We start from the raw sequence: 57,671 nt of genomic DNA, 5'->3' as shown, positions 1-57,671 counted from the left end.
AAAATTTGACAACTAACGGTAATTATTTTTGAAAAGCTTAATACTAACTTTCTAAACCATCTCTCATGTTTTGGATGTAAGCAGCTTTTTGAATTTGAGCTCTTTTGATAACAGAAGGCTTAATAAAAGCAGTACGTGCTCTTAGTTGACGAACAGTTCCTGTTTTATCAAATTTTCTTTTATAGCGCTTTAATGCTCTATCGATATTTTCTCCGTCTTTAATTGGTATAATTAACATAATATAGACACCTCCTCTCGTTAAGGTTGCAAAAGTAATTATTAATTATGAATTATGAGTTATAAATTGTAAATTATTTTAAAAGAAAATAGAACATAGAAAAAAGAGAATCGACTTCTCTGAAAACCGGTCACTAAAAAGAGCAAATTAAGAATATTCTTAATTCTTTATTCTTTTAGCAAATTCCTTGAAATTACAAGTTTCTGAATTTCAGTAGTTCCTTCGCCTATAGTGCACAATTTAGAATCTCTGTAAAATTTCTCTACCGGAAAATCTTTTGTATATCCATATCCGCCGTGAATCTGAACTGCTTCATTTGCAATTTTCACACAGGCTTCAGAAGCATACATTTTTGCCATTGCTCCAAGCGTTGTAACCGGCTTATGTTTTTGTTTTAAAAAAGCAGCTTTATGCAATAACAATTCTGAAGCTTCGATTTCAGTTGCCATATCGGCTAATTTAAACGAGATCCCCTGAAAACTGCTAATTGGCTGCCCAAACTGATGTCTTTCTTTTGAGTATTTCAATGCTGCTTCATAAGCTCCTTTTGAAATCCCCAATGATAAGGCTCCAATTGAAATTCGACCCCCATCTAATATTTTCATAGCCTGAACAAACCCTTGCCCAACTTCACCCAATCTATTTGCATCAGGAACACGACAGTTGTCAAAAACTAATTCAGCAGTTTCACTGGCTCGCATTCCTAATTTATTTTCTTTTTTACCTGAAGTAAATCCGGGCATTCCTTTTTCAAAAACAAAAGCGGTCATTCCTTTCGAATCTCCTTTTTCTCCTGTACGAACAATTACAACGGCAATATCTCCCGAAATTGCATGTGTTATAAAGTTTTTTGCACCATTTACAATCCACGAATCACCATCTTTAACCGCAGTTGTATTCATTCCTCCGGCATCCGACCCTGTATTATGTTCTGTTAAGCCCCAAGCACCAATATATTCTGCAGTTGCCAATTTAGGCAGCCATTTTTTCTTTTGTTCTTCATTTCCGAAAGTCAAAATATGATTGGTACATAATGAATTATGGGCCGCAACAGAAAGTCCAATTGAAGGATCTACTTTAGAAATTTCCTCTACTACAGTAATATATTCATGATAACCTAATCCGGACCCTCCATATTCTTCAGGCACCAAAACACCCATAAAACCCATTTCACCTAATTTTTTAAATAAATCGACAGGAAAAATTTGCGCTTCATCCCATTCCATTATATTAGGTCTAATGTTTTTTTCTGCAAACTCTTTTATAGACTGAGCAATCATTGATTGCGTTTCATTATATTCAAAATTCATTTCGATGTTATTTTTAGAACTCCAAATATAAACTAATTATTTTTCCTTTTTCAACAGGAAAATCTTTAATTTTTGCTAAATCCTCAATATTTTTAAAATTTCCGTTCATACTGCGATATGTGATTATCTGTTTTGCCAATGCATATCTGAAATACGGAAACTGCGCCAACTCTTTCAAAGAAGCATCATTTACTGCAATTTTCTTAAAATTTGGGACCGTTACAATTTTAAAATGTGTATTTAATTCGAAAAGAACTTCTGGTGAAAGCCCCCAAACATCTTTGATCTGTTCCATGGAAATAAAACCTCCTAAAATTTCTTTTTGCTTTAATATTCGAAGTGACAAAGCTTCTCCAATGCCAAATATTTTCATTAAATCTTCCTGACTTGCTTCATTAATATCCGATAAAATTATCTTTTCCTTTTTAGGATATTCTTTGTGAACATATTCTACTCTATCTGTTTTAAATGATTTTTTATTCTGAATCCAATCCGGAAATTTAAAGAGTGGTGAAATAACATTTAACAATGAATCTGAAATTTTAGTTATTTCCTGAAATTCTTTGGCTGAATTCACATATTTATTTTCTTTCCGAAAGGCCAACAATCTATCTATTTCCTGAACCGACATTCCGAGTTTATACCCTTTATAATCTGAAATGAAATTTGGATTAAAAGTATAAACTTTAGCCACTACATTATATTTTTCCACTTTTAGTGAATCTATTTCCGATTGTAAAGAAAGCCATTGTTCTTCTTCGGGAGAGAAGGTTTTCTCCTGAATAGAAAAATTGACAAAAAAATAAATCATTTGTAGTATTACAATGATGCCTAAAAGCAAAAAAATCCCTAAACGTTGTTGATTTGTAAACTTAAAATGATGCTGCAGAGCTTTAAAATTAATCATTTGATAACTTTTCAATTTTTTAAAAGTCAAAATTAAGTCAAAAAGAGCTTATTTATAAGAAAAATACTAAATTTTTATAATTTATAAAAAAATGCATAATGTATTTTTTATCAAAGTAAGTTGACAAAATAGAGTTATTGGAACTGAATTTCGGATGATCCTGTATTAATTTTAAACATTTTATAACTTAAACTTATATAATTGTTTTTATTTTTTATAAAAAACGATACATTTGGAGCTTAATAACAATAAACCACTATTATAATATGTCAATTTGGAGAGTTAAACCGATATCGGCTTTTGAAGCGGATATGAAAAAAAGTGATTTAAAAAGAGTTCTGGGAAAATGGAGCCTTACAGCCATTGGAGTTGGAGCTATTATTGGTGGAGGAATTTTTGTTCTAACTGGTACCGGTGCATATTATCATGCTGGTCCTGCTTTAGCACTTTCTTTCATTATTGCAGGTGTTGCCTGCGTTTTTGCAGCTCTTTGTTATTCTGAGTTTGCGTCAATTTTACCAGTTGAGGGTTCAGCTTATGCGTATGCTTATGGTACAATTGGAGAAATTTTTGCCTGGATTATTGGTTGGGGGCTAATCCTTGAGTATGCAATGGGATCAATGACCGTAGCTGTTTCATGGTCTGGATATTTCAACAAATTACTTAAAATGTTTCACATTAAACTTCCTGACTGGCTCACAACAGACCCGGCAAGTTATACTGGTGAAGGCTTTTCAATGAATCTACCTGCTTTTTTAATCGTGATTTTAGTTATTTCGTTACTTATTAAAGGTACAAAAAGCGCAGCAAAAGCAAACAATATGATCGTTATTCTTAAAGTTTCTGCTGTTATATTTGTAATCATTGCCGGTCTTTTCTTTATTAATACTGCTAACTGGCATCCATTTATTCCTGAGGCTACTAAAATCATCGAAAAAGAGACTACTCACAATGCATATGGAATAGCGGGAATTGTTTCTGGAGCTGCTGCAATTTTCTTTGCTTATGTAGGTTTTGATGCCGTTTCAACACAAGCCGGTGAAGCTATTAATCCTAAGAAAGATGTACCGTTTGCAATTATTGCTTCGTTATTAATTTGTACTACATTATATATTCTTGTTTCTTTAGTTTTAACAGGAATGATGAATTATCAAGACTTTAATCCACTAGGAAAATATCCGGAAGCTATAAAAGCACCAGTAGCTTACGCATTTGATATTGCGGGGCAACCATGGGCTGGTTTTATTATTACAGTTGCTGCAACTATTGGATTGATTTCTGTATTAATGGTAATGATTATGGGACAATCAAGAATTTTCCTTGGTATGTCTAAAGATGGTTTAATTCCTGCTGTATTCTCTAAAGTAAATCCAATTTCAGGAACACCAAAAACTAATTTAATTATCTTAGGTGGTATTATTGCTGTAGTTGCAGCTTTTACACCAATTAACAGATTAGCAGATATGACAAGTTTTGGTACCTTATTTGCTTTTACAATGGTTTGTATTGCTGTTTGGATTCTAAGAGTAAAACAACCTCAATTAACAAGAACATTTAAAGTTCCAGCTCTTCCAATAATCGCAATTTGTGGTATTTCAATCAATACGTACTTAATGATTAATTTGAGTTTAGATGCTCAATTACTTTCACTAGGATGGTTAGCTATAGGTATTATTGTTTATTTTGCTTACAGTAAAAAACGAGCAAAACTAAACAGACCAGAAGAAATAGAATAAAAAAACACAAAATTGAAAAGCCCCTTATTTATTAAAATAAGGGGCTTTTTTATATCCAATTTTTAAAATTACAAGTCAAAAACAGAAGTTCGTTTGGCGCGAATTAAATCTTTTAAACGAATCCAAAAGGCTAAAGTTAGATAAATACCAAAACCTAATCCTGCTGTTACAAACGAAATATAGATAAAAAACAATCGTACGCTCGTAACACGCATTCCGAGTTTATCTGCTAATCGCGATGAAACATGGAATCCATATTTTTCAAAGAAAAATTTAAGTCTTAAAATTGCTGACATGTTTAAATTTTAGATTTTAGATTTTAGATTTTAGATTTTAGATTTTAGATTTTAGATTTATTCCTCGGCTACGCTCGGAATGAATAGTGTGACTTCGCTTAGAAGTATATGCAAAAATACAAAATTATCTCATTGCCACATTTTCTAATTCTCTAATTATTTCTTAATAACTCCATCCCTACCGCGCATCTCAAACAAGCTTTTTGATTACAGTATTCATTTTTAAGCTGAATCAATGTTTGTGTGTCAAACGCATTTTTAGAAGAAATACCAAAAGATTCAAACTTTTCGACGATAGAGTTCTTTTCCGGAGAAACTTCATTTAATAATGCAATTAAATCTTCTGAAAACGATTCTCCCATAATGTTCGAATATGCAAACTGAATAGGAATAATGGTATTAATAATTAGTAAATCAATAAATGACTTTGACAATGGTTTTGATTTCTTCGGACTTTCTTTATCAAACTGATAATGATTTTGCCAATACAAACTCGCTGAAACGTTTAACAACTCATATATGCTTTTGACTGATTTTAAAGCAATAATCTTAGAAAATAAATTTTGATGTTTGTTATACAAACTTGCTAACTGTGAAAGCCTGATCGTGGGAAAATTATCAGGACGATGTTTAAAAAACTCCACGGGATCTGTATAAGCCTTATCTAATTGATATTTATACAGAAGATAAAAATATCTAATTTTCAAATCCTTAAAATACACATCTTCTTTCTCAGCATCTAATAAACCTGAAGTTCCTAAAAGTAAAGCCTCTAGATTTTCGACTTCGAAGCTTTCTTTTCGAATAATTGAAAATGGAAGTTTTTTGGCTATTTGCAAAAATGCATTTCCATTTGTATTGAGTCCAAAATTCTTCGCCAAGAGGCAAAACAAAACTGCTTCCCAATCCTGATTTGTTTCTTCGAGTAAATCATAAATAAATTTTGATTTGCGTTCTAATCGCTCAAAAAACAATCGCTCCTGCCAATTCTTAAAAACAAAATCATCTATTTGAGCAATTTGTTTTTCGCAGGATATCCACGATTTTGGGCTCATTAATGATTGATAATTATTTACAGTTTCTGAAGAGACATAGTCTTTTAAAACCAAAACAGGAATTTCTCTATTATTTTTTCCAAAAATTTCGGTATCATGTTCCCAAACTACATGCAAAATAACATTTTCATAAGCAGCATCTTTTTCGTGGCCATGAACATACCAATCAGATGATTTTAAATGGATCTCAACATTTCCTGCCCATTTTTGTTTTCCAATTATAATTTGGGCATTAAAAAAATCGGGGCCTGAAAGCTCTAAATAATCCCCGGTTTTAATTATAGTAATTTGTTCTTTCTGAGTTGTTATTAAATTCAAGGTTTCAAACTTCTTGAATTTCCAGAGATAATGAAGAAAATCTTCTTTCATTTATTGGCTTTTATATTAAATTTATAAAAGCTCAAAATTAAATAAAATAATATTAATCTTACAAAATATATTGTTTATCGCAACATATATAATTTGGCACAGGCCCGAGCATCAGAAAGTGCTTCATGATGGTTTAACTGAATATTCATTTCGCGACAGCAATCACTTAATTTAGTAGGTTTAAGGCCTTTTGCTTTATATATCTTAACTGTACATTCCCATTTCTCAGCAATATTTAAATCTTCATATTGCAAACCACAAAGTGCCATTGTTTTCATCAAAACATTGCGGTCAAAACTTTCGTTATGCGCTACCACTACTCTATTTTTCAATCGCTTTTCAATTTCAGGAAAAACCTGGCGAAATGATTTAGCATTTATTGTATCACGCGGATATATGCCATGAACGCGAATCGTAAACGGATTATACTCATTATTTGGCGGCTTAATCAAAGTCACAAACTCATCTACAATTATTCCGTTTTCAACAGTAACAATTCCAACAGAACAAGGATGATAACCTGTGGCAGTTTCAAAATCTATAGCAGTAAAATTCATTATAAAATGAGATGAAAAATCCATAAATCTAATTTATTAAACTAGATTTATGGACAGATAAAGTTATTAAAACGGTCTTATTTTATAGACCCGATAATATCATATTTTGTAATAATGTGATGTTTTCCATTTCCTAAATCAACCAAAACAGCATCATTTTCTTTCGTAAATAACTTAGATACTTCTTCGATTGTTGTTCCTAATTTTACAATTGGAAAAGGTTTTCCCATTACTTCTTTAATCGGTTTTTCGGCAACATTTTTGTCGGCAACATAACTTCTAAATAAATCTGTTTCGTCGACAGAACCAACAAATCCGTTAATATCTACAACCGGAATCTGCGAAATTTTATATTTACGCATACGTTCGATAGCGTGTGAAACCAATTCTTCTGTACGTACAACAATTAATTCTTTATCAATATGGTCCTTGATAACATCTTCGGCTTTTGTCACGTTTTCTTCTAAGAAACCACGCTCACGCATCCAGTCATCATTGAACATTTTACCAACATAACGGCTTCCAGAATCGTGAAAAAGCACTACAACAACATCTTCAGGCTTAAAATGTTCTTTAAGCTGTAATAATCCTTTTATACAAGCTCCGGCAGAATTTCCAACAAAAATAGCTTCTTCAAGAGCAATTTTTCTGGTATAAACAGCAGCATCTTTATCAGTTACTTTTGTAAATCCGTCAATTAAAGAAAAGTCAACATTTTTTGGTAAAATATCTTCTCCTATTCCTTCAGTAATATAAGAATAGATTTCGTTTTCATCAAAAATTCCTGTCTCATGGTATTTTTTAAAAACCGAACCATATGTATCAATTCCCCAAATTTTAATATTTGGATTTTTCTCTTTCAAATACTTTCCAACACCAGAGATTGTTCCTCCAGTTCCAACTCCCACAACAAAATGAGTAATTTTTCCATCGGTTTGCTTCCAAATTTCCGGTCCGGTTTGTTCATAATGTGCCAATGAATTCGACATATTATCGTATTGATTTACATACCATGAATTTGGTGTTTCTTCAGCCAATCTTTTTGAAACTGAATAATAAGAACGAGGATCTGTAGGTTCAACATCTGTTGGACAAACTACTACTTTGGCACCAACAGCACGCAAAATATCCATTTTCTCTTTAGACTGTTTGTCTGATATTACACAAATCAATTTGTATCCTTTTATAATGGCTACAAGTGCCAATCCCATTCCGGTATTTCCAGAAGTTCCTTCAATAATAGTTCCTCCGGGTTTTAAACGACCATCAGCTTCAGCATCTTCAATCATTTTCACGGCCATTCTGTCTTTTACAGAATTTCCGGGATTAAAAGTTTCGACTTTTGCCAATACTAACGCATCAATTTCAGCAACAATTTTGTTGAGTTTTACTAATGGTGTATTACCAATTGTTTCTAAAATATTATTTGAAAAGTCCATTTTTTCGTGAATTTAAATTATTTGGTTTAAGTAAAGTAAAGAGTATAATTTATTGGAAGAAATTCCAAACTAAACCAAATCGGATAGTGAAATCACGATATGGATTATTAGGCGCTGAATAATAATTGTATCCAGAAAAAGCAGCGTTAAAATGTTCTGCTTTAAAGTAAAATCTTGTTTGCCTGATTCTAAAATTTATGTAGTAATCAAAGTTGGCATAGCCTCCAATTTTTTTATCTGTCTGAACAAAAAATTCTCCAACAACAGGATTATAATCATTACCATAATAACTGGTAAAATAATTAAATGTTAATCCTGTTTGCATAAACAATGCTTTTTTGAAAAAGTAACTTGAATAATAAAGTGTATTTCTGGTTACGAAATCAGGCACGTTTAAAATCAAATCAGACTGATCAACTTTTTGATATAAAAATGTATTATCAAAACCAAAAGCTCCAAATTTGAATTCTTTGTTGGCTTTAACAGAAAGATAATTAATTGCATTTCCGTATTGAGCCGGGTTTACAATTTGGGTTTGCGCAGCTATCTGAGCATCTGTAGATACATCTTCAAAATATAAATGATCTTTTAATACAGTATATTGAGCTTCGGCATTTAACCAAGGCGTATAAATACTGGCACTTAGTGAATTAATTTTTTCATTTTTAAAATCATTCGACCAGTTATATTGTATAAAACTGCTTTGGTATAAATTATAGTTATTATTTGGCAGTTTATTGATGTTTCGATATCTAAAATCAAACTGAATTTTATCGTTTAAATTGTATCTTAATTTGGCATCTAAATCAGAAAGTGATTCATTTGTAATTGATCTTGAATATAAAAATCGACCATTCCACTTATTTTTTTGGTATTCATATTGTCCACCAACATTATTAAACTGAAGAAATAAATTATCAGGAATTCTGGAACCATCAGCATTTATTATAATTCTATTATACTCATAATTAGATCTGTAATCATCTATGAAAAAATTAAATTTCCCAAGAAGTGAATTTTCATAAGCAAGTCCTGCTTTGTTATACAGTTTTTCAAAACGAGTCTGATCATTAATTGCGCTTGCAACATAAGCGTCTCCAAATCTTGCTACCTCTGCACCATCAACAGTAGAAAAAACTGTTGGCTGATTGTATTCGAAAAATTTATTTTCGTAATTGAATTGATGCGTTACATATAAATTATTATTTCCTGCTGTTGGATTTACTCTAAAAGCATGATCAAAAAACAATCGCTTTCCTTTTAAAAACGATTTTGCATCGGTTAAATAAACCTGTAATCTTTGACGGTTCTTAAAATCAGCATCTCCGCTTTCAAAATCTTCCGGTGTTGTTATACCGCCATTTTCTTCATTTGAAATATCCTGAAAAGTAACATGGGCATTTAGGATATATCTTTTATCTGTAGTGAAATAACTTGTTGTAAAACGAAAATTTCCGGTACTTACCAATTGATTAATATAATTTCCCTCAGAACGCAAACCTCTGTAGGCAATAGAAAAATTTAGATTTTCGGAAGTATTCAGCGTAATAAACGAATCTACGTTCTGACCTTTATTAATAGTCGTATTAAAAAACAACTCTGTAAAAGGTGTCGCGACCGAATAATATCTAATATCACTAACTTCAAGATAACTAAAGTGTTTTGCTTTAAAACCGATTTCAGGATATGGCGAAAAATCAGTTAAACTGTATTGTAAAGTATTATAAGGTTGTCCAATATTAGGAAATTCCAAAAGCCCAAAATTGTCCTTGCGAAGATAATTTTGTTTATAAGCACTTTTTAGTGTTAAGGAAGTATCAGCATAAGTAGTATCGTGTTCTAAAGTATAAATTTGATACTGTTCGATTTTAGCAATTTTTGCTTGTTTTTTTTTCAGCGTATCGGTAATACTGGTGTATTTGGTATTCATATCTAAATTGCTTTTAGACGCATTTTTTTTTTCTTGAGAAAACAATAAGGCGGGTACGACTAATAGATATAGAAAAAAGAATATTCTCATTTGATAGCTTTATATATAATTATTTTGGCAAAATTTATCAGGCAAAGGTAAAAGATAAAAACGTATAAATAAAAAAACACTTCAATTTATACCACTGCTTTTTCAATAAGTTAAAGAACGAAAATTTTCGGCAAAAATTTTATAATATTGTGTTTTGAAAATTTAAATAAATGCTTGCAAAAAATTTCTCCGGATTTATTTTAGAAACTGGTACAGATGAAGCTGGCCGTGGTTGTCTGGCTGGTCCGGTAACTGCCGCTGCCATAATTTTACCGGCAGATTTTGAGCATGAATTTTTAAATGACAGTAAACAATTGTCTGAAAAAATAAGGTTTCACTTAAAACCTATTATCGAGAAACATGCCGTTTGCTATTCTGTAACACATCTTCATGCAGAAGAAATTGATGAAATCAATATTCTAAATGCATCAATGAAAGGAATGCAGGAATGTATTTTAAAATTAAACCAGCGTCCGGAATATATTATTGTGGATGGAAACAGATCGCTTAATGCAAAATTGGGTTTAAAGAATACTTTTGGAAAACAATTTTCGAAAGATGAAATAGATTTATTAAAATCTATTCCAAACCAAAGTATTATAAAAGGAGACGCAAAATTTGTAAGTATTGCAGCCGCTTCTGTTTTAGCCAAAACCTATCGTGATGAATATATGGATCTAATTCATGAAGAATTCCCGATGTACAACTGGAAACAAAATAAAGGATATCCTACCAGAGAACACCGGGACGCTATTAGAAAATACGGAACTACAAAATACCACCGAATGAGTTTCAGACTTTTGCCGGATCAATTGGAATTGGAATTCTAATTGGCTTATTTATTTTCGTTTAAAAAAGATATAATCTGATTTTCCCATTCTGAAATATTTTCTGAAGAAGCGCGATCTGCTTTATCAAAATAAAAATGCTGCTGAATTTCGAATCCGCAATAATTAAAAATTCCAGTATCAGATGTTAAAGCCAAAGCTTTATCCAAGCCATTTTCGGCATATTCTGCGTTTGATTTTCCGTGCGAATTGATGATGATTGCTTTCTTCCCAGCCAATAATCCTTTTTGAATTCCCTGATCGTATCGATACGCAAATCCGAAACTAAAAACGCGGTCAATATAACCTTTCATAATCGCCGGCATTCCTGTCCACCAAATTGGATAAACAAAAATAACGCGGTCTGCCCAGATAATAAAATCCTGTTCGATTTTTACATCATTAACAACTTGTCCCATTCTTTGTCCGTTCATATCATCTAAAGAAAGCACCGGATTAAAATTCAATTCATTTAAATCGCGAACAATAACTTCTTGTCCCGATTCTTCAAGGTTTTCGACAATAGTTTGTTTTAAGAAATGATTTAAACTAGCCGGATTTGGATGCGCATAAACAATTAAATTTTTCATGTTTTCTATTTTTTAAAGATTACATGACAAATGTAAAACGCAATGTTTGGGTACAATTGTAAGAAAACGAAAAGTGGCTTAAGTGCCTTTTGCGCTGCAGATATCGCTTTGAAACTTTAAGAATTTTGTTGGCGAGATGTTCATATAATATTTAAAATCATGAATCAACTGACTTTGATCGTAATAACCACATTGTTCTACAATCGAAAGCCAATCTGTTTTTTCGTCATTAACTGAAGTTTTCTGAATAAGATCAACCGCTTTCAAAAAACGTTCGTAGCGACTGATTTCTTTAATCGTATACCCAAAAAATTTCTTTTGATGAAGCTGAATATTTCTTTCCGTTTGATTTATCTGTGAAGCAATTGCTTTTATCGGATTTAAAGACTCTTCTTTAAAATCAGCCAAAAGTGTTGTTATCGCATTTTGCTCTCCTAAATAAGGTTTACAGAATTCTAAAATATAATCGACGCGGTCTTTTGTGTCCGGAATTATTTTTAATTCTTCCCATAAAACATCAAAACAATTTTGAGCAATTAAAACATCGGGATGAATGGGTAAAGAATGCGTTAAAAGTGCATTTCCGAAGAATCTGTAAAAAGCATCTTCTTTAAAATTTGCCACTAAAATTTCAGAATCAGGTTCTAAAGTATAATCAAATGCCTGTTTTATTGGTCCTAAAACAATGCATTTCTCCACTTGTAAAACGGTATTTTGTTTTGATTTTAAAAAAGATTTTGTACCGAAGTTAAAAACCAAAATAGTCTGAAAACTTGGCAATAATGTTTTTGTTATTGGAAAAGCTGTTTTATTTTCTGCGAAGTAAAAATGAGAAAAAACAGTTGAAAATGCTGAAGGAACATCAATTCTATAATTGTTATTTTCTTCAGCATTTTCCATATTTTATTTTTTTTGAAACTATTTAACAAATTCAGCTTCAAACAATTCAGTCAAGTGTTTTACAATTTTCGATTTTACTTCGTCTTCGTCAACTTTTTCTACACCAAGTTCAACTTGTAAGGAAGTAACGCCTTTTCCGCGAATTCCACATGGAATTATATTATCAAAATAACCTAAATCAACATTTACGTTTAAAGCAAATCCGTGCATTGTAACCCAGCGTGAAGCGCGTACACCAAGCGCACATATTTTACGTGCAAACGGAGTTTCAACGTCTAACCAAACGCCCGTTTCACCTTCGCTTCTGCCACATTTTAAACCATATTCTTCTAAAGTCAGAATGATAGCTTCTTCCAGAAAACGTAAATATTTATGAATATCTGTAAAGAAATTTTCTAAGTCTAAAATAGGATAACCTACAATTTGTCCCGGTCCGTGATAGGTAATATCGCCGCCACGATTGATTTTATAAAAAGTTGCTCCTTTTGCTTCAAGTTGTTTTTCGTTTAACAACAAGTTTTCAAGATCTCCACTTTTACCTAAAGTATAAACATGCGGATGTTCGACAAACAATAAATAATTTGGAGTTTCTAATTCTAGTTCCTCTCTTCTATTTTTAATTTTTAAGTCGACTATGTCTTTAAAAAGTTCTTCCTGATATTCCCAGGTCGATTTATAATCTTTACTTCCTAAATCTTGAAGTTGAATTTTTTTATTCATTTTAATTATTTTTCAAACTCAACATCAAAGTTAAGTTTGTCAGGATTCTCCATATAATCCGTAAAAGAGTATTGTAATGTAATTGATTTTCTATCGTCGCTAAACAAAGCGCTTGGGTTTGATACCTTTTTAATTCGCTTAGGAAAATGATATTTTAAAATATAATTAGAAGATGCAAAAATCATATTTGACATATCTGCAGCACTATCTTTAGCCTTTTCGGCTGATTTTTGTTTGTCGATTATTGCTTTACGCGTAAATTTCTTTCCGTCGTAAGTATAACTTAATATACTATTATTTTTTCCCAAACCACCTGCAAAAGGATTTGAAGCGTTTGAGCCTCCTTCTAATTTTTGAAGTGTACTCATGGCTTGTAAAACATCCTGCAATTCGTTTACGTTTTTAAAATCTTTTGAAAATGCCATCAGAAATTCTTTTTTCTCACCATTCATTTTCAGGTTAACCGTAAGATCTTCCAGTTTTTTAATTTCGTTTTGAACCTCTGGAGATAATTTTGCGATGCTGTCTTTTTTATCTGCCAATAATTGTTTGAAGGTAAAAGTTGAATCAATATTTTTTTTGGCATCTGCTCCCATTTGGCTTCCAAGCTGATCTCCTGCCATTTCCATTAACGCAGAACCATCCATGTCGAGAGCAAATTTTCCGGTTCCGTTATCGCTTACATAAATATTTTCGGTGAAAGTGCAACTTGTTAAGGTTGCTAATAAAAAAGAAAAACTAAGTAATTTATATAATTTCATCGTGGTTAATTTTTTTATCAAATATACGAAGACTATTTTAAAGAATATGGTTTTGCAATTTTGGTTTTTAATCTTCAAATAGTACTTTAAAACCTATTTCCATATCGGTATTCTCTTGCATATTTTCTAAAGGAACATCATAAATAAAACTTTTCCTGTCTGTTGCAATTACTGCATTTTTTAAAGAAACTGTTTTTATTTTTTTCGGAAAATGATATTCCATAGAATATTTGCATTCTTTAAGCATATCATCCATTTTTTTCAAAAAAGGATCGTCTTCTTTCTTTTTGTTTTTCTTTTTAGGCTTAGCTGTCTTTTTATTATCCTCTGAAGAAACAATCGTTTTTACAAAAGATTTTCCATCATAAATAAACGATGCTGCATTATTACTCTCCGATTTTGGCGCTGCACTCAATGCTCCAAGTCGTTTTTTATCAGAAAGTGCAAGCTTTTCCATAGCTTGTGTTGCAGATGCCATTTTTTGAATGCTGTCTAAATTTTTAAAATCAAATGTCATATTATATTCCATTTGCTTTTGTTCTTCGTTTACTTTTAAATTAATTTTAAAATTTTCAAGTACTTTAAGCATTTCTTTATCAGCAGCAGGCAGTTTTGCAATACTATCTTTTGCCTTGTCAAAAAGTTCTTTAAAATTAAAAGAAGTGTCTATAACCTTTTTATTATTTAAGGTATCAGTGCTTTTCATTCCCATTTTATACATTTCTGCCATGTCAAAACCGTATGAAAAAGATCCTGAACCATCTTCATTTATTATCATTTTTTCTTTAATCGTACAACTTGAGATACATAATGCAACAAGGAAATAAAGTAAATATTTTTTCATATTTCAGATTTAGATTAGTGAGCAGCGAAGATACTTTCTTTTGATAATTATTTGAATTTATTCTAAAACCAATTCCAAACTTGTCATTTCCGGATTTTGCAAACAATCTAAAAGTGGAAATTCGACAGTAAAAGTTTTTTTATCCTGACTAATAATGGCTTTTTCATTTGAAACGGATTTTATTTTTTTCGGAAAATGATAGCGAAGCGTATAAGTTTGTGTCTGCTTTAAAGAAGTATATTTAGAGCCCGTTTTCTTAAACTCATCTTTTGTTTTTTGAAGTTCGACAGGATCTGTAATAGAAACCAGGCGCTTAAAAACTTTTCCATCAAAAGCATACTCAACCTTATAATAATGACTTTCGGCAGTTAAGGCATAATTATACTTTATATCACCTGCATAATTTTCTGTTTTATACAAATCCGGAATTTCCGAAACTTTACCAAAATCAAACGAAAAAACATTTTTAAATTCTTTTTCGAAAGAGCTTTCTTTAATATGCACTTTTACATTAGAATATTTCTGAAATAGCTTTTGCTCTTCGGGCGTATACTTTAAAAAATTCTCTTTGTATTTTTCAATATATTCTTTAAAAACATAGGTTGTATCTTTAAAAGCTTCTTCATGAGAATAACTTTCGCCCGCTAATTGCATATAACTATTTTCATCACGAAGCTGTACTACTTCAATATTTCCACTCCCGTCCGGATTAATTGTGATGGTTTCTGTGACCTGGCAACTTGTTGCCAGAAATAGAGTTACAAAGGCTTTTATGAATTTCATTTTTTGGAAGGTTCTGAGGTTGTGAGATGCTAAGATACTAAGGTTTCTTTTCGGTTTTTCTTTTTATCAAATAATATTCAATTGACTGTTTTGTCATTCCGAGGAACGAGGAATCTTCGCAAGAAACTCTGCAAAGATTGGCGATTTTGTTTGTGGAGCTACTTGCGAAGATTCCTCGTTCCTCGGAATGACAAGATTGCGTAGACACTCCAGCAAAAACCTCTACTAAAAACCAAAACCTCTAATCTAGCCCCGATAGAAGCGGTATCCTTTTTTGCTTTTTCTGCAAAAAAGATACAAGTGAATAGCGGGACTGAAGATGATTGAAATACGATAAATTTCTGCTGCAAAAAATCTAAAAACTGCATTCTGAAATCTACTTTCTTTTCTTTATCTTTGCACACTTAAAAAAAGAGCACAAAATGGCATTATCAGAACAAGAAATCATTAGAAGAGAAAAACTTCAAAACTTGCGCAACTTAGGAATCAATCCTTATCCGGCTAATCTTTTTCCTGTAAATCATACTTCGAAGCAGATAAAGGAATCGTTTGAAGAAGGTAAGAAGGTTATCGTTGCGGGTCGTTTGATGAGCGTGAGAGATCAGGGAAAAGCTTGTTTTGCTGAATTGCAGGATAGCGAAGGACGTATACAATTGTACGTAAATCGCGATGTTTTGTGTGAAGGTGATGATAAAACTTTATATAACACGGTATTTAAAAAACTAACCGATTTAGGTGACTTTATTGGTATTGAAGGTGAATTATTCACTACACAAGTTGGTGCGCAATGTATTCGTGTTAGCGGATTTACTTTCTTGAGTAAAACGTTACGTCCGCTTCCTTTACCGAGAGTTGATGTAGAAGGAAACGTTCACGATGCTTTTACAGATCCTGAATTGCGTTACAGAATGCGTTATGTAGATTTAACAGTGAATCCACAAGTTAAAGAAAACTTTATCAAACGTACTAAGTTATTTAGCGCAATGCGTGGTTATTTTAACGATGCCGGATATCTTGAGGTTGAAACTCCGGTTTTACAGCCAATTGCTGGTGGAGCTGCTGCGCGTCCGTTTATTACGCATCATAATTCGCTTGATATTCCGCTTTACATGCGTATTGCAAATGAATTGTATTTAAAAAGATTAATTGTTGGTGGTTTTGAAGGTGTTTATGAGTTCTCTAAAAACTTTAGAAATGAAGGAATGGACAGAACGCATAATCCTGAATTTACCGCTATGGAAATATATGTAGCTTACAAAGACTACAACTGGATGATGGAATTTGCTGAAGGTTTGCTTGAGCATTGTGCGATTGCCGTAAACGGTACAAGCGAGGTTACTTTTGGTGAACACCAAATTAACTTTAAAGCGCCTTACGCTCGTGTTACAATGACAGATTCTATTAAACATTTTACCGGTTTTGATATCTCAGGAAAAAATGAAGACGAATTGTTTGAAGCTGCAAGAGGAATGGGAATCGACGTGGATAAAACAATGGGGAAAGGAAAATTGATTGATGAAATTTTTGGAGCTAAATGCGAAGGAAATTATATTCAGCCAACTTTCATTACCGATTATCCTAAAGAAATGTCACCTTTATGTAAAGAACACCGCGATAATCCTGAGCTTACGGAGCGTTTCGAATTGATGGTTTGCGGTAAAGAAATTGCAAATGCATATTCTGAATTAAATGACCCAATTGATCAGCGTGAGCGTTTTGAAGATCAAATGCGTCTTTCTGAAAAAGGTGATGATGAAGCAAACGGAATTATCGATGAGGATTTCTTAAGAGCATTAGAATACGGAATGCCGCCAACTTCTGGAATGGGAATTGGTATGGATCGTTTGATTATGTATTTAACTAACAATGCATCGATTCAAGAAGTTTTATTGTTTCCGCAAATGCGTCCGGAGAAAAAACAAGCTCAGGTTGAATTATCTGATGAAGAGAAATTTATCGTAGATTTATTGAAAGGAAATGAAAATAAAATGGATCTTCAGCAATTAAAAATTACTGCAAATTTAAGCGGTAAAAAATGGGATGCGTCTATGAAAAACTTATCTAAACACGGTTTGACTAAAGTGGCTGTTGAAGGTGAGTTTAAATTTGTTGAGTTGGTGGAATAAATTCCTTTGAAATAATATTAAATTTAAAAAGGAGCTTTTATTTAAGCTCCTTTTTCATATATAAAAATTTTCCTTAATTTTGAAAACATGGAAAGAGCAAAACTTATTGTTAAAAATTTCGGACCTCTAAAAGATATTGAAATCGAAGTTAGAGAAATGGTTACGTTTATTGGTGCTCAGGCTTCTGGGAAAAGCACTTTGGCTAAGTTGATTGCAATTCTTGAAGATAAAGATTTCAGAAGCAAAGATGAAATTCTCTTCGAGGATGAATTAAAAAAATATAATATTTTTTCTAATTTAAAAGAGGATACAATTATAACTTATACAAATGTAGGATCAAAAAAAAATCCTTTTGAATTTACATACTTAAATAATGAATCGTTTAAAAACAATATTCAAAATCACATTATAAGCTATAAAAAACTAAAAGCTGAACGTATTGAAAGTGAAAAATTATTTAATACTGTTAAAAACAAAATTTCTGAAAAAGATATAATTTTCCAGAAGTATAATGAACTTCAAGATATTGTTATAAAAACAGAAAATGATTTTAAAAAACTTATAACAGTCCATTTAAATTTACATTTACTTCTACATGATAAAGAGTTAATGAATTTTTTCAAAGACAAGGAACAATTGATAAAATTTAAAACATTTTTACGAAATAAAAATAAAAATGAAGAATTATCTATTCAACAAATAGAGGTAATTTTTGAAATTCTGAAAAAAAATAATTCGACTGAAAGTTACATTGAATTATTCGAAGATATAATATCACTTTTTCCCAATTTTTATTTATTCGATTCTGTCTATATTCCAACTGAGCGAAATTTTCTCCATATAATTCACACAAACATTTTAGGACTTTTAAATAACAACATCCAAATTCCTAAATATTTATTGAATAGTGGACAAGAATATGAAAAAGCCATCAACACAATTAAAGAGTTACCATTAAACATCATAGATAAGAAATTAAAATATAAAAGAGAAGGACAAACATCTTATATATATCATAATAAAACTGAAAAAATTGATTTATTAGAATCTGCTTCAGGGCTGCAATCTATTATTCCAATTTTACTATTAGTTGAATATTCAAAATCATTGAAGGAAGAATACAATTTTAATTTTGTTGTTGAAGAACCTGAACTAAACTTATATCCTAAAGCTCAACATGAACTCATTAAATATTTAGTTAAGAATTGTTTAGTTGACAGAAAGAATTTAATTGTAACTACACATAGTCCTTTTGTTCTAGCTTCTATTAATAATTTATTGTTGGCCTATGATAAAGGACAAAAAAAACCGAAAGAAGTAAATAAAATTGTAAAAAAAGAGTCTTGGTTAAACCCCAAAAATTTTATTGCTTATGAGTTAAAAAATGGGAAAGCAAAATTGATAATGGATGATAAATTAGGGCAAATCGCAGATAATATGATAGATTCTGTTTCTGATACTTTTGCTGATGAATTTGATAAATTATTAGATTTATGAGTGCTGAAGAATTATTAGCCAATTTTCCTGATTTAAAAAAAGATGTTTGTTATAAAACATTAGAAGATTCCGTTTACTATCTTGAAGAAATTAAAGACTCTATTGTTCAATTTAAAAGTGAAGAAGAATATTGGAATCTCTGTCTGGAAAATGAAAACTCGAAAGAGATTTTATTTCTAGAAAACGAATATTCAATTATGAAAAATGAAGATTCAAAAAAATGTGATTGGGCAATATTCGAAAATAATAACATTTATTTTATTGAATCAAAAGATGTTAAGCCAAGAAATAGAAGTAAGGAAAGAAAAGATGCAACAAAACAATTAATAGCAACAATCAAATTTTATAATTCTAAAATAGAACTAGATTCAGTTAACATTTTCTCTCAAATATGTTTTCAATCTAAATCAAAAATAGTTAAAGCCGGAGATCAAGCACGAAAAGTTTTATTTAAGCAATATAACTCAGAATTTTCTGAAGGCAATTTAATTAAATTCGAGTAAATCAACTAAAAGTCGTTTAATCATGAGTACTTCAAAAATTTACCAATTAGAACAATATGAATTAGATATTCTTAAAAAAAGTGAAGAAGATATAAAACAGGGAAAAGTTATTTCTCAGGAAGATTTATACAAAGAAGATTTAGAATGGCTTTCGAAGTATGATTTCAAACCCGACAGGTTTTAAAACATGTCGGGCTTACTTTTTAAAACGAATACTTCTCCAGCTTTTTAGAATTAATATCCAAAACCTTCGTCGTTTCTTTTGAAATATCTCCTTTCCAAACTTCCTGAACAGAAGGATTTGAAGGATATTTTCCGTTTTTCATTTTCATGGTATAAAAAGTACCTTTACTTTTAAAAATTAAATCCTGAAATTTTTCAGAAGAATTTTTCACTATATAAATCGGAAAATCAGTTACGGTGAACGAATTAATTAAACTTCCGTCGTTATTCAGAATATATCCAGAACAGCCTCCACTTCCGCAAAAATAAGGATTTGAGAAACCTACAAAATATTCATTTTTCTTATCATTGTTTAAATCAAATGCCTCGTAATAAAAAAAGCGATCTTCTTTTGTCATTGCAGGTAAATCTTTTTTTAGTAAAACTAAAAGCTGTTTTCTAATTAATTTGACCGCTTTATCATCTCTGGGCGGAGCTTCGCTTAAATCGGCAGTTCCGGCAACTGTTTTGGATAAAGTATCCTGAACAATTGTTTTAATGATATTTGAGTCCTTTTTATCCTTATTCTGGCAGGAATATAGGGTTAGAATTGTGATTATTATTAGAATTTGTTTTTTCATCATTTTAGATTTTAAAAAGTTTTCAACTTTACGTTGTCTGATTCAATTTAGTTTTTTCAAACCAGCAATGCAGCCTTATTTTCAATATCATTTTCAGCCAATAACGATTTTATATTATTAAAAGTAACCAAAGCAATCTGCGTTAAAGCTTCGTTGGTAAAAAAGGCCTGGTGCGCCGTTACCAAAACATTCGGAAAACTCATCAAACGCTGAATCGCATCGTCCTGAATAATATCTGCAGAAAGATCTCTAAAGAATAGTTTTTCTTCCTGTTCGTAAACATCGATTCCCAGATAACCAATTTTACCTTCTTTTAAACCTTCAATAACACAGGCCGTTTCAATTAATCCGCCGCGGCTGGTATTGATAATCATAACGCTGTCTTTCATTTCATCAATAGATTTTTTATTGATTATATGTTTAGTCTGCTCATTTAATGGACAATGCAAAGAAATAATATCACTCGTTTTGAAAATCTCTTCAAGTGAAACAAATTTTACTCCGTCTTTTTCCATTTCGGCGTTCGTTACAATATCATAAGCCAAAACTTTGCATCCAAAACCTGAAGCAATTTTAGCAAAAGCTTTTCCTATATTTCCCGTTCCGATAATTCCAATTGTTTTTCCGAATAGATCAAAACCTAATAAGCCGTTTAGGGAAAAGTTTTGTTCACGAACTCTGTTATAGGCTTTGTGCGTTTTTCGGTTTAAGGTTAAAATCATAGCCATAGCATGTTCTGCAACTGCCTGAGGTGAATATGCAGGAACGCGACACACTTTTAAATTGTATTTTTTGGCCGCTTCTAAATCGACATTGTTAAAACCGGCACAACGCAAGGCGATAATTTTCACATTTTTTTCTGCCAGCTGCTTAATGACTGCCTCATTTACAATGTCATTTACAAACACGCAGACAATTTCAGCTTTTTCAATTAAAACAACAGTTTGAGGATTAAGCTGGGTTTCGTAAAAATCCAATTCAAACCCAAAATCAGTATTATACTTATTAAAGAACTCTTTATCGTAAGGCTGTGTCGAAAAAAAGGCGATTTTGTTATTCATAAGATTTGTTTTTGGGTTTTAACTTCTGGTTTTACTAAGGTAAGCAATTATTTTTGAAGTAATTTTCTCATCTTAAATCCATTTATTAATTTGTATAAATAGACATTACCTTCGACTGTAATTTTTCTTAATACCATGAGTTTTTATTCTCTAAATTTCAAATGATCTGTACTAAAAAGCAAACCAATTCCGCTGTAAGGATCTTTTTTTAAATCATAAAAATTATTTACTCCTGCCAAATCTTTATATAAATCTGAAATTATCGAAGATTGCTGAAATCCATCTATCGTATGATTTATGATAGTATTTTCCAAAGAGGTTAATTCTTTTGTAGCATTTGTAACACCAATATTATTTCCCGTTTCCCAATCCCAAATAATCCAATCCCAATTATGTTTTTTATGCACACAATCCATCCATAAATAAGACAGGTTTTTAATTTTTATCTTTCCCAATTCTTTCGTTTTCCAATATTCAACACTTTCAATTATAGCGTTAATAGCATCATCAGCGTGATCATAAATAAAATCAGGATTTGAGATCTGAATTATCTTTATAGCATCGACTATCTTGCTATTAATTGTTTTTAATTCCTTTTCACTGGGCTTTCTTAAAAGAGCAAACTCAATATCTTGTCTTTCAAAAACAGTTCCTGGTGATTTTACCTTCATTTCTTCAGGAATGCATTTAGCATTAGAATTTTCATCAAAAAACTCTTCCTTAGGATCAAAAGAAAAATTTTTATCTTCATAAAATCCCGAAGTATATCTTTCTTCAATTTCTTTTACTATTTGATAAGTCTCATAATTGGTATCTTCTTTTATTTCCTCTTCGTTTTTGAATTTACAGAAATAATCCGGCTGCAGCATCCAATACAAACAAAGCGCTGTTCCTTTATCAAGATGTTTTTGTTTGATAATCCATTCAAAAGGTTCAATTCCGTCATCATAATTCCAATGCTGTACAAATTGATGTAATTCGGCAGCCGTTAATTTTTGATAAGACATTTCGCCATTCACGGCTTTAAGAACACGGTTTTTATTTTTCTTATTAAATAATTCTTCCATATTTTATTCTGGTAATTCTATTTTGAAATTGTCAATGCACTAACAAATTTAAAAACCTATTCTTGTAAAACATCATGATTCAACGGAATTAAAAAACCATTGAAAATAAAAATACAATATTGCTAATCCATTTTTCGTTTTGTTAAAAACTACAATTCTGATTATCAGATTAAACCTATTCAATTGAATAAAGTCTAATTACTATAACCTCAAAAAAACAAATCATGAAAAAATTATTTATTGCAGCTTTGTTATTCGTTGGAGCAGCAAGTTTTGCACAAGATGCTGATCAAAAAAGAGAAAGATTAACTCCTGAACAACGCAATGAAAAACAATTGCAAAAATTAACATCTGAATTAAGTTTAGATGCAAATCAACAATCTCAGGTAAAACAATTACTGGCTGAAAGAAGTGCTAAAGCCGAAAAATTTAAAGAAGCCCGTCAGGCAAAAAAAGATAGTGATGTAAAACCAACTGCTGAAGAAAAAGAAGCTTTTAAAAAAGAAATGCTAGCTGAAAAAGAAGCAAACGACGCTAAAATGAAATCTATTTTAACTGCAGATCAGTATACAAAATGGCATGCTTTGCAAGAAAAAAACAAAGAAAAAGCCAGAGAAAAAATGAGAGAATATAAAAAAGAAAACAACTAATTATAGTTTATAAAAAGAGGCAATTAAGCCTCTTTTTTATTTCTTTATCAACTTTATATTTTCATTAATAGTTTTTGTTAAATAAAAGATAAATCTGACAATCGCATTAAACTTAGCAAACTCTTTGAAGTCTAAATGCTATAATCTAAAAAAAACGAATTATGAAAAAATTATTTATTGCGGCTTTATTATTCGTTGGAGTAGTAAGTTTTGCACAAGACATCAATCAGAAATCAACACGTGATCAAAGAGAAAATTTAACTCCGGAACAACGTAACGAGAAACATTTACAAAAACTGACTTCTGAATTGAGTCTGGATAAAAAACAACAAGATCAGGTAAAACAATTATTGGCTGAAAGAAGTGCCAAAGCAGAAAAGTTTAAAGCTGCCAGAAAAGACAGTAAAACAAAACCTACTGATGCAGAAAGAGAAGCTTTTAAAAAACAAATGGAAACTGAAAAAGCAGCTAACGATGCTAAAATGAAATCTATTTTAAATGCTGATCAATACACAAAGTGGACGGCTTTAAAAAAAGAGCATAAAGACCATAAAGGAAAAGGAGATCATAAAGGTCATAGAGATATGAAATCTCCACAAGAACGCGATCAGGCACATTTGCAAAAATTGACAACAGATTTAAACCTAAATGCAGATCAGCAAAAACAAGTTGGTCAACTTTTATCTGAAAGAAGCACTAAAATGGAAATGCTGAAAAAGAGCCGAAAAGATTCTGATGCAAAACCAACTGATGCTGAAAGAAAAGCCATGAAAAAACAAATGGAAGAAGATCACAAAGCAACAGATGCAAAAATGAAATCTATTTTAACAGCCGACCAATACAAAAAATGGGAAGCAATTCAAAAAGAGCACAAAGACAAAATGAAAGATCATCGAAAAGATAAAATGTAAGTGAGATCAAAAAAAAAGAGGCTTTAAAAGCCTCTTTTTTGATTTATTAAAATGTCTTTGAAACTTTGTCAATCGCATTTATTGTAAAATCTAAATCTTCATACGTTAATGCATCTGTTATAAACCAGGTTTCGTAAGCTGATGGCGCAATATAAACACCTTCGTTTAACAAACCATGAAAGAATTTCTTAAACGTTTCATTGTCTCCTTTTGCAGCCGTTTGAAAATCGACAACCGGATTTTCATCAAAATGTACCGAAATCATAGAACCTACTCTATTAATCGTAAAAATAACATTATTTCCTTTTAAAACTTTATCGATTCCTGCTTCCAGATAAGCTGTTTTTTCTTCTAAGCGGGTAAAAATCTCACGGTCATTATCTAACGATTGCAACATTGCCAATCCTGCAGCCATCGCTAAAGGATTTCCAGACAATGTTCCTGCCTGATAAACTGGTCCAAGCGGTGCAAGATGATTCATGATTTCTTCTCTTGCAGCAAAAGCGCCAACAGGTAAACCTCCACCAATTACTTTTCCGAAAGTAACGATATCAGCATTGATATTATACAATTCCTGAACTCCGCCACGAGCCAAACGGAAACCAGTCATTACCTCATCGAAAATTAATAAAATTCCGTTTGCGGTACACAAATCTCTTAAACCCTGCAAGAAACCTTTTTGAGGTGGAATACATCCCATATTTCCGGCAACCGGCTCAATTATAATAGCTGCGATTTCGTTTTTATTGGCTTCTATTAAAGTTTTTACATTCTCTAAATCATTGTATTTTGCCAACAAAGTATCTTTTGCAGTTCCTTCTGTAACGCCCGGACTATTTGGTGATCCAAAAGTTACAGCTCCACTTCCGGCCTGAATCAAAAATGAATCAGAATGTCCGTGATAACAGCCTGCAAATTTGATGATTTTATCTCTTTTTGTAAATCCGCGAGCCAAACGAATCGCGCTCATACAAGCTTCTGTACCTGAATTTACAAATCTTATTTTATCAATATTCGGAACCATAGAAACAGCCAAAGCAGCGATTTGAGTTTCTAATTCTGTCGGCATTCCAAATGAAGTTCCCAGTTTTGCTTTTTCGATTACAGCATCAACAACCGGCTGATACGCATGACCCAAAACCATTGGTCCCCAAGAGTTGATATAATCTATTAATTTATTTCCGTCTTCATCATACAAATAAGCACCTTTGGCACTTTTTACAAAAATAGGAGTTCCTCCAACTGCTTTAAAAGCACGAACTGGCGAATTTACTCCTCCCGGAATTACTTTTTCTGCTTCAGCAAAAAGCTGACTACTTCTTTTATAGATCATTTTTATTTTAGATTTTTAGATTTTAGATCGTTAGACTTCTTAGATTTTTGAAGCAGACTAATCCAATATCTATTTGTATTTTTTGATTTTATATAATTTATTTCACTTTCAACTTTTGTCCAATTGAAAGTGCATTGTCTGAAAGATTATTTTTCCGTTTCAAATCATCAACTAATACATTGAATTTTTTTGAAATAGAATATAATGTATCTCCTTGCTGCACTACATATAAATTGGGATCGTCTGAATTTGAATTAGAACTTTTGGTTGAACCTGAACTCGTTTTAGTTGAAGTTGAACTCGTAACTGATTTATCAAAAGGTTTGTAATTTTTTCCCGTTACCTGACAATCGTATTGGTGCAGATTATAACGCTCGATATAACTTATTAATTTATCCGGATAATTAGGATCTGTGGCATAACCTGCAGCTCTTAAGCCTTTTGCCCAGGCTTTATAATCGTCTTTTTCGTAAGTAAATAAAGTCGCATACCTGTTTTTGCCAACCAAAAATAAAGCGTGGTCTTTATACGATTCTGAAGCTTCTGTATATTTCCTGAAACATTCCTGAGAGGAATCATCATCATGTCGAACACTTTCTCCCAGCCAGTCTTTATGGCATTTTATTCCGAAATGATTATTGGCTTCCATTGCTAAATCGCCTTTCCCGGCTCCCGATTCTAAAATTCCCTGAGCCAGAATAATACTTGCCGGAATGCCATATTTTTGCATATTTCCCATTGCAATATCTTTGTATTGCAAAACATAATCGGTAATTACATTGCTGGTTACAACCGTTTTTGAAGTAGACTGAATAACTTCGGTTGTATTATTTGTAGTTGGATATTTTTTTACAGTTGGTCTTGAATCGGTCGTTTTTTTAGTAGTCGCCACCCTCGGTTTCTGCACTGACGCTGCTTTTTTAGTTGTTGCAATCGCCGGTTTACTCGAAGAACAACTTGCCAAAGCTGCTATTATAAAGAGTATTATAATTTTTTTAAACATTCGTTTTGAGTATTGGTAATTTCTTCTGCTTCAATTTTAAATTCATTCCTTCAATTCCCTGCAATCCGCCTGTGTGAATGAGTAAAATTTTTGAATGCGGAGGAAAATATTTTTTAGAGATTAAATCTATAACGCCAAAAAACATCTTTCCTGTATAAATTGGGTCTAAGGGCACTTTATTTTCGTCAAAAAAAGCATTAATAAATTCAATTAATTCTAAATTTATCTTGCCATAACCTCCAAAATGATAGTCAGTAATTATTTCCCAGTTATCTTTTTGTGCAAAAATACGAATTCCATCGATTAAAAAGTCACCTTTTAACGCCGGAAACCCTAAAATTTTCTGATTTGGCAATGCACTATTTATTAGTCCCGAAATAGTTCCGCCCGTTCCAACCGCACAGCAAACGTAATTAAAAACCGCATCTTCATCTGTCAAAATCTCTTCACAGCCTTTTACGGCAAGTTCATTTGTGCCGCCTTCAGGAACTAAATAAAAATCACCAAACTTCTCTTTAAATTTTTCTATAAAAGAAATTTCACTTTTATTTCGATAATCTTCTCTTGAAACAAACTCAAATTGCATTCCGTTTTCCTGAGCAAATTTCAAGGTTGGATTTTCTTCAATTTTATCAAAAAGTTCATCGCCCCGAATAATTCCGATAGTTTTAAAACCCTGCTCTTTTCCTGCATACGCAACCGCAGCGATATGATTTGAAAAAGCACCGCCAAAAGTTAGTAAAGTGGTTTTGTTTTCGGCTTTCGCCTGAAGTAAATTGTATTTTAATTTTCTTAATTTATTCCCTGAAATAAACGGATGATTTAAGTCTTCACGCTTTATTGTCAAAGAAATATCATTAGGAAAATTGATATCGATATTCTGGTTCAAAATGATTTTATTTTAATTTGATGTAATTCAGAAACTGAAAAAAAGATCGGTTTTTCAAATAGTCAAGATCGGTTTCTTTTGTGTAAGCTTCTCTTTCAAAACTAATATTTCGATAAGCCAAATCCTTGTTTTTATACTGAATTAAACGGAATAAATATTCGAGAAAATACCAGATAAAAAAAGGCAGAATCAGCATTTCTTTTTGTTGTTTCAAATGAATCTTTTCATGGTTCACAAAAATCATATTCGCTTTATCCAAATCATATTTCATCAATACAAACGGAAACACAGCCATTCCGCGATATCCTTTCGGAATTAAATATTTAGCAACAATCAGAAACATTAGCTGTAAAGTTTATAAATTTGTAGATATAAAATTATAAGATTTCATTAAAATCACAATCAATTATTTATTTTTGATTTTTAATGAAATAAAAACACGACCGAAGCAGATTTATGAAAGAGCAAAGTAATGAAAATAAATTAATCGAAGGCGAAGATTTTTACTATACGCTCGAAGGTTATAAATGCTTTACCGAAAAACACCATTTAAAACGCGGTTATTGCTGTAAAAGCGGCTGCCGTCATTGTCCGTACGGGTTTGATAAAAATACAGGACAAATCAGGAAAACGAATTAGATAATGTGCCAATTTGATAATTAGATAATTATTGAAAGAGAATTTTAAATTAAACTAACCTCATTAAAGATAGATATGATTTTCAACTTCAAAAAATCTAAGAAGTCTAACTATCTAACATCTAAAAATCTAAACAAAAATGAACGTTTTTATAAATAAAAATATACCAGAGGCCGGCATTGTATTACTTCGGGAAAGAGGCATCAATCTTACCATAAATCCAACAGAGAATGTATTATCAAGAGATGAATTCATCAAAATCTGTCAGGAAAATGATGCGCTTCTTAATGTTGGAACCAATAATTTTGATGAAGATTTTTTTCAGCAATGCCCTAATTTAAAAGGTATCGCTTTGTTTTCTGTTGGATTTGATGCTGTAAATATTTCATCCGCAAATAGTCGAAAAATACCTGTGGGAAACACGCCTGATGTTTTAAGCAGAGCAACTTCGGATATTGCTTTTTTATTGATGCAAAGCGTTGCCCGAAAGTCATTTTACAATCATAAAAAAATTATAAACGGAGAATGGGGAAGTTTTAATCCTTTGGCAAATTTAGGACAAGAACTCTACGGCAAAACACTCGGGATATTCGGTTTGGGCAGAATTGGTTTTGAAATGGCCCAAAAATGCAAAGCCGCCTTCGGAATGAATATCATTTACCACAATCGTTCTCATAATGAAAATGCCGAAAATGAACTTAATACGGAGTTGGTAGATTTTGAAACTTTACTTGCAAAAAGTGATGTTTTGAGTGTTCATTCTAATTATACAGAAGAAAATAATGAACTTTTTAATAAAAGTGCTTTTGCAAAAATGAAACCTAGTTCTATTTTCATCAACACAGCAAGGGGAAAATTCCATAATGAAGACGATTTGTTTCATGCCCTGACCAATAATATAATCTGGGGCGCGGGACTTGACGTTACTAATCCGGAACCCATGAAAAAAGACAATCCTTTATTATCATTGCCAAATTGTTGTATTTTGCCACATATTGGTTCCGCAACATACGAAGCCAGAAATGCAATGGCAGTTTGCGCCGCACAAAATATAATAGCGCTTTTTGAAAATAAAAAAATGCCGTTTTGTGTTAATGAAGATGTTTATTTTTAATTAGATAATCTAAAAATGTGTCAATTAGATAATTCGAAAATCTAAAATCATCAATCTAAAATCTAAAATTACATATGGATATTCGCTCAAGAAAATTTAGAATTAGGATCTACAAATCCTATCATAGGTCGGATATTCGTTATCCCTAGTTTTTAATTAGAAAATGTGTCAATTTGATGATTAGATAATTATTTTCAGGTTGAATATTGATAGATATTTCGCTCCAATGGAGCTTTATTAATTGACGCATATTGTTTTCTATAAATATTACACCTTTCCAAGGCTAACTCCAGAGGAGTGAAATATTTATAGAAATACAATTAGCATTCAGAATTTTAGCCCCAGCGGGGCGTCATAATTAGACATATAATAATTTCAGATGTTGAATCTTACGTTTTGCTAAAATCTAAAATCAACAATCTAAAACTTTAGTCCAGCGGAGCGACATAATAAAAAAAACAAATTAATCTGTTGTTAATCTAACTAAAATATCTTAGTAACTTAGAATCTTAGCAACTTAGCACCTTAAAAAAAATGACTTTCAAAGAAGAAATACAACAGGGAATTCCAACGATATTACCTCCAAAAAAACAATACGATTTAGCGATTAATCACGCTCCAAAACGAAAAGAAATTCTTTCGGCAGAAGAAAAAAAACTGGCTCTAAAAAATGCATTACGTTATTTTGAAGCCAAACATCACGCTGAATTAATTCAGGAATTCTCAGAAGAATTAGAAAAATACGGACGTATCTATATGTATCGTTTGCGTCCGGATTACAGAATGTACGCGCGGCCAATCGACGAATATCCTGGAAAATCATTGCAGGCAAAAGCGATTATGCACATGATTCAAAATAATCTGGATTATGCCGTGGCGCAGCATCCGCATGAATTGATTACGTATGGCGGAAACGGAGCTGTTTTTCAGAACTGGGCGCAATATTTATTAACCATGCAGTATTTGTCTGAAATGACAGATGAGCAGACTTTAACGATGTATTCAGGGCATCCGATGGGATTATTTCCTTCACATGCTGAAGCGCCAAGAGTTGTGGTTACCAACGGAATGGTTATCCCGAATTACTCAAAACCGGACGATTGGGAAAAAATGAATGCGCTTGGCGTTTCTCAATACGGACAAATGACCGCAGGAAGTTATATGTATATTGGCCCACAGGGAATTGTACATGGAACGACGATTACGGTTTTGAATGGTTTCAGAAAAATAAAATTAAATCCTGAAGGAAATCTTTTTGTGACTTCTGGACTTGGCGGAATGTCTGGTGCGCAGCCAAAAGCCGGAAATATTGCAGGTTGTATTACGGTCTGCGCCGAAGTAAATCCGAAGATTACCAAAATTCGTCACGAACAAGGCTGGATTAACGAAATTGTAACTTCGACAGAAGAATTGGTAAAAAGAGTCAATTCGGCGAAAGCCAATAAAGAAGTAGTTTCAATTGCTTATTTAGGAAATGTGGTTGATGTTTGGGAATGTTTCGACAAAGAAAACATCAAAATTGATTTGGGATCTGATCAGACTTCATTGCATAATCCTTGGGCTGGCGGTTATTATCCTGTTGGAATTTCTTTCGAAGAAGCCAACGAAATGATGGCCAATAATCCTGGTTTATTCAAAGAAAAAGTTCAGGAATCGTTACGCAGACAAGCAAAAGCAATAAACAAACATACCGCAAAAGGAACTTACTTTTTCGATTATGGAAATGCTTTTTTATTAGAAGCTTCGCGCGCCGGTGCTGATGTAATGGCTGAAAATAATATCGATTTTAAATATCCAAGTTATGTGCAGGATATTATGGGACCAATGTGTTTTGATTATGGCTTTGGACCTTTTAGATGGGTCTGTACATCTGGAAAACCGGAAGATTTACAAAAAACCGATACTATTGCAAGTCAGGTTTTAGAAGAATTAGCGAAAACTTCTCCAAATGAAATTCAGCAGCAAATGCAGGATAATATTAAATGGATCAAAGGCGCACAGGAAAATAAATTGGTTGTGGGTTCCCAAGCCAGAATTCTGTATGCTGATGCTGAAGGCCGAATTAAAATTGCCGAAGCTTTTAATCAGGCGATTGCAAAAGGCGAAATTGGAACTGTTGTTTTAGGTCGTGATCATCACGACGTTTCCGGAACGGATTCTCCTTACAGAGAGACTTCTAACATTTATGACGGCTCTCGTTTTACGGCCGATATGGCAATTCAAAATGTGATTGGCGACAGCTTTAGAGGTGCAACCTGGGTATCAATTCATAACGGTGGCGGAGTTGGCTGGGGAGAGGTTATAAACGGCGGATTTGGTATGGTTCTTGATGGTTCTAAAGAGGCTTCAAAACGTTTAGCATCAATGCTTTTCTGGGATGTTAACAACGGAATTTCAAGACGAAGCTGGGCAAGAAATGACGAAGCTATTTTTGCCATAAAAAGAGCGATGGAAGTTCAGCCTTTATTAAAAGTAACTTTGCCTAATATAGTCGACGAAAGTTTATTTTAATTATAATGTCAGGCTGAGCGTCCCGAAATTTCGGGACGCTCAGCCTGACAAAGAAAATGAGAACATTAAAATTTAATTATATGAAAACATTCAAATTAGTACCCGTTTTTTTGCTTTTAATATTAGCCTCTTGCAGCACTGTTAGTGTTTATTCTGATTACGACAAAAACGTAGATTTTGCTCCTTATAAAACGTATGCTTTTTTTAAGCCGGGAATTGACAAGGTTGAAATTTCTGATTTGGATAAAAGACGAATTCTTCACGCAATAGATACTGAAATGCAGGCAAAAGGTTTTACTAAAAGCGAAAATCCTGATTTATTAGTAAATATTTTTACTAAATCAAGAGAGCAAGTAAATGTAAACCAGTTTAGCGCTGGCTGGGGTTACGGCTGGGGCTGGGGTTGGAATCCTTACATGATGTATGGAGGAAACCAAACAACGGTTTCTACCTCTACAGAAGGAACTTTATACATCGATTTAATCGATGCCAAAAAGAAAGAAATGATCTGGCAAGGTGAAGGAATTGGAACCTTAACTAAAAACATTGATAAAAAAGATGCCAGAATACAAGAAATTGTAAGCAAGGTTTTGGCTCAATATCCGCCTGTTAAGAAGTAAGTTTTTCAGTCACAGTTAATCAGTTTTTGTAAAAACTAAAAACAGAGATTGAGTATTTCAAAAAATAATTAATACATTTGTTATTCAGACAACAACAAAATGACAAACTTTAGTAACATTATTATCGCTATTATCAGCATTATTGCAATTCAGCAATGATGGCGAGGTGTTATATAAAAAAGTAAACAAATACAATTTATGAAACCTCCCAATCGGGAGGTTTTTTTATTTAATGAATTTAAAATAGCCACGAATTTCATGAATTAGCACGAATTAATATTTAGCTTCCGGCTGATAAAAATTAGAGAAAATTCGTGTAATTCGTGGCAAAAAAACAAACAATATGACTTTATTTAACGAAGTAATCAACGCAAAAAAACAGCTCGAAAATGTAGTTGCCGCTACTCCACTCACGCAAAATTTAAATCTTTCAGATGAATTTAAATCAACTATTTTATTAAAAAGAGAAGATTTGCAAATTGTTCGTTCTTATAAAATTCGGGGTGCTTATAACAAAATTTCTTCGTTGAAAGATTCCGAAAAAGCAACCGGAATTGTTTGTGCCAGCGCCGGAAATCATGCACAAGGCGTTGCTTATTCCTGTAATTTACTGGAGATAAAAGGCAAAATTTACATGCCAAAAACCACTCCGAAACAAAAAGTAAAACAAGTACAATTATTCGGAAAATCGTTTGTTGAAATTGTACTTACAGGAGATACTTTTGATGATGCTTACGCTTCGGCAACGGCAGATGCAATCAAAAATCATAAAACTTTCATTCATCCTTTTGATGATTTAAAAGTTATTGCAGGGCAAGGAACTGTTGGGTTAGAAATCTTGGATAGCTATAAAGAACATATTGATTATGTTTTTGTGCCAATTGGCGGTGGCGGACTTGCGTCGGGATTATCTGAAGTTTTTAAACATTTGAGTCCGAATACAAAAATTATTGGGGTTGAACCCAAAGGTGCGCCTTCGATGAAAACTTCTATCGATCAAAATAAAAACACCGCTTTAACCACAATAGATAAATTTGTTGATGGTGCTGCCGTAAAACAAGTTGGCGACATGACTTTTGATATCTGCAGAAATAATTTAGACGATATTATTTTGGTTCCCGAAGGAAAAGTCTGCACGACAATTTTGCGTTTGTATAATGAAGAAGCAATGGTTGTTGAACCGGCAGGAGCATTGACAATTGCTGCTTTAGATTTTTATAAAGACAAAATAAAAGGCAAAAAAGTAGTTTGCGTCGTTAGCGGAAGTAATAATGATATTGAGAGAACTGCTGAAATAAAAGAACGTTCTTTACTTTACGAAGGTTTGATGCACTATTTTATGATTCAGTTTCCGCAACGTCCGGGTGCATTGAAAGAATTTGTAAACAACATTTTAGGTCCAGATGATGACATTACTTATTTTCAATTTCATAAAAAAAACAATCGAGAAGTAGGTTCTGTAGTTGTTGGATTAGAACTGAAAAAGAAAAAAGACATTATGAATATTAAATTAAATATGACCAAAAACGGATTTGAGTTTCAATATTTAAATGACAATCAGGATTTGTTTACACAGTTAATTGGCTAAAAACAAAAGGCTGCCTGAAATAAATATCAGTCAGCCTTTAAACTCAATATAAAATTACTAATTGAATCCAGAAATTTAAAAATTATTGTTTTACAACTTTTTTAGAATAAGAACCTTTACTGTCTGTAACTTTCACAATGTAAAGTCCTTTTGGTAATTTTGAAATTTCAATTTCAGCTTCACTTCCATTTACAAAATCAACAGTTCTTTTTAAAAGATTTTGACCGGTAACCGAGTAAATCTCAACACCGCCAGAACCCGAATTTGGTGTGTTTATTTTTAAATAATCATTGGTTGAATTGATATAAATTGAAAGATCTGATTGAGAATTAAGTTCTTCTGCAACAGCTTTTTTAGCTGTAGATTCAACCTGCACAAACTGCCATTGTTGATTTAATCCGCCGGTATAACTCCAAACCTGAATATTGGCCCCGTTTGCAGTAGAAACATTTTCGACATCAAGAGATTTTCCACTATTTAAATTAATGATTTTATAATAACCTCCTCCAAGACTTGTAACTGTCCATTTGAATTCGTTAGAAGCAGAAAATGTTTTTTGCTGTACTTTTAATCCATCTGCCGTTCCATTATTTTCAACCGCAAGATACATTCCTGTCGATTTTACAATGATGTAATAGTTTCCACTTCCGTCAGAAACAAATTTCCAACGTTGATTATTTCCTCCGCCATTTGTAATATCATATTGCTGAATACGGCTTCCGCTTATTGTGGCATTATCTGCAACATCCAAACCTTTATTACTGTTTCTTGAAATAATATTGTAATATCCCGGAAAACTTTCAACCGGAGGATTTCCTACTGCCCAATTGAATGTTACAGCAGATGTTGCGGGTACAGAATAATTAAATGCCGATGACCCTGAAACAACTTTGATTGTATTTGCTGATCCGCTTGAATTATATACAACAAGCGAAATCGAACCATAAGGATTTTTAAATCCAACAGAAAAAATACTTCCGTTTGTACTTGAAGAATTAATTCGTAAAGCGCCCGGTTTTACAAATTTTGAAATTTGACCAATAATATAATACGCTACATTTTTAGTATAACTTGTACTATTGTTTACCGTAATTGCACCTAAACACGTGTTACATCCGCCCGGAGTTCGCGGTCCCAAACCAGAGTTATTTGCTGCATTCCATTCCAGAACCGTTTTTGCCCAGTTATTTGTACTACCAATCACTACATTTTGCATGTGCCAGCCAAAATCTCCGCTAAAACTTCCTCCCGATCCTGTGTATTGTTCTGTAAAATATACGTTTTTATTGGTTGCATTTCTTACTGTTGACATTGCTGAAATATTTCCTAAATACAAGTGAAATGCGGCGCCATCAACATAACCACTGTTATTTAAAACATCAATAGGATAAGCTGTATTATCGCAATTATGATCAAAAGCAATGATTTTTATGTTTCCGTAACCAGCTGCTGCCATTTGCGGACCAAGTTGTTGATTAATAAAATTCTTTTGTTCTGTAGAATTCATCAGCATACTTGGTTCGTTATGCGGATTTTCAGGTTCATTTTGAGGTGTGATTCCCCAAATTGAAATTCCCTGCGCCTGCATTGCATCAAAGTATTTTACAAAATATCTGGCATACGCTGCATAATATTGTGTTTGCAAACTTCCGCCAATCCAGGAATTATTTGTTTTCATCCAACGAGGAGCCGACCACGGAGTTGCTAATATTTTAATGTTCGGATTAATTAATTTTATCTTTTTTATAATGGGAATTAAATAGGTTAAATCCGGTCCGTTAAGACTAAAATTATTCATATTAACATCGCCAGAAGTTTCGTTATAACTATAAGAAGAACTGCTTAAATCTGAAGCTCCTATACTAATACGAACTACACTTGCGTTTAATCCGGTAGTGGGATTATACAAATCATTTAATAATTGATTTTGCTGAGTGGCCGCCATTCCGCTAATCACTTCGCAGCTTCCTTCCGTAAGTGTGTAACCAAACCCGTCCATAGTTTGATAGGTTGTTGATGGATTTACAGTAACTGTTGAAGGATTTGAGCCTGAATTGGTTCCAAAGTTTACGGTACTTTGTTGCTGTAATAATTTCGTTTGATCGCCTGAGGTTATCCACGGCGTAACGGTCTGTGCAGTCGTCTTACTAATTAGTGAAGTCATAATAATGCAAAACATTAGCATAAACTTCATTCGGTTTTGTGGTTTTTGGGTAATTTTGTTCATAGTTTTGAGGTTTTAGATAATTAAATTTTTCTTATTTTTTAAGATTAATTTTATTAATTCATATCAATATTATGATATTTTTAATTAAAATGATATTTTTCCTACATTACAAATACACATCATTTTGAAATTTAAACCTTACAAAAACTTATCTATATTTTTCACAAATCATTGATTTTAAATACTTTAATTTAATTAAAAAACATAAAAACCTTACTTTTAGAATTCAAATAATCATAAAATGATAAAATCAACGTAAAACTCTATATTACCTTATCTGTCAATCATTATTTTATCTTCTGTTTGACAAAATAAATAATTATGTAAATGATAAATATCAGAAATTATAAATCAGCAGATATCGTATTTTTGCAATTCATTTTATAATAGAAAACATGACAACTCTTAAAGATATTTCAAACATAGAAGACATAAAATTAATGGTCGATTCTTTTTATGATAACATTAGAAAGGATGAACTTTTGGGGCCAATTTTTAATGATAAATTACAAGATCGCTGGCCTGTGCATTTGCAAAAAATGTATGGTTTTTGGCAAACAATTTTATTTGATGTCCGCGCTTATTCAGGAACTCCTTTCCCGCCACATAAGCAATTACCGGTAGACAAAACACATTTTGACCGCTGGATTCAACTTTTTAATACTACAATTGATTCTCAATTTTCAGGACCAATTACAGAAGAAGCCAAAATGAGAGCAGCAAATATGGCTTATATGTTCAATCACAAAATCGAGTATTTCAGAAATGCCGAAAATGAGTTAAAAAAGTAAATAACCAATTAGATTTGGATTACCGTTTTTATTAAATAAATTTGATCAGCAAAATTGCTATTAAAAACCAAATCAAAACAAATCCAATTCTTAATCATGAAAAAGACAATTCTGTTTTTTATAATCTGCTTTTCCTTTTTAAATCATCTAAATGCACAAACAGCCCCTATCTTTAATTTGTACAAAGGCACTGTCGACGCAAAAAATCCTGTAACATTTTATATTAAAACAGAAGAAAACCCATGCACGGCAGATCTCATGTATACCGCCATGTATCGTTATGACAAATCAGGAAGCTGGATTCAGTTAAACATTACTCAGAATGTAAAAATCGAAAATCAATTCGTTTTAGTAGAACACGGTTTTAGTGGTGTAATGATTTTAAAGAAAACCGGAAACACTTTTACTGGTTTATGGATTAGTCCCGACACAAAAAAACAATTAAAAATTGATGTAAAAGAAGCTTCGATGACAAAAAAGGAAATCGAAAAATATGAAAAAACACTGGAGAAAGTGAATTATGAAAATAATGACTGTTAAAATCATTTGTCTTCAAAATCTATAAAAACGCAATAAAAGTTACTTTCGAATAAAAATATTGTGATGAACAGCAAAAATTAGCGAGCTAAATTCGTAATTTTACATTCTTAATCTACAACGTTTTCGAAAATGAATGCATCTATAGAAACAAATCCGTTATTAGAAAGATTGCCAAAACATTTAAAGCAATTCATCAAACCACAGGATTATAGCGATTATACGCCAATTAATCAGGCAGTTTGGCGCTATGTAATGCGCAAAAACGTAGATTATTTATCGAAAGTTGCCCATCATTCTTATTTGGATGGTTTGAAAAAAACCGGAATCGAAATTGATTCTATTCCAAGCATGTACGGCATGAACAGAATCCTGACTGAAATTGGCTGGGCTGCAGTTGCTGTTGATGGATTTATTCCACCAAATGCTTTTATGGAATTTCAGGCCTACAACGTTTTGGTTATCGCTTCAGATATTCGTCAATTAGAACATATTGAATATACACCTGCACCGGATATTATTCACGAAGGTGCAGGCCACGCTCCTATTATTGCAAATCCTGAATATGCAGAATATTTGCGTCGTTTTGGTGAAATTGGATGCAAGGCCATTTCATCTCACAAAGATTATCAAATGTATGAAGCAATTCGTTTGCTTTCTATTTTGAAAGAAGCAGAAGATACGCCACAGGAAAAAATCGATGAAGCGGAAAAAGCGGTTGCCGATTTACAAAATAATATGGGCGAATTATCTGAAATGGCCCAGATTCGTAATTTACATTGGTGGACAGTAGAATATGGTTTGATTGGAACTGTCGAAAACCCAAAAATATACGGCGCCGGATTACTTTCTTCTATCGGAGAAAGTGCCTGGTGTATGACCGATAACGTAAAGAAAATCCCTTATGATATTTCGGCTGCGAATCAAAATTTTGATATTACACAGCTACAGCCTCAACTTTATGTAACGCCGAATTTCTCTTATTTGAGTTTGATTCTTGAAGAGTTTGCGAATAAAATGGCTTTAAGAACCGGAGGACTTTCCGGAATTAAAAAACTAATTCACTCAAATGCTTTAGGAACTATTGAATTGAGTACAGGTTTACAAATTTCAGGTGTTTTTACCAATGTTCTGGAAGAAGAAGGAAAACCGGTTTACATTCAGACTACGGGAAAAACTGCTTTATCTTACCGTGAAAAAGAATTAGTTGGCCACGGAACTTTAACGCATCCTGAAGGCTTTGGAAGTCCAATTGGAAAATTGAAAGGTTTCAATTTAGCCATTGAAGATATGAGTCCGAAGGATTTGCAAGCGTATAGTATTGTCGAGAATGAAACTGTAAAATTAGAATTTGAAGGCAATATTATTGTTGAAGGCGAAATCATAACCGGTTCAAGAAATTTACACGGAGAAATTATCTTAATCAGTTTTAGAAATTGTACCGTAACGCATGGCGAAACGATTTTGTTTCAGCCAGAATGGGGAAATTATGATATGGCGATTGGCAAAAAAGTAGTTTCTGCTTTTTCCGGTCCAGCCGATGTAAATAGTTTTGATCTTATTAATAATGTTCCGAAAACTACCACTATAAAAGCAAAACATACAGACGAACGTGATGATTTAGAAGTTTTATATCAAACGGTTCGTATGCTTAGAGAAAACAAAGATTCTAAATCTGAACTGAAATCTGTTTTTGAAAAACTGAAACACAATCATCAAAACGATTGGTTGCTTTCTATAGAAATTGCTGAACTTTTAAAAGATTCTGAAGAAAAACAACTTTTGCAGGAAGTCTTGGTTTATTTGGATCAACTAAAAGAAAAACGTCCTGAAGTCGCGCATTTAATTGCGGGTGGATTGGATTTGATTTTTGATAGTTCTTTGCCACAAAGGCACTAAGTCGCGAAGTTTTTTTGTTATTGCGGAAATTTTGCCCACGGATTTTACTGATTTAAACTGATGGACGCAGGTTTTTTTTTTTAATCTCGCAAAGTCGCGAAGTCGCAAAGTTTTTCTACAATAAACCTTTGTCCCTTTCTTTTATAACTTCAAATCTTCGTTAAAATCTTTATCAGATTCTATTGTTTTTCCGTTGTATTGCAGTTTCCAACCCATAGAATTTGTTAAAATCAATATCTTAGATAATTCGCTGATTAACCTATTTTGGGCATTACTTTTAAGTGAAGATTTATCGATTTTTTTAGCCAGATTCGCTTTTACCGATTTGTTGATTTTATTGTAATCGTCGCCAGTAAATGGATTTAGTTTGCTTTGTTCGACATCATAAAACTGAATATCAGGATTAATGGTAATTTCTTCTTTGGGAATATTTAAAATCGTAATGGTTTTGTTTTTTTCGTCGATATCGTATTTCATTTTATGCAAATCGTAGGCAACGGTAACATTTGCATTTACAACAACTAATGCTTTCTTCTCAAAAGAAACCATATCCATTAAATATTTCTGTTGATTTTTATAGGTAATCACTTCTGAGAAATGTCCTTCGGTGACAACTAACTTTCCAACATTAAGAATTTGCTGCTGAATAAGATTGGTATTATAATCGATTGTAGAATCGTCGTCTTTTTTGAACTGACAATATTTGAAAGCCAAAACAACCAAAAGCACGACCGAACCTAAAACTATAATCCTTTTTATTAAATTTTGCATTCTATTAATTTATTAGACCAATTTACAAAATGTGAATTAAAGTTTGCCACGAATTGCACTAATTTTCGCTAATTATAATTTACGCTTAAAGAATTGTTTTAAAAAATAATTTGTGCCAATTCGTGAAATTCATGGCTAAAAATGTAATTCGTGGCAAACAAAACTAAAAAGGATAACCAATAGCAATATTCAAAATCAGGTTTTCTTTTCTCCACGGACCGCTTCCAAAATCAATATCTTTTATTACCCATCTTTCGTTTTCAGGCAAATAGGGTTTTCTTAACGGAAATGCCAAATCGGTTCTTAAAATCAGGAACGACAAATCAAAACGTAATCCGGCTCCGGCACCAACGGCAATTTCTTTCATGAAATCTTTAGAAAATTTAGCGCCGGGTTTATTCGGGTCTTCGTTCATCAACCAAATATTTCCGGCATCAACGAACAATGCGCCTCGCACGATACTAAAAAGTTTCGCACGATATTCTGTACTAAATTCTAATTTTAAATCTCCAGATTGATCCGGCAGATAATCATTTACAGTTGGCACATTGAAATAGCTACCCGGTCCAAGTGATCTCGCTCTAAAGGCACGAATACTATTTGTTCCTCCCACTACAAACTGTTTTGATGTTGGCAATGAAAGTGAATTTCCATACGGAATTCCGGCACCAACAATAATTCTGCTTGCCAGTTCGCTTTCTTTACTTAATTTTAAATAATGTCTAAAATCAGCACGAATTTTTACATACTGACTAAACGGAACGTCAAAAATACTTTTCTCATTGCCTTCCTTAACATTTGCTCCCGTTACTAAACCGGTTATATTACCTGCCAGATCTAATTCTCCATTAAAATAAAACGTATTTTTTCTACGTTTTTGCATCGTATTGGTATACGTATATTGATATGTTGGCCCAAAAATCAATTGTTTTTCGATCACTTTCCCCAATGCGGGATCTGCATCAATATCAGCCTGATATTCTTCAGTAACATTATTCGGACTTACATATGTTACATCCAAAACATTCAATTGATGTTCTTTCCTGATGTTTTCTTTCCATAAATAACCAAAAGAAGCATTAAAAGAATTCAGTGCATAAAGCTGCGTCCTGTTTTGAAATTCATATCGAAGTGTGGCTTTAGTCCTTGGCACAAATTCACTTGAACCAGCAATTTTCTTAAAAGGCACAATAAATCTTGGCCAGGTCAAACTGGTTTCTGCACCGAGTTTATAGATATTTTTTCCGTTGTTGGCTCCGGAAAGCTGAAAATCGGCACCTCCAAAAACAGAAACCGTAAGCAATTCCGCACCTCGAAATAAGTTCCTGTTATTCCAGTTTACGTTGACTTCTGTTCCGGTATAACTCGCTGAATTTGTTTTTCCTAAAACCTCAACACGAATAAATTTTTTCGGTAAAAGCGTTAAATAATAATACGAATCCAATGTGTTTGGTAAACTATCCGATTGCCTGAATTCATTTTTTACAAAATTAAACGTCCCCAGATTTACAAATCGGTTTAAGGTTAAATTATGGTCTTTTCTGTTATAAAGATCCCCTTTTTTAAAATATATAGTTCTGTCAAAAACCCTCGGATTAAAAGTATTTGCCGTATCAATTATTGTAAAATCATTATACTGGGTAATGTCTTTTTGAGTGTATTTTATACTGTCTTTTGAAATCGAAAAATTGGGATACACGACAATTTTACCAATTTTATATGCTGTTAGCGCTTTTGGCGGTGCATCGGCTTTTATTACCAATTTAATTTTTACCTCGTGATCGCCTTTACTGCTATCAACCTGAGCCAAAATATAATCGGGATTAAAGTAATAATATCCTTTTTCTTTCAATCTGGCATCGATACGTTCGCGTTCAGATTTAATGACGTCTAAATCATACGGTCTGCCTACTTTTAATAAACTTCTTCGGCTTGATCTTCCAATTATTTTTGACATTTTTAAGGAGTCATCCGGAAAAGTCACACTTTTAATGATATACTGTTTTTTGGGTATAACAGTATATTCTGCTGTCGCTCTTTTATTTTTAGCTGTAGAATCTGCACTTACACGTGTTTTAAAATAGCCGCGGTTTTCGGTATAATTTCTTAATACTGACGCATTATAATCTAAATCGACTTTGCTGAAAAGTACCGGTTCTTCTCCCACCTTATTTCGCAGCCAATATCGTATTCCTTTGTCTTTTTTAGGTTCTCCGGCAATATTATAAATCCATAATTTAGGTCTTAATCCTAAAAATTGTTTGTTGGGTTTAGGCCGTAATAAATCTTCTAACTCTTTTTCAAGTTCTTTTCTTTGTTTCTTTTTAATCACAGAATCCTTTACCTCAACAGAAGCTCCTGTGTATAATAAATCTCCATCCGGCAAATATTTTGTGTTGCTGCATCCAAAAACAAAAAACAAGGATACCAGCATCATCAAATATTTTATATCTTTAATATGACTATGTTTTTTGCTCATTTCCTTCAATTTGGTCATTCTCCTGATTCTGTTCTTTTTCCTTTTCTTCTTTTTCCTTCTGTTTCTTTTTTTCTTTACGAAGTTTCTCTTCTTTAATCATTTCCTTTTCTTCTGCAGAACGATGAAAAAGTTCGCGAAATTTATTGTAACTCATTGTGATAATAAAAGCAACTCCGGTTTCTATAACCTGCCCTTCTACCGCAACCTGATATTCATTTTTTCGATACGCACGAACCATGTATCGTCCGTCTTTTGTAAGCTGATAATCTAATGCGACATCTCCCGCAATATTGGTACTTTCTTCATTGGCGCGTTCCTGGCCTTCGACTCCAAAACTGCTTCCTACGGTCACTTTTAATCGGTCATCCAAAAGCTTTTTAGAAACCCCAACATTCAAATCAGTTCTGTTTTCTCTTGTTCCGGTGGTGTAATCATCTGTAGATTCAAGGTCGAATTCTAATTGAACACCTTTAATTAATTCTCCGGCAAGATCATTTAATTGCTGCGAAAGAATTTTGCTCACACTTTGTCTCGCCAAAGATTCGGCGCTTGTTCCACCGCTTTCGCTTGCAAATGGATTTTCACCAATAAATCGGTTCAACAATAAAAGTGCAAAAACCTGTTTGTTCAGTTCTGCCGGTTCTTGTCGAAGCTGTTCCAGTTTTGCCTGAGAAGCCGAAACAATATCAGATGAAACATCATAATTTCCGTCTGGCAGAATAATATCAAAACTAATTTCTGGTTTCAATAATTCACCTTTCATTTTCAAATGTGTTTCAAACGGAATTTTCTGTTTGTAGGTGTTTTTAACTGTTGAACTAACTGATCCTAATTGGTTTCCAAGCAAATCAATTGGAGCAGTTTCTACTTTATAGATTGCCGTAATATTTAAAGTTGCCATAGTTGGTTCCCCATTCCAGGTAATCGAACTTCCTTTTTGGATATTAAATTTTCGGCGAATCATATTGAAATTCATTTCATAAGCTCCTTCAGAAAACTCATATTTACCCGTTAAAGTTGTTTTTCCAGATGGATCAATACCTCCTGTAAGCTGTGCTTCACCTTTAAGATTTAAATAATCCCCGTTTCCTTTATCAATCACCAGAGTAAGTTCTGCTTCCTTATCGATCGTAATATCAACGCTTACATCCATTCCTTTTAATTCAGACTGGTTGAGTTTTTCCTGCATTTCGGCAGTTTGTTTCAGATACAGATTATCTTCATCAACAAATTCTACAATTCCTTCCCTGTCAGCTATTGACGGGTCTGATTGCGGTAAAACCACAGAAAATTTTGTCTCTTTGTTAATCTTTATATTTCCGTTAATAACGGGGCTATCCAACGTTCCTTTGACATTTAATTTGGTGTCTAAAAATAAATCGCCGTAAAACAAATCATTGTCTGCTGCTTTTGAGTGAATCGCTCTAAAATCATTGGCAACAACCGTTAAACCGAAATTGTATTTTCTAAAATCAGGTGATTGAATTGTTCCGTCTAATGATAATTCGTTGTCGTTTTCATCAATAAGCGTAAATTTATCAAACGAAATCACATCATTTGAAAAAGTAATTTTTTCCTGATCTGTTTTGAAATAAGAGTTAAGCTGCGTAACTCTAAAAGCGGTATCGTTAAAGTTTAATTCTCCACCAATTTTAGGAGCAGAAGCATTTCCGGTAATTTTAAAATTTCCTGATAAATATCCTTTTCCTTCGGTGATATTTCCCATTGTGAATCCCTGAATACTTTTGATATTCAGTTTATTCATATCCACGTTAAAATCTAAATTCCCGTCGTTTATTGTATAATTTCCTGTCAATTTCAGATCATTATCCTGTCCAGTTAAATTGACATTTGCAGCCAGAATATTATTGGTTTTATTGTCCACTTTTATTTCAAGATCTCCCACAGGTTCCTCTTTAAAGGCAAAATCAGTAATTTTAATGTCCGAAGTAAAAGTTGGGGTTGTCATTACGTTTTCAACAACGGCATTTCCGTTTATCAATCCCTGCATCAACAACTCGTCTTTTTTTACCATATTTAAAACGGTTTCGATTTTGAAGTTTACAAAATCTACCTGCAAGGGCGCATTATCCTGAGTTCCCTGCGATTGTATTTTTAATTCATTTCCGGCATTTTCCAAATAAAATTTATTGATATAAAGACGTTTTCCGCCAAATTCAACGGCATTTTCAGGATCGATATTCCATTTATCATAATTAAGAACAAAACTTTCGGCATCAATTTTAAAGATATTTTTACTATCATCACGGTTTAAATTTCCGGCGATAAAATACTGTTGTTTGTCTTTTGCATCTTTTACTTCAAGCGCATAGGTCAATATATTATTTTCGACTTTACCTGATAAACTGGTAAACGGAATTTTCATCGAACCGCTTTCAATTGTTGCCACAGAAATTTGATATTCTAAAGCATTTTCTTTGGCTTCGATATTTATTTTTCCGTCAGCAATTGTATTGTTGTTGTACACAATTCGCGGAATCGTTCCTTTTATTTCTAATGAATCGGTTACGTTGTTGTATTTTCCTGTAATTTTAATTGGCTCTAAACCAGTCAATTTCGGAATCAATTTAAAAATCAACGGATCGTTATCTACCGTTAATGTAAAAGCCAGTCTTTGTTCATCAGATTCTCCGTTTACTTTCGGATTTTGTAAATCAAGATATTTTGAAAGTGATTTTTTTACAGCTGCTGCTAAAGTTGTCAGTTTGTATTTTCCATCTACTTCTGCTTTTAAAAACTGAGATGAAATCTTGATATTATTTCGACTTTCGTCTGAAAAAGCAATTACGCGTATCGAATCCAATACAATTGGTTCTGCATCCTGCAAAATCTGAACGTTTGACAGAAATACTTTTCCGTTTAAAAAATCCGGATTACTATTGGCAATATCGGCGTCAATATTTCCGCGCAATTTCATTGGTCCGGCATGAAGATTTAGTTTTTCAAGATCGGCAATATCCAGGTTTAATTTTAACTGAATCGATGGATATTTATCTTTGGTATTTCCGCTCGCTGCTAAATTAAAGTTCAAATTCGGGTCGTTCATTCCTGATTTTACGTTAAAAGAACCATTTTTAATATTTCCTTTTAAAGCTAAATCCCTGTATGTATATTTATTAAATACCGCTTTTTGAACCAAACCATCCAATTCTGCCTGAGCCGTTTTGGGGTCTAAACCTTTGCCTTTTACTTTCGCTTTAAGCGTAATTTTTCCAATCGAATCATTTTTGATTAATCGGCCTAAATCAAAATCCAGTAAATAAACCGTTGCATCGTATTTCTCTTGTTTTTTAACTCTTTGATCGAATAATGCATCCACTTTTGCATTTCCAAAACTGCTGTTTAAAGCCAGATTTGTTTTGAAATTCTGAACCGAACCTTTAAATTTTCCCTGCAAATTAAATTGAGATGGCAATTGAATATTTTTCGGAATTGTTCCAGCCGGTATAAACGAATATACATCTTTTGACGTACTTGATAATTTTTTAATATTCAGATCATAATAGGCTTTTTGAGCATCTGGCAATCCTTTTATTTTCCCCGAAAGGGAAACTTTTGTAGTACCGATTCCACTCATTTCAAATTGCGGAATATCAAGGTCTTTTATTTTTCCGCTCAATCGTGTATTGAGATATAAAATAGCGTTTGGATTGCTTTTAAACGGATTTGTTTTTTGCAAATCTGGTGCAAAAAGCAAAATGTCTTTAAATCCAATTTTTGATTGATTCAAATTGGCATCTAAAGTCAGGTTTCCTAAATCTTTTTTTAAGGCGTCGAGCGAAGCATATTTTATTTTGATTTTATTTTGTAAAAGTGTTTGAGGCGTTCTTACATATAAATTTTCTAAAGACGCATTTTTTGGTCCGTAAAAGAAATTGGTTTTTAGAGACTGAATTTCCAATCCACTTTTTTCATTTGCGGCAAGCGATTTTATATTTCCGGAAATTACACCGTTTCCATAATAAAGTTTTTCTCCTTTCAGATTAAATTTACTCAAATCTAAATGGCTGTAATCAATTCCTTTTTGAGTTGGCTTTGATTGCATATCATCAAATTTGAAAACGATATTTTGTATGTCAACATCCTTTAGTTTTACTTTCCAACCGGTTTGCTTGATGGAAGTTGAATCTAAACTTGGCGCTTTTATTTGTTTGTCTTTTACGCCTAATCTTAAATTCCCGTTTAAGTTTTTTAATTCGAAAGAATCAAAATCTAAAAGCTGTTTATTTAAATCAATTTCGTTAACAGTTAAATCTAAATTTCCCAGTTTTATTCCCGAATCTAATTTTGAATCTTTATTATCATAAGAAACATCAATTTTAGACAAACTGATTTTATCCAATTTTAATTTAAAGTCTTTCCTTTTAGAAATTGTGTCTACGGTTTCAACTGAAACTTCAGCAATTTTCTCCACAGCATCCTGATCTAAAACCAATTTTAATCCGTTTAAATTAATATTCGGGATATCAAAATTCATTTCATCCAATTCAAATTTGTTGAATTTAGTATCAAAATGTGTCAGTTTTACTTTTACATCATTTTTGGCGAAATCATCTTTAAAATTAAAATTGATATTATCCAGATTTACATCTACAATCGATATTTTGAAAGGTCTACTATCCGGATCTTCCACTTTTGGTTCTTTCGATTCGAATGCTTTTATGATATAATCGAAATTAAAAACGCCATTTTTATCTCTCGAAATATTAGCGGTTGTGTTTTCTAATGAAACTGAATTGATTTCTAATTCGCTGCTTATCAGCTTAAATAAATCGACATCAACTTCTAAACGTTTTCCGGCAAGCAGAACTTTCTTTTTTTGATCTTCAAAATAAAACCCTTCCAGAACTACATCTTTAGGAAATTTGATTAAAATTCGGTCTAACGAAACTTTGGTTTTTATTTTATTATGCAGATATGTTATGGCTTTATCTTTAGCATAATTCTGAATTGACGGGATTTGAATTAAGATAGTAAGAAGAAGTAAAAGTGCGACTATAGAACCCACGCACCAAAGTAGTACACGTAGTGCTTTTTTAAGAAAATGAATGGGTTTCTTATTCATACGTCAGTAAAACACAATTAGATTAAAGTTGCATTATTTATAAAACTGTATTTCTACAGTTTACAAAATTGTAAATTTTAATTCTTAACAATTTACATAATTATGCACAATTATTCTAAAATTATACGGACAAATAGTTAATTTCTTACTTTAAGATTTGCCACAAAGTTTCGAAGACGCAAGTATTTTACTTTTTTCTCTCGCTACTTGTTTGCGATTAAAATCTAATGTGTGGTAATTTCTCTCCAAGAAAATTTATTCTTTGCTGAAGTTTGGTTAAGAATTTCTGATGTTGTTCTGATTCCGGATTAAAGCTTCTGTGACGCAGACTTTTTTGAATTTCTTCTATTTCATTCATGATCGAAATAGCGTTTTCGGCGATGTAGTTTTCACTGAATTTATGCCAGATATAATCAATTGCAACGGCATTGGGATGCAGCATGTCTTCTCCATAAAAACGATAATCGCGAAGTTCGTCCATCATGATTTCATACGAAGGGAAATAGTTCGCAGTTATGAGTTTTGAGTTATGAGTTTTTAGAACCTGATGAAGTGCAGCAAACAAATGCGATTTACTCAATTGATTCTCTGCGAAACCGTCTTTTATATGACGAACGGGTGAAATGGTAAAAATGAAGTTTATATCCGAATTTAATGTCTGGATTAAATTGATGGTGTTTTGAATACTTTTTTCGATTGCATCAACTGATAATAATTCTTTTAAAAACTGCTTTTGAGGGACTTTATGACAATTCGCAACGATTTGTTCACTTTCCAGATTTCTATAAATCCAGGACGTTCCGTATGTAATAATGATATGGGTTGCCTCTTTTAACTGTTTATGAGTTTCTGAAATCGCCTTGTTTAGAGTTTCCAATAATTCTTGTCGGTCTGAATTGCTTAAATCAGAATGTACATCAAAACTATGCCAGCGCTCATTGTGAAAGAAAACATCTTTTTCTGTAAACCATTTTTCGTGAACGGTCCTGTCGATTATTTTCTCAATCGAAACCGGATTAAAAATAATTCCGAATGGATTTGTTTGGTTTTGAAACTTAAAATAATCAAATTTATCGGCCATATTTTCTGCAAAGCAGGAACCAAAAGAAAGTACTTTCGAATTATAATCGATTGGATTATTAGTTTTAGAAAGCGGGATTTGGGTTCTGAATTGCATGGCTTTTTATTTAAACACGAATTTCACCAATTTTTACCAATAAAAAAACCAAATACAGAAAGTATTTGGCTTGTATAAAAAAATTTTGATTAGTAAGTGTATTCGATTGTTTCGTTTACTGATCCATCTTCATTGTAAGACGTTTTTTTGGTTGGATAACCTTGCTTGTTATATTCATAAACACTTTTTTCAGAATAGGGTTCAAATACCATTCCATCATAAGGATCAGGAACAATCCCTTTGTCGCGAATTGTAGAAACACTATATTTTTTAATATTATTTATTGAAGAAAAATTTAGTTGCGAGCCTAAATCTGCCTGATCTAACAATAAATTAAGACCTAGAATATTTTTAAAAGCATTATTTTTTGCATCATACTCATAATGATAAGTATCAATATAAGCTCCATCAGCCCAATTTAAAACAGATTTTATTATATTTCCTTTTTCAAATGTAAGCATGTCAACATTATAAGTTTCTGAATCTTTTCCTGTTTCTCTATCAATTTTATATACTTCTTTTTTAATTGTTCCATTGTGATTATCAATATATACATATTTTGTTTCTCTTCCGTTTAATAATTTAACAACAGTTTTTAGACTATCATTTGAATAGCTATATGATTTTTCGGAATATCCTTCACCAAAATCCCTATATTGAATTTCTTTTACGATTCGGTTACCATTATATATAAAATCAATATATAAATATCCACTAGAAAGACTTACAATTTTATTCCCCTCATAAGTAAAGGTTGTAGTTTGATAAATCTTGTTGTTTTTGTCTTTGTAGGTTATCGTTTTAGGCAAAATTAAATTGTCATTATCATTATTCTCATCACTAGTACAAGAAGTAAATATTAATGTTATAGAAGCTATTAAAAAATAAAGCATTTTGGTTTTCATAGTAGTTTGGTTTGAAGATTAATATCATGTAAAATGACATGTTTTATTAAATAATAATCGACACAATACGGTATAACTATAACACTTTAAGACATATCTGAAAATTGCGTATCTAAAATAATCTTTTGATCATTAAATTGCATTGTTAACTTTGATTCACCCCAAACCATGGAAAGATTAAAATTTATAATCGCCTTTTTAGCATTAGGACTTTCATCCTGCGCTCAACAAAATGAAGTAGATATGTGCACTTTCGATCTAATAAATTCAAAAGATGATTTCATTTCAAAGCCTGATGCCGCAATTTTACAATGGCCGTTATGGAAACCGGGCCAAACTATTAAAATTAAATTTCTAGACGGCGATAGCGCTTCTCAGGAAAAAGTAAAAAGAATCGCAGCACAATGGACTTTGTATGCAAATCTTAAATTTGAATATGTAACTAAAGACGAAAATGCAGATATTAGAATTGGTTTCCAAATGGGTACTCCCGGCGCTTGGTCAGAATTAGGAATGAGGTCTGCATATGGTGATTTAGACAGACAAACAATGCGTTTAGGTACTTTAACTGGTGATGAAACCTCTTCAAGAAGAACAATATTACATGAATTTGGGCATTCATTGGGACTTATCCATGAAAACGCAAGTCCAATAGCTCAGATTAATTGGAATTTATCAAAGGTATATCAGTATTATAGTGAATGGTCTAAAGAAGAAGTAGATCGATTTGTAATAAAAAGTCCTGAACAAACAAATTATACTACATATGATCCTTTATCTATAATGCATTACTATATAGATCCTTCTCTTACAACTGACGGGGTGGGTATACCTGAGCAAACAAAATTATCCCGAATTGATATGGTATCGATAAATAAATGGTATCCGTTTCCTATAGTATCTATTTTAGAATCGGGACAAAGTATAAACGATCTTCCTTGGCATAAACGCATAAAATCTCCTAATGGAAGATATTCGCTAGAATTTGATCCAGGCCTTCTAAAAGTTATTGATTTAGATGAAAACAAAGTAATTTGGGAAGTTGGAAATTCTTCTTATCGTCGTAAACCAAGTTGCTATTTCGAATCAACAACCGGAAATATTATAATTAAAGGTTCAAAACTTAGTGTGCTTCCTACAAGCATAATCTGGACAAGTAATACAACTGGAATTCCCGGAGCAACATTGCATTTACAAGATGATGGCAATCTTCAATTAATTCATAATGGTATTGTAAGGTGGTCCTCTAAAACTGGAAAAATATAAACTCAATTCTTCTAATAAAAAGTCCAACAGGTTTAAAATTCTGTTGGACTTTTTTTTATTTAATGAATAAAATGGAATTTGAACGATAATAAATAATTACATTTTTAATAACAAAAATTCCGATCTATTAAGCAAAACTATTCACTACTTTTGCATCTTCCATAAATCTAAATTCATCTATGAAATTATTATATTCTTATATAATCAAACATAAAATGCTACTATTTTTTGCTTTGATTATGGCTGCTATTAACATCTGTTTCAGCTTATCAGATTCTATTATTACCGGTAAATTAATGCAGGATTGCGGTGTTGGACTGCATAAATACAAAGGAAACGAAATTGGATTCATTAAATCCCTGTCCTTTTGGTTAGGACTTTCGCTTGGTGCTGCAATGATTTCCAGAATTACCAAAAACTTTCAAGATTACTTTACCAATGTTGTTATTCAGCGAACAGGCGCGCAAATGTATACTGACGGAATTAAAAAATCACTTGATTTACCTTATGCAGAATTTGAAGATCAGCGAAGTGGTGAAACTTTAAGCAAATTGACCAAAGTACGTATTGATTCTGAAAAATTAATTACGCTTTCTATTTCTTTAATCTTTCAAACCGTTATCGGATTTATATTTGTAATTCTTTATGTTGCCCGAATTGATTATCGTATTTCGCTTATCTTTTTGGTAACGGCTCCAATTATTGCTTTAGTAAGTTCGTATTTAGGTAAAAAGATTAAAATTGTATCTAAAAAAATCGTTAATCAAACGAACGCTTTGGCAGGTTCTACAACCGAAAGTTTACGAAATATTGAACTTGTAAAAAGTCTTGGCTTAACGTATCAGGAAGAAAAACGTTTGAATTTAAATACGTTTAAAATTCTTCAGCTTGAATTACAAAAAATCCGTTTTATCCGAAGTTTAAGTTTTATTCAGGGTACAACAGTTCACTTTTTAAGAACTTGTGTTGTTTTTACTTTATATTATTTCTTATTTGGAGGAAAAATTATTGTGGGCGATTTGTTGACAATGGTGTTTTTTACTTTTTTCATTTTTGGCCCTTTACAAGAATTAGGAAATTTTATCATTGCATTGAATGAAACGAAGGTTTCAATGGAAAATTTCAAAATTTTACTAAGTGCTCCAAAAGAATTCCGCCCAAAAAATCCTAAACATGTTGGAGCAATTCAATCGTTACTTTTTTCTAATGTAAGTTTTCAGCATAAAACAGCAAAATTCAAAGCTGTTGAAAATATCAATTTTGAAATTAAACAAGGGCAAACCGTGGCTTTTGTTGGTCCGTCTGGTTCCGGGAAAACAACTTTAGTAAAATTATTGGTTGGTTTATACACCCCTGCAGAAGGGCAAGTGCTTTATAATGAAATTGATTCGACTGATATTGATTTATTAGACCTAAGAAAACAATTAGGATTTGTAACTCAGGATGCACAATTATTTTCCGGAACAATTCGTGAAAATTTATTGTTTGTAAAACCCAATGCAACCGATGAAGAAGTTTACGACGCTCTGAAAAGAGCAAGTTGCGAAAAATTACTAAACCGTGCCGAAGATGGCTTAAACACCACAATTGGTGAAGGTGGAATCAAAGTTTCGGGTGGAGAAAAACAACGTTTATCAATCGCAAGAGCTATTTTAAGAAATCCGAATTTGTTGATTTTTGATGAAGCAACTTCTGCATTAGATTCTATAACCGAAGAAGAAATCAACGCAACAATTAGAAATATATCTGATAAAAACAGAATCACGGTTTTAATCGCTCACCGTTTATCGACTGTAATGCATGCAGATAGAATTTTTGTTTTAGAGCAAGGTAAGATTATCGAATCAGGTAAACATGAGGATTTGATTGTGGAGAAAGGTTTGTATTACGCTATGTGGCGTCAGCAAATTGGGGAACGCAAATAAGTTTTATTAGCTGCAAAAAATAATCTCGCAAAGAGGTAGAGTCGCAAAGTTTTTTAAGCTTTGCGGCTTTTCTTTTTCTATATTTTAAGTTTAAATAAAAATCGCGCAAAGGCGCAAAAGTTTAGTTTTAATTTTTTTTTGCGCTTTTATGAGATTCAAAAAAAACTACTTAAAAAAAGACAAGCTTATAAAAACTTTGCGACTCTGCATCTTTGCGCGATTAAAAAAGCTACTTTAATCACGCTACAAAAAAAGCCGCAAAGCTTAAAAAACTTTGCGACTCTACCTCTTTGCGAGATTAAAAAATTACTTCACAAAATCAATTGCGTGAGCCAAAGCCTCAGCAACTCCATTTGCATTTTTACCTTTTCCGGATGCGAAGAAAGGCTGTCCTCCTCCGTTTCCGTCAATGTATTTTCCTAATTCTTTAATAACAGCATTTGCGTTTAAGTTTTTGCCTCCTACTAATTCTTTAGCAATATAACAATGAATATTTGGCAAACCATCTTCAATTGAAGCTAGAAACACAAAAGAATCTGCTTTTGAACTTCCTAAAGCAGAAGCTAAATCTTTCGTCGAAGCCATACTTAAATCTACTTGTTTAGCAAGGAAACTTACTCCGTTTATTTCTTGAAAATCTTTCTCTAATTCTGTTTTTAAAGCACCTACTTTTTCTTTTAGCAATTGCTCTACTTGTTTTTTCAGTTTCGCATTATCATCTTGTAAAGAAGTCACTGATTTTAAAATATCCTGTGGATTTTTTAATGTTTCTTTTATTTCAGATAAAGTATTCTCCTGATTTTGGTAGAAATCTTTTACTGCATCACCTGTAATTGCTTCAATACGACGAATTCCAGCCGCTACAGCACCTTCAGAAATGATTTTGAAATGCCAGATTTCTGCCGTGTTTTTTACGTGAATTCCACCACAAAGTTCTTTACTTTCACCAAACTCGATCATACGGACATTATCTCCGTATTTTTCTCCAAATAAAGCCATTGCACCTTTATCTAATGCTTCTTTAATCGGAATATTTCTGTGTTCTACCAATTGCAATTGAGCTTCAATTTGCGCATTTACACTTGCTTCAACCTGACGTAATTCATCCTCTGAAACTTTAGAAAAATGCGAAAAGTCAAAACGCAAATAGTTTGGATTTACCAATGAACCTTTTTGCTCTACGTGAGTTCCAAGAAGGTTTCTTAAATCCAAATGCATTAAATGCGTAGCAGAGTGATTTTTAGAAGTCGAGCCTCTTAAATCGTTATTTACTTTTGCTGTAAAACCAGCTTCAATATTTTCAGGCAATTGTTTTGCAAAATGCAAAATCAAATTGTTTTCTTTTTTAGTATCGATGATTTCAATCGTTTCGTTTGCAGAAACCAAAGTCCCTTTATCACCGACTTGTCCTCCACCTTCCGGGTAAAATGGTGTATTGTCTAAAACGATTTGATAAAGAATTCCATCTTTCTTAGAATCAACTTTACGAATTCTGGTGATTTTTACATTATTTTCTGTTTTATCGTATCCAACAAATGTTTCCACATTTCCAGGAATCAAAACAGTCCAGTCTTCTGTAGAAACTTCTGATGCTGCACGTGAACGATTTTTTTGCTCCTGCATCGAAGCATCAAATTCTATTTCATTAAAAGACATTCCTTTTTCTTTCAGAATCAAAGCTGTTAAATCTTTTGGGAAACCAAAAGTATCATAAAGCTCAAAAGCTTTTGCTCCGGAAACTTCAGAACCTGTAGTTTGAGCAATTACATTATCTAGCAATTGTAATCCTTGGTCAAGAGTTCTCAAGAAAGAAGCTTCTTCTTCACGAATTACATTGGTAACCAATTGTTGCTGCGATTTGATTTCCGGGAAAAATTCTCCCATTTGGTTTGCCAGAACTTCAACCAATTTATTGATAAAAGGTTCTTTTGTACCCAAAAATGTAAATCCGTAACGAATAGCACGACGCAGAATTCTACGAATTACATAACCTGCTCCTGTGTTTGATGGCAACTGTCCGTCAGCAATTGCAAACGCAACCGCACGAACGTGATCTACCACAACACGAATTGCAATATTGGTTTTATTTTGTTCTTCTGAAATGTTTTTTACTTCATCAGATGTATATTTTAAACCTGTAATCTTTTCTACTTTCTCAATAAGCGGTGTAAAAACATCGGTATCATAATTAGATGTTTTTCCTTGCAAAGCCATACACAAACGTTCAAATCCCATTCCGGTATCTACGTGTTGCGCAGGAAGTTTTTCAAGAGAACCATCCGCTTTACGGTTGAATTCCATGAATACATTATTCCAGATTTCAACTACTTGCGGGTGATCGTTATTTACCAGACTTTTTCCTGTAACCAATGCTTTTTCAGCTTCCGGACGTAAATCAACGTGAATTTCAGAACATGGTCCGCATGGTCCCTGATCACCCATTTCCCAGAAATTATCTTTTTTGTTTCCAAGAATAATTCGGTCTTCGTCGATTAATGTTTTCCAGATATCCCAAGCTTCCTGATCAAACGGGACATTATCTTCCTTACTTCCTTCAAAAACAGAAACATAAAGATTTTCTTTTGGGATTTTATAAACTTCGGTCAATAATTGCCAAGCCCAGTTGATTGCTTCTTTTTTGAAATAATCTCCAAAAGACCAGTTTCCCAACATCTCAAACATTGTGTGGTGATAAGTATCAAAACCAACATCTTCAAGGTCATTATGTTTTCCTGAAACACGAAGACATTTTTGCGTATCGGCTATTCTTTTACTTTTTGGTGTTCCGTTTCCTAAAAAATATTCTTTAAACTGGGCCATTCCCGAGTTATTGAACATAAGAGTTGGATCGTCCTTAAGAACGATTGGAGCAGAAGGAACAATTAAATGTCCGTTGCTTTTAAAAAAGTCTAGAAATTGTTTACGTACGTCTTGTGATTTCATATTTTATTAATGTGACAATTTGATAATGTGTCAATTAGAAAATTACTGAATATTTCAATTTGATAATCTGATAATTTTAACTAAAAAACTTACTGCCTTAAACAATAAATAAGCTAATTCATACATTATCTAATTATCTAATTGTGTCAATTATCTAATTGATTTTATTCTTGAAAAAAGCTGTCAACAACTGAAACATTTATTAAATTTGTTCGACAAACTATTTTACAAGCTGCAAAAATAGGGTATTTTAAAATATGGCGAAAGTAAAATATTATTACGACTCAGAAAATCTGGCTTATACGAAAATAAAAACCAGAAAAAGAATCAAAATCGGTTATGCATTACTGTTTTTGCTGGCTGCGGCGCTCTTTGGATTTTTCATTTTTGTACTTTTAATTAACACTCCTTACTTCGAAACGCCAAAAGACCGTTTACAGGCACGTGAAATTGAAAATTTAAAATTGCAATATGCTATTTTGAATAAAAAAATGGATGAAATTGATGCTGTCACCGAGGCGCTTGAAGACAGGGATAACAATATTTACAGAGTTTATTTTAATAAAGCAGAAATTCCGGATTCTATTAGAAAAGCAGGTTTTAGAGATATTAACAGATATAAGGATTTAGAAGGCTACAACAATTCGCAATTGGTATTAAATACAACAAAACGAATTGATAAACTTTCAAAACAATTGGCTATTCAGTCAAAATCATTAGACGAAATTTTGAAACTGGCGAGCGTAAAAGGAAATCTGTTGCTGGCAATTCCTGCCATTCAGCCAGTTCGAAATGAAAACTTAAGACGTGTCGCGTCAGGTTTTGGATATAGAATTGATCCTTTCACGAAAGTGAGAAAAATGCACAACGGAATGGACTTTACAGCCCCTACAGGCACTCCTGTCTATGCAACCGGTGATGGTATTGTCGCAAGAGCAGATGACGCAGCTTCGGGATTTGGAAATCATGTTGTGATCAGGCATGGTTTTGGATATGAGAGTTTGTACGCACATTTAAGCAAATACAATTGCAGAGCGGGACAACATGTTAAAAGAGGCGATATTGTTGGATTTGTTGGGAGTACAGGAAGATCTGAAGGACCACATTGTCATTATGAAGTACATAAAGATGGAAAAGTCGTGAATCCGCTTAATTTTTATTACGGAAATATCTCGGCGGTTGAATACGTTGCTATTTCACATATGGCAAATCAGGAAAACCAGTCATTAGATTAATACTATAAAAAGTAGTAATTTTGGAATAAATAAGAAAAACAAGAATCATGCACATTGAACTTTCTAAAGATAAAAGATATTACAGCATTGGCGAAGTTGCCAAGGCTTTTAATGTCAACGCGTCTTTGATACGTTTTTGGGACAGCGAATTTGACATTTTGAAACCTAAAAAAAATGCCAAAGGCAACAGAATGTTTACGCCGGAAGATGTTACCAACCTGCAATTGATTTATCATTTAGTTAAAGAACGTGGTTTTACGCTTGAAGGTGCCAAAACGCATTTGAAGGAAGGACAAAAGAAAACATTAGATAAATTCGAAATAATACGTAAATTAGAGACCATAAAAACACAATTAACAGAAATTAAAAACGAATTATAATAATATCAAAAACTAGAAATAAACTTAAATCAGAACAAACATGAAAAAATGGTTAATCCCCGTAGGAATTATAATAGCCTTAATTGCTATAATTGCTTTTTGGTCAATCGGAATTAAAAATACTGGTTTGCAAAAAAATCAAGCAGTTAATAAGGAATGGGGAAATGTGAGTACTACTTACCAAAGAAGAAATGACCTTATCGGAAACTTAGTTAACACAGTTAAAGGTGCTGCAGATTTCGAAAAATCAACATTGACAGCTGTAATTGAGGCTCGTGCAAAAGCTACTTCAGTGACAATCGATCCAAGTAATGTAACTCCTGAACAATTGGCTCAATACAATCAGGCTCAAAGTGGCGTATCTTCATCTTTGTCAAGATTGT

General features: G+C 32.5%; 49 protein-coding genes (1 of these 49 cut by a window edge). 21 read left to right on the top strand and 28 right to left on the bottom strand.

Translation table 11 applies throughout. From position 1 onward, the window contains the following. Nucleotides 1-43: 43 nt before the first annotated feature. The 3 genes from rpsU to RT99_RS07020 form a co-directional block, all read right to left on the bottom strand. Nucleotides 44-238, bottom strand: coding sequence for a 30S ribosomal protein S21 (gene rpsU / locus RT99_RS07030; protein WP_026985791.1), 195 nt, complete (start codon nt 236-238; stop codon nt 44-46). 167 nt (nt 239-405) lie between these two features. Then, nucleotides 406-1,548 carry an acyl-CoA dehydrogenase family protein gene (locus RT99_RS07025; RefSeq protein ID WP_042564004.1) on the bottom strand — a complete coding sequence of 381 codons (1,143 nt, stop codon included), beginning with the start codon at nt 1,546-1,548 and terminating at the stop codon, nt 406-408. 13 nt (nt 1,549-1,561) lie between these two features. Further along, nucleotides 1,562-2,455, bottom strand: a complete 894-nt coding sequence (locus RT99_RS07020) for a helix-hairpin-helix domain-containing protein (protein ID WP_042564080.1) — start codon at nt 2,453-2,455, stop codon at nt 1,562-1,564. Between the two features lie 266 nt (nt 2,456-2,721). On the opposite strand from RT99_RS07020, the gene RT99_RS07015 reads away from it, so the two are divergent. After that, on the top strand, nt 2,722-4,191 hold the full coding sequence (locus RT99_RS07015; protein WP_042564003.1) for an APC family permease: 1,470 nt from the start codon (nt 2,722-2,724) through the stop codon (nt 4,189-4,191). Between the two features lie 68 nt (nt 4,192-4,259). Here RT99_RS07015 and RT99_RS07010 read toward each other — a convergent pair whose 3' ends face one another. The 5 genes from RT99_RS07010 to RT99_RS06990 all read right to left on the bottom strand — a co-directional run bounded on the left by RT99_RS07010 (nt 4,260) and on the right by RT99_RS06990 (nt 9,927). Next, the gene (locus tag RT99_RS07010; RefSeq protein WP_042564002.1) at nt 4,260-4,487 is read right to left on the bottom strand and encodes a PspC family transcriptional regulator; all 228 of its coding nucleotides are present in this window, start codon (nt 4,485-4,487) and stop codon (nt 4,260-4,262) included. 152 nt (nt 4,488-4,639) lie between these two features. Then, nucleotides 4,640-5,911: a DUF2851 family protein gene (locus tag RT99_RS07005; protein WP_042564001.1), complete on the bottom strand. Its 1,272-nt coding sequence runs from the start codon at nt 5,909-5,911 to the stop codon at nt 4,640-4,642. 74 nt (nt 5,912-5,985) lie between these two features. Beyond that, nucleotides 5,986-6,468: a 3'-5' exonuclease gene (locus RT99_RS07000; RefSeq protein WP_042564000.1), complete on the bottom strand. Its 483-nt coding sequence runs from the start codon at nt 6,466-6,468 to the stop codon at nt 5,986-5,988. Nucleotides 6,469-6,545: 77 nt separating this feature from the next. Beyond that, the gene (locus RT99_RS06995) at nt 6,546-7,907 is read right to left on the bottom strand and encodes a pyridoxal-phosphate dependent enzyme (RefSeq protein WP_042563999.1); all 1,362 of its coding nucleotides are present in this window, start codon (nt 7,905-7,907) and stop codon (nt 6,546-6,548) included. 49 nt (nt 7,908-7,956) lie between these two features. Further along, on the bottom strand, nt 7,957-9,927 hold the full coding sequence (locus tag RT99_RS06990; protein ID WP_042563998.1) for a putative porin: 1,971 nt from the start codon (nt 9,925-9,927) through the stop codon (nt 7,957-7,959). Between the two features lie 170 nt (nt 9,928-10,097). Between RT99_RS06990 and RT99_RS06985 the strand changes: the two genes are divergently transcribed. Then, on the top strand, nt 10,098-10,757 hold the full coding sequence (locus RT99_RS06985) for a ribonuclease HII (RefSeq protein WP_042563997.1): 660 nt from the start codon (nt 10,098-10,100) through the stop codon (nt 10,755-10,757). Nucleotides 10,758-10,762: 5 nt separating this feature from the next. On the opposite strand, the gene RT99_RS06980 is transcribed toward RT99_RS06985, so the two are convergent. From RT99_RS06980 to RT99_RS06955, 6 genes are all read right to left on the bottom strand, one after another. Beyond that, nucleotides 10,763-11,344 (bottom strand): NAD(P)H-dependent oxidoreductase, encoded by a 582-nt coding sequence (locus RT99_RS06980; RefSeq protein WP_042563996.1) that lies wholly within the window; start codon nt 11,342-11,344, stop codon nt 10,763-10,765. A 78-nt stretch (nt 11,345-11,422) separates the two neighbouring features. After that, a complete protein-coding gene (locus tag RT99_RS06975; protein ID WP_042563995.1) occupies nt 11,423-12,244 on the bottom strand; it encodes an AraC family transcriptional regulator in 822 nt (273 codons plus the stop codon). An 18-nt stretch (nt 12,245-12,262) separates the two neighbouring features. After that, nucleotides 12,263-12,964 carry a lipoyl(octanoyl) transferase LipB gene (gene lipB, locus RT99_RS06970; RefSeq protein WP_042563994.1) on the bottom strand — a complete coding sequence of 234 codons (702 nt, stop codon included), beginning with the start codon at nt 12,962-12,964 and terminating at the stop codon, nt 12,263-12,265. A 5-nt stretch (nt 12,965-12,969) separates the two neighbouring features. Continuing rightward, the gene (locus RT99_RS06965; protein WP_042563993.1) at nt 12,970-13,725 is read right to left on the bottom strand and encodes a hypothetical protein; all 756 of its coding nucleotides are present in this window, start codon (nt 13,723-13,725) and stop codon (nt 12,970-12,972) included. Between the two features lie 67 nt (nt 13,726-13,792). Then, nucleotides 13,793-14,569, bottom strand: a complete 777-nt coding sequence (locus tag RT99_RS06960; protein ID WP_042563992.1) for a hypothetical protein — start codon at nt 14,567-14,569, stop codon at nt 13,793-13,795. Between the two features lie 57 nt (nt 14,570-14,626). Continuing rightward, nucleotides 14,627-15,352 carry a hypothetical protein gene (locus tag RT99_RS06955; protein WP_042563991.1) on the bottom strand — a complete coding sequence of 242 codons (726 nt, stop codon included), beginning with the start codon at nt 15,350-15,352 and terminating at the stop codon, nt 14,627-14,629. Nucleotides 15,353-15,774: 422 nt separating this feature from the next. Here RT99_RS06955 and lysS point away from each other — a divergent pair, with 422 nt between their 5' ends. From lysS to RT99_RS25275, 4 genes are all read left to right on the top strand, one after another. Continuing rightward, nucleotides 15,775-17,478, top strand: a complete 1,704-nt coding sequence (gene lysS / locus RT99_RS06945; protein WP_042563989.1) for a lysine--tRNA ligase — start codon at nt 15,775-15,777, stop codon at nt 17,476-17,478. Nucleotides 17,479-17,565: 87 nt separating this feature from the next. After that, on the top strand, nt 17,566-18,975 hold the full coding sequence (locus tag RT99_RS24645; RefSeq protein WP_052483603.1) for an AAA family ATPase: 1,410 nt from the start codon (nt 17,566-17,568) through the stop codon (nt 18,973-18,975). Then, a complete protein-coding gene (locus tag RT99_RS06935) occupies nt 18,972-19,478 on the top strand; it encodes a hypothetical protein (protein WP_042563988.1) in 507 nt (168 codons plus the stop codon). The genes RT99_RS24645 and RT99_RS06935 overlap by 4 nt, the downstream gene beginning before the upstream one ends. 22 nt (nt 19,479-19,500) lie before the next feature. Next, on the top strand, nt 19,501-19,662 hold the full coding sequence (locus RT99_RS25275) for a hypothetical protein (protein ID WP_165587186.1): 162 nt from the start codon (nt 19,501-19,503) through the stop codon (nt 19,660-19,662). 19 nt (nt 19,663-19,681) lie between these two features. Here RT99_RS25275 and RT99_RS06930 read toward each other — a convergent pair whose 3' ends face one another. The 3 genes from RT99_RS06930 to RT99_RS24640 all read right to left on the bottom strand — a co-directional run bounded on the left by RT99_RS06930 (nt 19,682) and on the right by RT99_RS24640 (nt 22,409). Beyond that, nucleotides 19,682-20,281 carry a hypothetical protein gene (locus RT99_RS06930; protein WP_042563987.1) on the bottom strand — a complete coding sequence of 200 codons (600 nt, stop codon included), beginning with the start codon at nt 20,279-20,281 and terminating at the stop codon, nt 19,682-19,684. Nucleotides 20,282-20,337: 56 nt separating this feature from the next. Further along, the gene (locus RT99_RS06925) at nt 20,338-21,342 is read right to left on the bottom strand and encodes a 2-hydroxyacid dehydrogenase (protein WP_042563986.1); all 1,005 of its coding nucleotides are present in this window, start codon (nt 21,340-21,342) and stop codon (nt 20,338-20,340) included. A 143-nt stretch (nt 21,343-21,485) separates the two neighbouring features. Further along, nucleotides 21,486-22,409: a DUF4274 domain-containing protein gene (locus RT99_RS24640; RefSeq protein WP_052483601.1), complete on the bottom strand. Its 924-nt coding sequence runs from the start codon at nt 22,407-22,409 to the stop codon at nt 21,486-21,488. 224 nt (nt 22,410-22,633) lie between these two features. Here RT99_RS24640 and RT99_RS06915 point away from each other — a divergent pair, with 224 nt between their 5' ends. Together RT99_RS06915 and RT99_RS25665 are read left to right on the top strand one after the other, a co-directional pair. Further along, nucleotides 22,634-23,059: a hypothetical protein gene (locus RT99_RS06915; RefSeq protein ID WP_042563985.1), complete on the top strand. Its 426-nt coding sequence runs from the start codon at nt 22,634-22,636 to the stop codon at nt 23,057-23,059. Nucleotides 23,060-23,220: 161 nt separating this feature from the next. Next, nucleotides 23,221-23,970 carry a hypothetical protein gene (locus RT99_RS25665; protein WP_242607173.1) on the top strand — a complete coding sequence of 250 codons (750 nt, stop codon included), beginning with the start codon at nt 23,221-23,223 and terminating at the stop codon, nt 23,968-23,970. Nucleotides 23,971-24,016: 46 nt separating this feature from the next. On the opposite strand, the gene hemL is transcribed toward RT99_RS25665, so the two are convergent. From hemL to RT99_RS06885, 4 genes are all read right to left on the bottom strand, one after another. After that, a complete protein-coding gene (hemL, locus tag RT99_RS06900) occupies nt 24,017-25,303 on the bottom strand; it encodes a glutamate-1-semialdehyde 2,1-aminomutase (RefSeq protein WP_042563984.1) in 1,287 nt (428 codons plus the stop codon). Between the two features lie 97 nt (nt 25,304-25,400). After that, a complete protein-coding gene (locus RT99_RS06895; RefSeq protein WP_042563983.1) occupies nt 25,401-26,306 on the bottom strand; it encodes a glucosaminidase domain-containing protein in 906 nt (301 codons plus the stop codon). Then, nucleotides 26,299-27,195 (bottom strand): 1-aminocyclopropane-1-carboxylate deaminase/D-cysteine desulfhydrase, encoded by an 897-nt coding sequence (locus RT99_RS06890; RefSeq protein ID WP_117614795.1) that lies wholly within the window; start codon nt 27,193-27,195, stop codon nt 26,299-26,301. The genes RT99_RS06895 and RT99_RS06890 overlap by 8 nt, the downstream gene beginning before the upstream one ends. A 7-nt stretch (nt 27,196-27,202) precedes the next feature. Continuing rightward, complete coding sequence (locus RT99_RS06885; RefSeq protein ID WP_042563981.1) at nt 27,203-27,538, bottom strand: hypothetical protein; 336 nt, start codon at nt 27,536-27,538, stop codon at nt 27,203-27,205. A gap of 113 nt (nt 27,539-27,651) precedes the next feature. On the opposite strand from RT99_RS06885, the gene RT99_RS06880 reads away from it, so the two are divergent. From RT99_RS06880 to ilvA, 5 genes are all read left to right on the top strand, one after another. Continuing rightward, nucleotides 27,652-27,834: a DUF5522 domain-containing protein gene (locus tag RT99_RS06880; RefSeq protein WP_042563980.1), complete on the top strand. Its 183-nt coding sequence runs from the start codon at nt 27,652-27,654 to the stop codon at nt 27,832-27,834. 139 nt (nt 27,835-27,973) lie between these two features. Further along, a complete protein-coding gene (locus RT99_RS06875; protein ID WP_042563979.1) occupies nt 27,974-28,948 on the top strand; it encodes a D-glycerate dehydrogenase in 975 nt (324 codons plus the stop codon). Nucleotides 28,949-29,482: 534 nt separating this feature from the next. Continuing rightward, the gene (locus RT99_RS06870) at nt 29,483-31,459 is read left to right on the top strand and encodes a urocanate hydratase (RefSeq protein WP_042563978.1); all 1,977 of its coding nucleotides are present in this window, start codon (nt 29,483-29,485) and stop codon (nt 31,457-31,459) included. Between the two features lie 80 nt (nt 31,460-31,539). Further along, the gene (locus tag RT99_RS06865; RefSeq protein ID WP_042564075.1) at nt 31,540-32,079 is read left to right on the top strand and encodes a DUF4136 domain-containing protein; all 540 of its coding nucleotides are present in this window, start codon (nt 31,540-31,542) and stop codon (nt 32,077-32,079) included. 343 nt (nt 32,080-32,422) lie between these two features. Next, nucleotides 32,423-33,667, top strand: a complete 1,245-nt coding sequence (gene ilvA / locus RT99_RS06860) for a threonine ammonia-lyase IlvA (protein WP_042563977.1) — start codon at nt 32,423-32,425, stop codon at nt 33,665-33,667. An 82-nt stretch (nt 33,668-33,749) separates the two neighbouring features. On the opposite strand, the gene RT99_RS06855 is transcribed toward ilvA, so the two are convergent. Further along, entirely contained in the window at nt 33,750-35,894 is a 2,145-nt protein-coding gene (locus tag RT99_RS06855; RefSeq protein WP_042563976.1) for an RICIN domain-containing protein, read from the bottom strand. Nucleotides 35,895-36,289: 395 nt separating this feature from the next. On the opposite strand from RT99_RS06855, the gene RT99_RS06850 reads away from it, so the two are divergent. The 3 genes from RT99_RS06850 (at nt 36,290) to RT99_RS06840 (ending at nt 39,121) form a co-directional block, all read left to right on the top strand. Next, nucleotides 36,290-36,685, top strand: a complete 396-nt coding sequence (locus RT99_RS06850; RefSeq protein ID WP_042563975.1) for a group III truncated hemoglobin — start codon at nt 36,290-36,292, stop codon at nt 36,683-36,685. 96 nt (nt 36,686-36,781) lie between these two features. Further along, complete coding sequence (locus tag RT99_RS06845; RefSeq protein WP_052483598.1) at nt 36,782-37,225, top strand: hypothetical protein; 444 nt, start codon at nt 36,782-36,784, stop codon at nt 37,223-37,225. A gap of 129 nt (nt 37,226-37,354) precedes the next feature. Then, the gene (locus RT99_RS06840; RefSeq protein WP_042563974.1) at nt 37,355-39,121 is read left to right on the top strand and encodes an aromatic amino acid hydroxylase; all 1,767 of its coding nucleotides are present in this window, start codon (nt 37,355-37,357) and stop codon (nt 39,119-39,121) included. Nucleotides 39,122-39,262: 141 nt separating this feature from the next. On the opposite strand, the gene RT99_RS06835 is transcribed toward RT99_RS06840, so the two are convergent. The 5 genes from RT99_RS06835 to RT99_RS06815 all read right to left on the bottom strand — a co-directional run bounded on the left by RT99_RS06835 (nt 39,263) and on the right by RT99_RS06815 (nt 49,539). After that, the gene (locus RT99_RS06835; RefSeq protein ID WP_042563973.1) at nt 39,263-39,892 is read right to left on the bottom strand and encodes a DUF4230 domain-containing protein; all 630 of its coding nucleotides are present in this window, start codon (nt 39,890-39,892) and stop codon (nt 39,263-39,265) included. 163 nt (nt 39,893-40,055) lie between these two features. Next, nucleotides 40,056-42,371, bottom strand: a complete 2,316-nt coding sequence (locus tag RT99_RS06830; RefSeq protein WP_042563972.1) for a BamA/TamA family outer membrane protein — start codon at nt 42,369-42,371, stop codon at nt 40,056-40,058. Further along, nucleotides 42,355-47,457 carry a translocation/assembly module TamB gene (locus tag RT99_RS06825; protein ID WP_042563971.1) on the bottom strand — a complete coding sequence of 1,701 codons (5,103 nt, stop codon included), beginning with the start codon at nt 47,455-47,457 and terminating at the stop codon, nt 42,355-42,357. The genes RT99_RS06830 and RT99_RS06825 overlap by 17 nt, the downstream gene beginning before the upstream one ends. A gap of 217 nt (nt 47,458-47,674) precedes the next feature. Beyond that, nucleotides 47,675-48,634, bottom strand: a complete 960-nt coding sequence (locus RT99_RS06820) for a GSCFA domain-containing protein (protein WP_042563970.1) — start codon at nt 48,632-48,634, stop codon at nt 47,675-47,677. A gap of 89 nt (nt 48,635-48,723) precedes the next feature. Further along, nucleotides 48,724-49,539, bottom strand: coding sequence for a hypothetical protein (locus tag RT99_RS06815; RefSeq protein WP_042563969.1), 816 nt, complete (start codon nt 49,537-49,539; stop codon nt 48,724-48,726). A gap of 168 nt (nt 49,540-49,707) precedes the next feature. Between RT99_RS06815 and RT99_RS24635 the strand changes: the two genes are divergently transcribed. Next, nucleotides 49,708-50,805, top strand: coding sequence for a M12 family metallopeptidase (locus RT99_RS24635; RefSeq protein WP_052483596.1), 1,098 nt, complete (start codon nt 49,708-49,710; stop codon nt 50,803-50,805). Nucleotides 50,806-50,984: 179 nt separating this feature from the next. After that, nucleotides 50,985-52,730, top strand: coding sequence for an ABC transporter ATP-binding protein (locus RT99_RS06805; RefSeq protein WP_042563968.1), 1,746 nt, complete (start codon nt 50,985-50,987; stop codon nt 52,728-52,730). A 306-nt stretch (nt 52,731-53,036) separates the two neighbouring features. Here the strand turns inward: RT99_RS06805 and alaS are convergent, their stop codons facing one another. After that, the gene (alaS, locus tag RT99_RS06800) at nt 53,037-55,673 is read right to left on the bottom strand and encodes an alanine--tRNA ligase (RefSeq protein WP_042563967.1); all 2,637 of its coding nucleotides are present in this window, start codon (nt 55,671-55,673) and stop codon (nt 53,037-53,039) included. Between the two features lie 257 nt (nt 55,674-55,930). Here alaS and RT99_RS06795 point away from each other — a divergent pair, with 257 nt between their 5' ends. The 3 genes in view from RT99_RS06795 to RT99_RS06785 are tightly spaced (at most 47 nt apart) and all read left to right on the top strand, a layout consistent with a single transcriptional unit that may run on beyond the window. Next, nucleotides 55,931-56,908: a M23 family metallopeptidase gene (locus RT99_RS06795; RefSeq protein ID WP_042563966.1), complete on the top strand. Its 978-nt coding sequence runs from the start codon at nt 55,931-55,933 to the stop codon at nt 56,906-56,908. A gap of 47 nt (nt 56,909-56,955) precedes the next feature. Further along, nucleotides 56,956-57,288: a MerR family transcriptional regulator gene (locus RT99_RS06790; RefSeq protein ID WP_042563965.1), complete on the top strand. Its 333-nt coding sequence runs from the start codon at nt 56,956-56,958 to the stop codon at nt 57,286-57,288. Between the two features lie 40 nt (nt 57,289-57,328). Next, nucleotides 57,329-57,671, top strand: partial view of a LemA family protein gene (locus tag RT99_RS06785; protein ID WP_042563964.1) — the 5' portion only. 239 nt of this gene lie beyond the right edge of the window; the window shows 343 of its 582 coding nt (coding positions 1-343); its start codon is at nt 57,329-57,331; its stop codon lies beyond the right edge, outside the window.

It is taken from the genome of Flavobacterium sp. MEB061 (assembly GCF_000834715.1).
Taxonomy (GTDB): Bacteria; Bacteroidota; Bacteroidia; order Flavobacteriales; family Flavobacteriaceae; genus Flavobacterium; species Flavobacterium pectinovorum.
This window is presented reverse-complemented; position numbering and strand designations above follow the sequence as displayed.

What these genes read in the sequence shown, in the direction of transcription:
- rpsU (WP_026985791.1), bottom strand. Translation starts at nt 238, where the DNA reads ATGTTAATTATACCAATTAAAGACGGAGAAAATATCGATAGAGCATTA.
- RT99_RS07025 (WP_042564004.1), bottom strand. Translation starts at nt 1,548, where the DNA reads ATGAATTTTGAATATAATGAAACGCAATCAATGATTGCTCAGTCTATA.
- RT99_RS07020 (WP_042564080.1), bottom strand. Translation starts at nt 2,455, where the DNA reads ATGATTAATTTTAAAGCTCTGCAGCATCATTTTAAGTTTACAAATCAA.
- RT99_RS07015 (WP_042564003.1), top strand. Translation starts at nt 2,722, where the DNA reads ATGTCAATTTGGAGAGTTAAACCGATATCGGCTTTTGAAGCGGATATG.
- RT99_RS07010 (WP_042564002.1), bottom strand. Translation starts at nt 4,487, where the DNA reads ATGTCAGCAATTTTAAGACTTAAATTTTTCTTTGAAAAATATGGATTC.
- RT99_RS07005 (WP_042564001.1), bottom strand. Translation starts at nt 5,911, where the DNA reads ATGAAAGAAGATTTTCTTCATTATCTCTGGAAATTCAAGAAGTTTGAA.
- RT99_RS07000 (WP_042564000.1), bottom strand. Translation starts at nt 6,468, where the DNA reads ATGAATTTTACTGCTATAGATTTTGAAACTGCCACAGGTTATCATCCT.
- RT99_RS06995 (WP_042563999.1), bottom strand. Translation starts at nt 7,907, where the DNA reads ATGGACTTTTCAAATAATATTTTAGAAACAATTGGTAATACACCATTA.
- RT99_RS06990 (WP_042563998.1), bottom strand. Translation starts at nt 9,927, where the DNA reads ATGAGAATATTCTTTTTTCTATATCTATTAGTCGTACCCGCCTTATTG.
- RT99_RS06985 (WP_042563997.1), top strand. Translation starts at nt 10,098, where the DNA reads ATGCTTGCAAAAAATTTCTCCGGATTTATTTTAGAAACTGGTACAGAT.
- RT99_RS06980 (WP_042563996.1), bottom strand. Translation starts at nt 11,344, where the DNA reads ATGAAAAATTTAATTGTTTATGCGCATCCAAATCCGGCTAGTTTAAAT.
- RT99_RS06975 (WP_042563995.1), bottom strand. Translation starts at nt 12,244, where the DNA reads ATGGAAAATGCTGAAGAAAATAACAATTATAGAATTGATGTTCCTTCA.
- lipB (WP_042563994.1), bottom strand. Translation starts at nt 12,964, where the DNA reads ATGAATAAAAAAATTCAACTTCAAGATTTAGGAAGTAAAGATTATAAA.
- RT99_RS06965 (WP_042563993.1), bottom strand. Translation starts at nt 13,725, where the DNA reads ATGAAATTATATAAATTACTTAGTTTTTCTTTTTTATTAGCAACCTTA.
- RT99_RS06960 (WP_042563992.1), bottom strand. Translation starts at nt 14,569, where the DNA reads ATGAAAAAATATTTACTTTATTTCCTTGTTGCATTATGTATCTCAAGT.
- RT99_RS06955 (WP_042563991.1), bottom strand. Translation starts at nt 15,352, where the DNA reads ATGAAATTCATAAAAGCCTTTGTAACTCTATTTCTGGCAACAAGTTGC.
- lysS (WP_042563989.1), top strand. Translation starts at nt 15,775, where the DNA reads ATGGCATTATCAGAACAAGAAATCATTAGAAGAGAAAAACTTCAAAAC.
- RT99_RS24645 (WP_052483603.1), top strand. Translation starts at nt 17,566, where the DNA reads ATGGAAAGAGCAAAACTTATTGTTAAAAATTTCGGACCTCTAAAAGAT.
- RT99_RS06935 (WP_042563988.1), top strand. Translation starts at nt 18,972, where the DNA reads ATGAGTGCTGAAGAATTATTAGCCAATTTTCCTGATTTAAAAAAAGAT.
- RT99_RS25275 (WP_165587186.1), top strand. Translation starts at nt 19,501, where the DNA reads ATGAGTACTTCAAAAATTTACCAATTAGAACAATATGAATTAGATATT.
- RT99_RS06930 (WP_042563987.1), bottom strand. Translation starts at nt 20,281, where the DNA reads ATGAAAAAACAAATTCTAATAATAATCACAATTCTAACCCTATATTCC.
- RT99_RS06925 (WP_042563986.1), bottom strand. Translation starts at nt 21,342, where the DNA reads ATGAATAACAAAATCGCCTTTTTTTCGACACAGCCTTACGATAAAGAG.
- RT99_RS24640 (WP_052483601.1), bottom strand. Translation starts at nt 22,409, where the DNA reads ATGGAAGAATTATTTAATAAGAAAAATAAAAACCGTGTTCTTAAAGCC.
- RT99_RS06915 (WP_042563985.1), top strand. Translation starts at nt 22,634, where the DNA reads ATGAAAAAATTATTTATTGCAGCTTTGTTATTCGTTGGAGCAGCAAGT.
- RT99_RS25665 (WP_242607173.1), top strand. Translation starts at nt 23,221, where the DNA reads ATGAAAAAATTATTTATTGCGGCTTTATTATTCGTTGGAGTAGTAAGT.
- hemL (WP_042563984.1), bottom strand. Translation starts at nt 25,303, where the DNA reads ATGATCTATAAAAGAAGTAGTCAGCTTTTTGCTGAAGCAGAAAAAGTA.
- RT99_RS06895 (WP_042563983.1), bottom strand. Translation starts at nt 26,306, where the DNA reads ATGTTTAAAAAAATTATAATACTCTTTATAATAGCAGCTTTGGCAAGT.
- RT99_RS06885 (WP_042563981.1), bottom strand. Translation starts at nt 27,538, where the DNA reads ATGTTTCTGATTGTTGCTAAATATTTAATTCCGAAAGGATATCGCGGA.
- RT99_RS06880 (WP_042563980.1), top strand. Translation starts at nt 27,652, where the DNA reads ATGAAAGAGCAAAGTAATGAAAATAAATTAATCGAAGGCGAAGATTTT.
- RT99_RS06875 (WP_042563979.1), top strand. Translation starts at nt 27,974, where the DNA reads ATGAACGTTTTTATAAATAAAAATATACCAGAGGCCGGCATTGTATTA.
- RT99_RS06870 (WP_042563978.1), top strand. Translation starts at nt 29,483, where the DNA reads ATGACTTTCAAAGAAGAAATACAACAGGGAATTCCAACGATATTACCT.
- RT99_RS06865 (WP_042564075.1), top strand. Translation starts at nt 31,540, where the DNA reads ATGAAAACATTCAAATTAGTACCCGTTTTTTTGCTTTTAATATTAGCC.
- ilvA (WP_042563977.1), top strand. Translation starts at nt 32,423, where the DNA reads ATGACTTTATTTAACGAAGTAATCAACGCAAAAAAACAGCTCGAAAAT.
- RT99_RS06855 (WP_042563976.1), bottom strand. Translation starts at nt 35,894, where the DNA reads ATGAACAAAATTACCCAAAAACCACAAAACCGAATGAAGTTTATGCTA.
- RT99_RS06850 (WP_042563975.1), top strand. Translation starts at nt 36,290, where the DNA reads ATGACAACTCTTAAAGATATTTCAAACATAGAAGACATAAAATTAATG.
- RT99_RS06845 (WP_052483598.1), top strand. Translation starts at nt 36,782, where the DNA reads ATGAAAAAGACAATTCTGTTTTTTATAATCTGCTTTTCCTTTTTAAAT.
- RT99_RS06840 (WP_042563974.1), top strand. Translation starts at nt 37,355, where the DNA reads ATGAATGCATCTATAGAAACAAATCCGTTATTAGAAAGATTGCCAAAA.
- RT99_RS06835 (WP_042563973.1), bottom strand. Translation starts at nt 39,892, where the DNA reads ATGCAAAATTTAATAAAAAGGATTATAGTTTTAGGTTCGGTCGTGCTT.
- RT99_RS06830 (WP_042563972.1), bottom strand. Translation starts at nt 42,371, where the DNA reads ATGAGCAAAAAACATAGTCATATTAAAGATATAAAATATTTGATGATG.
- RT99_RS06825 (WP_042563971.1), bottom strand. Translation starts at nt 47,457, where the DNA reads ATGAATAAGAAACCCATTCATTTTCTTAAAAAAGCACTACGTGTACTA.
- RT99_RS06820 (WP_042563970.1), bottom strand. Translation starts at nt 48,634, where the DNA reads ATGCAATTCAGAACCCAAATCCCGCTTTCTAAAACTAATAATCCAATC.
- RT99_RS06815 (WP_042563969.1), bottom strand. Translation starts at nt 49,539, where the DNA reads ATGAAAACCAAAATGCTTTATTTTTTAATAGCTTCTATAACATTAATA.
- RT99_RS24635 (WP_052483596.1), top strand. Translation starts at nt 49,708, where the DNA reads ATGGAAAGATTAAAATTTATAATCGCCTTTTTAGCATTAGGACTTTCA.
- RT99_RS06805 (WP_042563968.1), top strand. Translation starts at nt 50,985, where the DNA reads ATGAAATTATTATATTCTTATATAATCAAACATAAAATGCTACTATTT.
- alaS (WP_042563967.1), bottom strand. Translation starts at nt 55,673, where the DNA reads ATGAAATCACAAGACGTACGTAAACAATTTCTAGACTTTTTTAAAAGC.
- RT99_RS06795 (WP_042563966.1), top strand. Translation starts at nt 55,931, where the DNA reads ATGGCGAAAGTAAAATATTATTACGACTCAGAAAATCTGGCTTATACG.
- RT99_RS06790 (WP_042563965.1), top strand. Translation starts at nt 56,956, where the DNA reads ATGCACATTGAACTTTCTAAAGATAAAAGATATTACAGCATTGGCGAA.